The following is a 55,441-nucleotide window of genomic DNA, read 5'->3' on the forward strand; positions in this document are numbered from 1 at the left end:
AACCAGCCGGGCAAGGAAGCATGGCCGGTCGTCGGCGCGACGTTCGTGCTGCTGCACGCGAAGCAGGACAAGCCGGAGCAGGGCGCCGAAACGCTGAAGTTCTTCAGCTGGGCGTTCAAGAACGGCGAGAAGGCAGCGGACAGCCTCGACTACATCTCGCTGCCGGCATCGGTCGAGACGGAAATCCGCAAGCAGTGGAAGACGAAGGTGACGGACGCATCGGGCAAGTCGGTCGCCGCGGAGTAAGCAATACAGCGGTTCGCTGCCCGGCCGTGCCGGTCGGGCAGTGTGTGCGGTAAGGCCGGGCGTTACGGCGCCCGGCGATCCAGAACAGGCAACCATGTCTGATATTTCCTACACGTCCTCCCGGTCCGCCGACGCCGCGTCGCAACGCGCGCCGGGCCGTCTCGGCGACGTTCTGTTCGGCGGCCTCGCACGGCTTGCCGCGATCGTGACCCTGCTGCTGCTGGGCGGGATCATCGTTTCCCTGATCATTGCGTCGATGCCGACCATCCAGAAGATCGGCATCGCGTTCCTGTGGCAATCCGAGTGGGATCCGAACTCGGATGTCTACGGCGCGCTCGTGCCGATCTACGGCACGATCGTGACGTCGATCATCGCACTCGTCATCGCGGTGCCGGTCAGCTTCGGCATCGCGCTGTTCCTCACCGAACTGTCGCCCGTGTGGCTGCGCCGCCCGCTCGGCATCGCGATCGAGCTGCTCGCCGCGATTCCGTCGATCGTGTACGGCATGTGGGGCCTGCTCGTGTTCGCGCCGATCTTCGCGGAATACTTCCAGAAGCCGATCGGCCGCATCTTCAAGGACGTCTGGGTGCTCGGCCCGCTGACGGCCGGCCCGCCGATCGGCATCGGCATCCTCGCGGCCGGCGTGATCCTCGCGATCATGATCATCCCGTACATCGCGTCGGTGATGCGTGACGTGTTCGAAGTCACGCCCGTGCTGCTGAAGGAATCGGCGTACGGGATCGGCTGCACGACGTGGGAAGTGATGTGGAAGGTCGTGCTGCCCTATACGAAGACCGGCGTGATCGGCGGCGTGATGCTCGGCCTCGGCCGCGCGCTCGGCGAAACGATGGCCGTGACCTTCGTGATCGGCAACACGAACCTGCTCGACAGCGTGTCGCTGTTCGCGCCGGGCAACAGCATCACGTCGGCGCTCGCGAACGAATTCGCGGAAGCGCAACCGGGCCTGCATACGTCCGCGCTGATGGAACTGGGCCTGATCCTGTTCGTGATCACGTTCATCGTGCTGTCCATCTCCAAACTGCTGCTGCTTCGTCTCGAGAAGGGAGAGGGCAAGAAATGAGCGAGCCCATCATGAATTTCCCGGGGCCGAACGGCGCCGTGCTCGATGCGATGCGCAATCGCCTGCAGCGCAAGCGCAAGGTGACCAACGCGATCGCGCTGACCGCGTCGCTCGGCGCGATGGCATTCGGCCTGCTGTGGCTCGTGTGGATTCTCTACACGACGGTGCATCTCGGTGTCGGCGGCCTGTCGCTGCAGCTGTTCACCGAATCGACGCCGGCACCGAACACGGAAGGCGGCGGCCTGGCGAACGCGATCGTCGGCAGCCTGCTGCTGTGCGGTTTCGGCACGCTGGTCGGCACGCCGATCGGCATCCTCGCGGGCGTCTATCTCGCCGAATACGGCCAGAAGAACCTGCTGGCGAGCACGATCCGCTTCATCAACGACATCCTGCTGTCGGCGCCGTCGATCGTCATCGGCCTGTTCGTGTACGCGATCGTCGTCGCGAAGTCGGGGCGCTTCTCGGGCTGGGCCGGCGTGATCGCACTCGCGCTGCTGCAGATCCCGATCGTGATCCGCACGACCGAGAACATGCTGAAGCTCGTACCGAACGCGCTGCGCGAAGCAGCCGTCGCGCTCGGCACGCCGAAGTGGCGGATGGTGCTGAAGATCACGCTGCGCGCGTCGGTCGGCGGGATCGTGACGGGCGTGCTGCTCGCGGTCGCGCGGATCGCCGGCGAAACGGCGCCGCTGCTGTTCACGGCATTGTCGAACCAGTTCTTCTCGTGGGACATGAGCCAGCCGATGGCGAACCTGCCCGTCACGATCTACAAGTTCGCGATGAGCCCGTTCGCCGAATGGCAGTCGCTCGCATGGGCGGGCGTGTTCCTGATTACGCTCGGGGTGCTCGGACTCAACATCCTGGCGCGCTCGATCTTCTCGAAAAAGTAACGGCGGAGCGATCCGATGAATATGGCAGAAAGCCACCTGAATCCCGTCGAGCGCACCGCTGCGCCCGCCGGCACGCAAGACGCGGCGCATGGCCGTCCGCTGGCGCCGCTGAACGCGAAGATCGAGGTCAACAACCTCAACTTCTTCTACAACAAGTTCCACGCGCTGAAGAACATCAACCTGCGCATTCCCGAAGGGAAGGTGACGGCGTTCATCGGCCCGTCGGGTTGCGGCAAGTCGACGCTCCTGCGCACGTTCAACAAGATGTACGCGCTCTATCCGGAGCAGCGCGCCGAAGGCGAAATCCTGATGGACGGCGAGAACCTGCTGACCACCAAGCGCGATATCTCGCTGCTGCGCGCGCGGATCGGCATGGTGTTCCAGAAGCCGACCCCGTTCCCGATGTCGATCTACGACAACATCGCGTTCGGCGTGAAGATGTTCGAGAAGCTCACGCGCTCGGAGATGGACGACCGCGTCGAGTGGGCGCTGACGAAGGCCGCGCTGTGGAACGAAGTGAAGGACAAGCTGAACCAGAGCGGCTACGGGCTGTCCGGCGGCCAGCAGCAGCGTCTGTGCATCGCGCGCGGCATCGCGATCCGTCCGGAAGTGCTGCTGCTCGACGAGCCGTGCTCGGCACTCGACCCGATCTCGACGGGCCGCATCGAGGAGCTGATCGCGGAGCTGAAGAGCGACTATACGGTCGTGATCGTCACGCACAACATGCAGCAGGCCGCGCGCTGCTCGGACTACACGGCCTACATGTACCTGGGCGAGCTGATCGAATTCGGCGAAACCGAAAAGATCTTCATCAAGCCGGTGCGCAAGGAAACGGAAGACTACATCACCGGCCGTTTCGGCTGATGACGGAGAATCACTACCATGTCGGATAAACATCTGTCGAGCCAGTTCGACGCGGACCTGAATGCCGTGTCGTCGAAAGTGCTGGAAATGGGCGGGCTCGTCGAGTCGCAGATCGTCGGCGCGATGCACGCGCTGAACGAATTCGACCGCGATGCGGCCGAGAAGGTGATCGCGGCCGAGGAAACGCTGAACGCGATGGAAGTCGACATCGATCAGGAGTGCGGCAACATCATCGCGCGGAGGCAGCCTGCCGCGCGCGACCTGCGTCTTCTGATGTCGATTTCGAAAACGATTACGAACCTCGAGCGCGCCGGCGACGAGGCCGAGAAGATCGCGAAGCGCGTGCGCCGCCTGGTCGACGAGCCGGCCGCGCGCACGGTGAACATCGCCGAGATCAAGGTGTCGGGCGAGATGGCCGTGACGATCCTGCGCCGCGCACTCGACGCGTTCGCGCGCCTCGATACGGTGGCGGCCGCGCAGATCGTCAAGGACGACAAGGAAATCGACCTGGAATTCCGCGCGTTCGTGCGCAAGCTCGTGTCGTACATGCAGGAAGATCCGCGCACGATCTCGGTCGGCCTCGAGTACCTGTTCATCGCGAAGGCGATCGAGCGGATCGGCGACCACGCGAAGAACATCGCCGAATTCATCATCTACATCGTGAAGGGCACCGACGTGCGGCACCAGCCGCGCGACACGCTCGATCGCGAAGCCAACAGTTAATCGACTCCGTAAGGAAGAACAGAGGTGCCGATGCCCAGCAACATTCTCGTCGTTGAAGATGAGCCCGCGATTTCCGAACTGATCTCGGTGAATCTCCAGCATGCCGGTCACTGCCCGATCCGCGCGTACAACGCGGAGCAGGCGCAGAACCTGATCAGCGACGTGCTGCCCGATCTCGTGCTGCTCGACTGGATGCTGCCGGGCAAGTCCGGCATCGCGTTCGCGCGCGACCTGCGCAACAACGAACGGACCAAGCACATTCCGATCATCATGCTGACCGCGCGCGGCGACGAGCAGGACAAGGTGCTCGGCCTCGAGATCGGTGCGGACGACTACGTGACGAAGCCGTTCTCTCCGAAGGAGCTGATGGCGCGCATCAAGGCCGTGCTGCGCCGCCGCGCGCCGCAGCTGACCGAGGACGTCGTGTCGATCAACGGGCTGCGCCTCGATCCGGCCACGCACCGGGTCGCCGCGCACGGCGACGGCAGCGAGATCAAGCTCGATCTCGGCCCGACCGAATTCCGCCTGCTGCATTTCTTCATGACGCATCCGGAGCGCGTGCACAGCCGCACGCAACTGCTCGACCAGGTCTGGGGCGATCACGTGTTCGTCGAAGAGCGCACCGTCGACGTCCACATCAAACGATTGCGCGCGGCCTTGAAACCGGCCGGCTGCGATGCGATGATCGAGACCGTGCGCGGCAGCGGCTACCGGCTCGCGAAGCACGCGTAACGTATCCGGACATGCCGTGTGCCACGGCATGCCGTTCATTCTTTCGGGCGCTGAATCATGAACATCATCTGGGCGCGCTTTATCGTGTCGCTCGTGCTGCTCGTGCTGCTCAGCGTATTGGTCGGCGTGTTCGCCGGCCCGGCCGCGGGCTTCGCGTTCGCGGCCGTGATGCTGGTCGCGCAGGGCTTCTTCAGCACCTTCCATACGCAACGCCTGTGGCGTCTGCTCGATGCGCCCGTCTACGGCGAGGTGCCGAGCGCGCCGGGCATCTGGGGTGAAATCTACTATCGGCTGCACAAGCTCGCGAAGCAGTGGCATGCGCAGGTCCGGCAGGTCGAGCAACAGCATTCGCGCTTCATCCAGGCGATCCAGGCATCGCCGAACGGCGTCGCGATGCTCGACGACCATGACCAGATCGAGTGGTGCAACGCAATCGCGGAGGTGCATTTCGGCCTCGATGCGAAACGCGACCTGCGCCAGCACATTACGAACCTGGTGCGTCATCCGGAGTTCGTCCGTTACCTGAACGCGCACCATTACGACGAGACGCTCGTGATGCGCGGGATGGGCGACGCGCGGCAGAACGTGCTGGAAGTACAGGTGTTTCCGTACGGCGAGAACCGCAAGCTGCTGCTCACGCAGGACATCACGGAGCTCGAGCGGACCGACGCGATGCGGCGCGACTTCGTCGCGAACGTGTCACACGAATTGAAGACGCCGCTCACCGTGCTGTCGGGCTTCCTCGAGACGATGCGCGAACTGCCGCTGAACGAGGAAGATCGCGCGCGCTATCTCGAGATGATGGAGCAGCAGGCGTCACGGATGCGGCACATCGTCACCGATCTGCTGGTGCTCGCGAAACTCGAGGGCGAAAGTAAGCCGCCGATGGATCACGCGATCGACATGCGCGCCGTGTTCGACCATCTGAAGGAGGATGCGCAGACGCTGTCGAACGGGCATCACGAGATCGCGTTCGCGATCGACGAGACGCTCGGCGTCACGGGCGCGCAGACCGAGGTGTTCAGTGCTTTCGCGAATCTCGTCACGAACGCGATCCGTTATACGCCGGACGGCGGCAAGATCCTGGTGTCCTGGCGGCGCGAGGGTACGCAGGGCGTGTTCTCCGTCACCGACAGCGGCTTCGGCATTCCGGCCGCCGACCTGCCGCGTCTGACCGAGCGCTTCTATCGCGTCGATCGCAGCCGCTCGCGCGATACGGGCGGCACGGGGCTCGGCCTCGCGATCGTCAAGCACGTGCTGCAGCGGCACGACTCGCACCTGTACGTGCAGAGCGAGGAAGGGCGCGGCAGCACGTTCACCGCACGCTTCCCGGCCTCGCGGATCATCGCGATCCGGCCGGCCGCGTTCGAGGCGTGAGCGCATGACGCGAATCGGGTGCCTCACGTGGGCATCCCGCCGGAAACAAAAAAGCACAGCCCTCGGGCTGTGCTTTTTTGTTTGTTGCGCGACACGCGAAACCGCGCGCCGCGTGCCTACGAACAGAACTTCGCGAGCAGCCCGAGCTGTGCGTTGCGGGTCGTCTTGCCCGCACGGCGCCGGCGGTAGTGGCCGTCGCTGAGCATTTGCCAGGCCGACTGGTTGTCGCCGAGGCAGACCGACAGCCCTTCGGCGATCACGCGGCGCTTCAGCTTGCGCTCGCGGATCGGGAATGCGACTTCGACGCGGCGGAACAGGTTGCGGTCCATCCAGTCGGCGCTCGACAGATAGACGTCCTCGGCGCCGCCCGCGTGGAAATAGTAGATGCGGTGGTGTTCGAGGAAGCGCCCGACGATCGAGCGCACCGTGATGTTCTCCGACAGCCCAGGCACGCCCGGCTTCAGCGCGCACACGCCGCGCACGATCAGGTCGACCTTGACGCCGGCCTTCGATGCTTCGTACAGCGCGGCGATCACCGACGGCTCCAGCAGCGCGTTCATCTTCGCGACCACGCGCGCGCGCTTGCCGGCACGCGCATTGTCGATCTCCGCACGGATCGATTCGATGATGCGCGGATGCAGCGTGAACGGCGACTGCCACAGCTCGTGCAGCGTGAGCTCGCCGCCGATCCCGGTCAGCTGCTGGAAGACGTGGTGCACGTCCTCGCAGATCTTCTGGTCGGCCGTCATCAGCCCGAAGTCGGTGTACAGGCGGGCGGTGCGCGGGTGATAGTTGCCGGTGCCGAGGTGCACGTAGCGGCGCAGCATCGCCTTGCCGGCCTGCACGACGCGCCGCACGATCAGCATCATCTTCGCGTGGCACTTGTGGCCGACCACGCCGTACACGACGTGCGCGCCGACGGCTTCGAGCTGTGACGCCCAGTTGATGTTGGTTTCCTCGTCGAAGCGCGCGAGCAGCTCGACGACGACGGTCACTTCCTTACCGTTGCGCGCGGCTTCCATCAGCGCGTCCATCAGCGGCGAATCGGTGCCGGTGCGGTAGATCGTCTGCTTGATCGCGACGACGCTCGGGTCTTTCGCGGCCTGCTGCAGCAGTTCGAGCACCGGCTGGAAGCTTTCGTACGGGTGGTGCAGCAGGATGTCGCCGTCGTCGATCGCGTCGAACATCGTCGGCGCGTTGACGATCGCGGGCGGGATCGATGCGGCGAACGGCGCGAACTTCAGGTCGGGGCGATCGACGAGATCGGGGATCTGCATCAGTCGCACCAGGTTCACGGAGCCGGCCACGCGATAACAATCCTTGTCGCCGAGCACGCTTTCCTCGAGCAGGCGTCGCACGATATGCGCCGGCGTGTCGGCCGATACTTCGAGCCGCACCGCGTTGCCGAGGTGGCGCGCAGGCAGTTCGCCCTGGAGCGCGACGCGCAGGTTGGTGATTTCGTCCTCGTCGACGAACAGCTCGCTGTTGCGCGTGATGCGGAACTGGTTGCAACTCTTCACGACCAGTTGCGGGAACAGTTCGCCGACGAAGCGCTGCATGAACGAGCTGAGCAGCACGAAGCCGTGCTCGAAGCCCGACAGCGCCTGCGGCATGCGCACGACGCGCGGCAGCGCGCGCGGCGCCTGAACGATGCCCATCACCGCCTGGCGGCCGAACGCGTCGCGGCCTTCGAGCTCGACGACGAAGTTCAGGCTCTTGTTCAGCACGCGCGGGAACGGATGCGCCGGATCGAGGCCGATCGGCGTCAGCACCGGCAACAGTTCATCGAGGAAGTAGCGGCGCGCCCATTCGAGCTGCTCGTCGTTCCACGTGTCGCTCGCGTGGAAGTAGATGCCTTCCTGTTCGAGCGCGGGCAGCACGGTTTCGTGCAGCATCGTGTACTGGCGGTGCACGAGCCGTTGCGCGCGCTCGACGACGAGATCGTAAGCGTGCTGCAGCGACATGCCGTCGGGTGTCAGTGCGCCGGGGTTATCGCGGATCTGTTCCTGAAGGCCGGCCATCCGGACTTCGAAAAATTCGTCGAGATTGCTGCTCGTAATGCAGATGAAGCGCAGTCGCTCGAGCAACGGAATGTGCGGGTCCGCCGCCTGGGCCAGCACGCGCTCGTTGAAACCGAGGATGCCGAGTTCACGATTGAGAAGCGGATAACGGACGGACATCGGCAGAGTAGGGGGTGATTCGGGCGATGATTCGAAAGGACGCTCGGAAACTCTCACGGTACGATGACGTGCTGATGACAATGGTTTATTTATATCGGGAAATTCTACGCCGGAACCGTTTCGTCTCATAAATGTTTCGGCCATATACAATCCACCCGTGTACATGCCCGTGAAGCGTGGCAACGGCAAGCGTTCCACGCTTAAAATGTCGCCTTTGATTGATCGTCCAGCGAGGCCGGAGCGGCTGCCGCGGGCGAACGCGCACGGAGCCCCCTTCTGATGGTTACATCCCCCCACTTGCTGGCTGCCGTCGATCTCGGCTCGAACAGCTTCCGGCTGATCGTCGGGCGCGTCGAGGAAACGCCGGCGGGCAGCCAGATCTATCCCGTCGATGCGCTGCGCGAGCCGGTTCGACTGGCCGCGGGCCTGTCGAGCGACAAGATGCTCGACCGCGCGTCGCAGGAGCGTGGCTGGGAGGCGCTCAAGCGGTTCGGCGAGCGCCTGCGCGATTTCCATCCCGATCATGTGCGCGCGGTGGCGACCAACACGCTGCGCGTCGCGAAGAACGCGGGCGAATTTCTCGGCGAGGCCGAGGCGGCGCTCGGTTTTCCGATCGAAGTCATCGCGGGCCGCGAAGAGGCGCGCCTGATCTATGCGGGTGCCGCGCATTCGGTACCCGCGAGCGCCGGCAAGCGGCTCGTCGTCGACATCGGCGGCGGCTCGACCGAATTCATCATCGGCTCGCATTACACGCCGATCGTGATGGAAAGTCTCTATATCGGTTGCGTGAGCCATAGCCGTGCGTTCTTCCCGGCCGGCAACGTCGACGAATACACGATGCGGCAGGCCGAACTCGCGGCCAAGCGCGAGATCCAGATCATTTCCAGCGAGTACAAGAAGGCTGGATGGGACCAGGCAATCGGTTCGTCCGGCACCGCGCGTGCGCTCGCGGAGCTCGTCGAGGCGAATGGCTTCAACGACGCGGGCATCACGCACGGCATTTCGCGCGGCGGGCTCGAACGCCTGAAGCGCGCGCTGATCAAGGCCGAGAACGTGAACCGGCTGAAGCTGATCGCGCTGAAGCCCGATCGCGTGCCGGTGCTCGCCGGCGGCCTCGCGATCATGCTCGCGGTGTTCGAGGAACTGGGCGTTGACTATGTCGACACCACCGACGGCGCGCTGCGTCTCGGCGTGCTGTACGACCTGCTCGGCCGGACCCAGCACGAGGACATGCGCGCGGTGACCGTCGAGGGCTTCACGCGTCGCTACGGCGTCGATCGTGCGCAGGCCGAACGGATCGCCGCACTGGCGGTGCGGTTCTACGACGAGCTCGACGAGTCCGACGACGAAGCACGCGAGGAAGGCCGGATGTTCCTCGGCTGGGCCGCCGCGTTGCACGAGATCGGCCTGTCGATCTCGCACAGCTCGTATCACAAGCATTCGGCGTATATCGCGAGCAATGCCGACATGCCGGGTTTCTCGCGCACCGACCAGGCGCGCCTGGCCGCGCTCGTGGTCGGGCATGCGGGCAAGCTCGGCAAGCTGTCGCAGGCGCGCGACGTCGAATGGCCGCTGCTGTTCTGCCTGCGACTCGCCGCGCTGCTGTGCCGGCGCCGGACCGATGCCGGGCTGCCGAACATTTCCGTGTCGCAGATGAAGAAGGGCGGGTATGAAGTGCGCCTGCCGAGCGCATGGGTCGAGCAGAACCCGCTGACCGACTACAGCCTCAGCCAGGAAGCGGCCGAGTGGGAGAAGGTCGGCATTCCGTATCGCGTGGTTTATACGGGCGCGTAACGCGCCGGCATGGCGGCGGCGCGCTCGTGCCGCCCCGCCTTTCTTGCGACGCGCTCAGTCCGAGCACACGATCGCGGTCAGGAACGGGAATGCCTGCTTGACGGTCGCATCGCTGCCGGCCTTGCGGACGGCCTGCTCGACCGCGTTTTTCGTGCCGCGCACCACGACGCCGTACGCCCAGTTGCCGATCGGCGTTCCGTCGCCCAGCTGGAAGATCGGATCGTTCGCCTGGTAGCCAAGCACGACATAGACGCCGAAGCCGTAGGCGGTCAGCGGATGGTTCGTGCGGAACGCGTTCACCGAATTCGATTCGACATGCATCGGCTCCGACTGGATGTCTCCGGCCGCGAGCAGCGGCGCGACGAATTTGTGGCCATTCGAATGGCAGTCGAGCGCGTCGTCGAGCGACTTGGCCGACGCGGCGCTCGACGCGCCGAGTGCGAGCAGCGCGCCGAGCAGGGCGGTCTTGAAAACGTGGTTTTTCATGCGCGGTTGCGGGTTAGTCGCGGACATTATCGCGTGTTCCAGCAAGTTTCGTGCGCGGGCTGCGGATGGTATTGCCTTGCTGATTCGGCTCGCCTGTACAGCGCACTGGAAGCGACGAAGTTCGAGTTCGGCGAACAAACCGATGCGTCGCCGTATCTGGCATCGCTTCATGACGAACGAAGCTGAAAAATCGGTCACCACCTCTGGCGAGGCTACGTTGGATACTCATCAATTGATGACGATGTGTTTTTACGCGGTATTGGTGTTGATCGTTCCAGGGCCGACCAACACGCTGCTGTTTTCATCGGGAATCAGTGTGGGTCTGGCGCGAACGTTGCCGCTCGTGCTTGCGGAGGCAGCAGGCTACGTCATCGCCATCTCTGTTTGGGGCATCTCGCTGCTGGCGTTCGCCGTGCAGCATCCACAAGTCTTGAGCGTGATCAAGGTAGCCTGCTCGTCGTACCTGCTGCTGTTGGCCGCAAAGATGTGGACGCGGGGCAGTCTGGAAGGCGATCGACGTCCGAAGGCGGTGACGCGGCGGGATCTGTTCGTCGCGACGCTATTGAATCCGAAGGCCTTTCTGCTTGCAAGTACGGCATTCCCGCTTCAGGCGTTTCACGATGCCAATAGCGGGGCCGTCGCGTTCGGTGCGTTTCTGCTGATCCTCGTGCCCGTCGGGACGGGTTGGGCCAGCCTGGGGCGTATGACAAGGAGACTGGCATCCGGACCGCGCCATATCACGACGGTGCTTCGTTCCGCATCGGTGCTGTTGGTGTTGTTTTCCGGGACGCTGCTGTATTCGCTCGCCAAATGAATCGAGAACGGGCACGCGTTGTGGCGGGGCGCGTCAAGTCCCGGTGCCGATGGATGGCACTGTGGTGGCGAGACGAGATGAGGTGAATTGATGCAGCCGCAAGGGATCGATATCGGCTGATCCGGACTGCATGGTGCTTGAAACGGAAAAGGGGTTACAAACCGATGGCTTGTAACCCCTTGATTCCTTTGGTCGGAGCGATAGGATTCGAACCTACGACCCTCTGATCCCAAATCAGATGCGCTACCAGGCTGCGCTACGCTCCGACGAGCCAAAGATTCTATCGTCTAATGGGGGATCGGGTCAATCACGTTATGCATGCGGCATGCATGATCATGAATGGGTCACGATTGGTGACAATGCGAAGGGTGACAATTCGCTAGTGATCGTCCGGCCCGCGTGGGCGACCGGATCGTTCGCCGAAGCATGGAGAGACATCATGATGAACCTGATCCTGTGGCGCCACGCCGAAGCCGAAGACTACGCGGCAAACGACCTCGCACGCCAATTGACGGCCCGCGGGCGCAAGGAGGCGCAGGCCATGGCCAAATGGCTGCGCAGCCGGCTCGAGTCGAGCAGCGTGATCCTCGCGAGCCCGGCGGCGCGCACCGTGCAGACCGTCGAGGCGCTGACCGACCAGTACCGGACCATCGATGCACTCGCGCCGGGTGGCAGCGTCGACGACGTGCTGGCGGCCGCCGGCTGGCCCGACGGCATCGCACCGACGGTCGTGATCGTCGGACACCAGCCGACGCTCGGCAGCGTCGCCGCACAGCTGATCGCCGGCAACGACGACAGCTGGAGCGTCAAGAAGGGCGGTATCGTGTGGCTCGCGAGCCGCACGCGCGACGGCAGCCGTCAGGCCGTGCTGCGCGCGGTATTGACGCCGGACCTGGTCTGAAGGGGCTTGAAGGCATTGATCATACGGTTTCGCAAGCTTTCTGCTAAAGTCAATTCGGCGACACGTCATTGAATGGACACGGTCGTGCCACAGAACGGTAACGACCGGTTACTACATTGGCTGGCATGTCGTCCTATTCCTTACGACCAGGAAAGCCTAATGCGAGAACTGCCGACGCCTACGCTCCCTTTTGCCTCGCTTCCCCTCGATACGTCGAGGCGTCACCTGCCGCGCGCTGCTGAAACCGTCACATCCGAATACCGTCTGCGTGCCGCCTGGGCACGCACGGAAGACGAATTGCGCGAGGCCCAGCGCCTGCGTTACACCGTCTTCGCCGAAGAGATGGGCGCGCAGGTCAGCGGTCCGTCCGGTCTCGACGTCGATCCGTTCGATGCCTATTGCGACCACCTGCTGGTGCGCGATCTCGACACGCTGAAGGTGGTCGGCACGTACCGCGTGCTGCCGCCTCACCAGGCCGCGCGTGTCGGCCGTCTGTATGCGGAAGGCGAATTCGACCTGTCGCGCCTCACGCACCTGCGCGGCAAGATGGTCGAGGTCGGCCGCTCGTGCGTGCACAGTGACTACCGCAGCGGCGCCGTCATCATGGCGCTGTGGGGCGGTCTCGGCGCATACATGATGCAGAATGGCTACGAGACGATGCTCGGCTGCGCGAGCGTGTCGATGGCCGACGGCGGCCACTATGCGGCGAACCTGTATCAGTCGCTGCCGGCCAACTCGCTGACGGCGCCGGAATACCGCGCGTTCCCGCATACGGCACTGCCGGTCGACGAGCTGCAGACGGGCACCGTCGTCGCGCCGCCACCGCTGATCAAGGGCTATCTGCGCCTCGGCGCGAAGATTTGCGGCGCGCCGGCGTGGGATCCGGACTTCAACTGCGCGGACTTCCTCACGCTGTTCCGGCTGTCGGACATCAACGCCCGCTACGCCCGGCATTTCCTGGGCTGAGCCATCCCGATCGCGGCGTGCTGCCCGGGTGCGCACGCACGCAAACGCCGTCGCGCGGCAGTCTGCGGCGCGACGGCGTTTGACCATTCCAAGGACGTTGTCGTATCAGGCCCTGTTAATTTGAGCGATATGCGCTGACCACCGTGCGGCTGGGCGCACGTTTACGGCGGGCTGCGCAGGTGGCGGCCCGGACGACAGGGCGGGCTTGCCTAGTGCTTGCGGCGCCAGTCGAGCAGGTGGTGCTCGGCCATCCAGTGATGGATCATCCCTTCGCCGCCGTGGCTGCGCTTGTATTCGCGCGACTCGAAATAGGACAGGGCGACGAGCACCATCAGGCCGATGAACAGGCCAATCAGGCCAGCGATCTCTTCAGACGACATGGCAGCCTCCTTTCAACGGCACAGCGCCATGGCTGCATAGTAGGACACGCGCGGGACGACCCCCAACCCGGAATTCCGCTAGACTCGGCGCGGTCCTGGCGCGCGATGGGCGCGCCGTTTTACGGAGCCTTCCCGATGACCCGTTTCATGCTGGCCGTGCTGGCCGCGTCCCTTCTTGCCGGCTGTACCAGCGATCCCCGTCAGGCCCGTCGCGGCCACCCGCCGCAAGATCCGGCCGATTACCACGGTGTGCCGACCGACATGACGCCGCCGTCGATGCTCGGCGAACCGGCGCCGTCGGCGCCCGCACCTGCGCCCGCGCAGTAACGACGCGGATCGCGCGGCCGTCAGGCGCCGGTCGTGGGAGCGTCGGCGCCGATCCGCCGCATCAGCGCCGGCAGGTAGCGCGCGAGCGTCGCGCCGCGCGCGACCATGAACAGCAGCAGCGCGAACCACAATCCGTGATTGCCGAACGGCCCGACAGCCGCCAGCGTCGCGGCAATGAAGATCGCGAACGACGCGACCATCGCGCGCATCAGCGATTGCGTCTGCGTCGCGCCGATGAACACCCCGTCGAGCAGGAACCCCCACACCGACACGATCGGCGAGATCGCCGCCCACGGCAGGTATTGCAGCGCGACCGCGCGGATCTCGGCCTGGTCGGTCAGTCGCGCGACGATCCAGCCGCCGGCCGTCCAATAGACGAGCGCGAACAGCAGCGCGCCGAGCGCGGACCACAGCAGCGTCACGCGCACGGCCTGCCGGAATGCGCTGCGGTCGCGCGCGCCGGCTGCGGCACCGACGAGCGCCTCGGCCGCATGCGCGAAGCCGTCGAGCCCATACGCCATGAAGGTCTGGAAATTCAGCAGCAATGCGTTGGCCGCGAGCGTCGCGTCGCCCTGTCTGGCGCCGAGGTGCGCGAACCAGCCGAATGCGCCGAGCAGGCACAGCGTGCGCAGGAAGATGTCGCGATTGAGCGCGATCAGCCGCTTGAGCGCCGCTCGGTCCGCCAGCGCCCGCACGGCCAGCGGCACGAGACCGCGCGGCCGTAGCCGCCACAGCATCCAGGCGCCGAGCGCGAAGCCGCACGCGTCGGCGGTCGCGGTCGCCGCACCGATCCCCGCAATGCCCCAGCCGAAGCCGTACACGTACAGCAGCACGGCACCGATGTTCACCGCGTTGATGAAGACCTGCGCGACGAGCGCGAGCCGCACGCGCTGCGCGCCGAGCAGGTAACCAAGCACGACGTAGTTCGCGAGCGCGAATGGCGCGCTCCAGATTCGCGCGTGGCTATAGGCCAGCGCCGTCGTGCGGACGGCCTCGCTGCCGCCCAGCGCGGTCAGTGCGAACGACAGCAGCGGCACCTGAAGCGCGAGCACGGCGGCACCGAGCACGAAAGCGACGATCAGCGCGCGCAGTACGTTCAGGCGGATGCTGTTGGCGTCGCCGGCGCCATGCGCCTGCGCGACGAGGCCAGTCGTGCCCATGCGCAGGAAGCCGAAGCCCCAGAACACGAAGTTGAAGAACAGCCCGCCGAGCGCGACGCCGCCGAGATACTGCGCACCGTCGAGGTGACCGGCGACGGCCGTGTCGACCGCGCCGAGAATCGGCTGGGTCAGGTTCGCCAGGACGATCGGGAAGGCGAGCGCGAGGACCCGCCGGTGCGAGACGGCGGCCGATCCGGTGCCGGCCCCGTGCGGTAATGCGGATTCGGACATGACGGACGCGTCAGGCGCGTTCCTGCACGCAGACCCATGGCGACACGACGACCGCCCACAGCTCCGGATTGCGCGCCGCGAAGTCGGCGGCGGTTTCCGCCGGCATGCGTGCGACGAGGCCGGACGACAGCCAGCGCGTGACCTGTTCCGCGTCGTCGCCGGCGATCGCTTCCGCGACGCTGACGAGATCGAGATCGCGCGCGACCGACAGCAGCTTGCCCTGCGCGAAGAAGCGCTCGAGATCGCACCAGTCGATCTTGGCTGTTTCGCCGAGGAGTTTGGCGTAGAGCGGGCTGTGCGCCGCGCCCGCGGCGGATTCGTGTTGGTCGGAGGACATCGGTGGTGTGCTGGAAAGACGGTGTGGGCGCCACTATAAACCATCCAGGCGATCGGCCGGCCTCCCGGCGCGGCCGCGCCCGGTTCACGCGTCGCGCAGCGCGCGGCGCACGATCTTGCCGGTCGCCGTCATCGGCAGGCCGTCGACGAACGCGATCGCGCGCGGGTACTCGTGCGCGGCCAGGCGCGTGCGCACGTGGGCCTGCAGCGCCTGGACGAGCGCGTCGTCGCCGACATGGCCGGGGTTCAGCACGACGAACGCCTTGACGATCTCGGTGCGTGTCGGGTCGGGCACACCGACGACCGCTGCCATCCGCACCGCCGGATGCGTGAGCAGGCAGTCCTCGATCGGCCCCGGGCCGATCCGGTAGCCGGCGCTCGTGATCACGTCGTCGTCGCGGCCGACGAAGCGCACGAAGCCGTCGGCGTCGATCGTGCCGGTGTCGCCGGTGAGCAGGTAGTCGCCCGCGAACTTGTCGCGCGTCGCGGCGGGATTGCGCCAGTATTCGATGAACATCACCGGATCGGGGCGGCGCACCGCGATGTGCCCCTCGACGCCGGGCGGCAGCGGCGTGCCGTGCTCGTCGACGATCGCGACCGTATGGCCGGGCACGGCCTTGCCGATCGCACCGGGCTGCGCCTCGAACAGCGCGGCGCACGACGACAGCACCATGTTGCATTCGGTCTGCCCGTAGAACTCGTTGATCGTCACGCCGAGCGCGTCGCGCCCCCAGGCCGTCAACTCGGTGCCGAGCGATTCTCCGCCGCTCGCGACCGATTTCAGCGCCAGCGTGTGGCGCTCGCGCGGCGCGGGCACCGTGCGCATCAGCTTCAGCGCGGTGGGCGGCAGGAACGCGTGGGTCACGCCGTGCCGCGCCATCAGCGCGAACGCGGCTTCGCCGTCGAACTTCTCGAAGCGGTGAGCGAGCACGGGCACGCCGTGATGCCATGACGGCAGCAGCACGTCGAGCAGCCCGCCGATCCACGCCCAGTCGGCGGGCGTCCAGAACAGGCGCGCGTCGCGCGGGAAGCATTGCTGCGACATCTCGACGCCCGGCAGGTGGCCCAGCAGCACGCGATGCGCATGGAGCGCGCCTTTCGGCTTGCCGGTCGTCCCGGACGTGTAGATGATCACCGCCGGGTCGTCGGCGGCGGTGTCCGCCGGCACGAAGTCGGGCGATTCGGCCGCGAGTGCGGCGTCGAAGCGCAGCACGTCCGGCGCGTCCGGCGCATCGCCGCCGATGCAGTAGCACGTGCGCAGCGCCGGCAGTTGCGCGCGCAGCGGCGCGATCTTCGCGTAACCGGCCGCGTCGGTGACGAGCGCGGCGGCTTCGCTGTTCGCGAGCCGGTATTCGAGCGCGTCGGCGCCGAACAGCGTGAACAGCGGCACCGCGATCGCGCCGAGCTTGTACGCGGCGAGATGGGCGATCGCCGTTTCGGGGCCCTGCGCGAGAAAGATCGCGATCCGGTCGCCGCGTTGCAATCCCGCGCGCGCAAAGCTGTTCGCGAGCCGGTTAGAAGCATTCCTCAGGTCGTCGAACGTGATGCGCGATACGTCGCCTTGCGCCGTTTCGTGGATCAGCGCGAGCCGTCCACTGCCGTCGGCCCACTTGTCGCAGACGTCCACGCCGATGTTGTAGCGGGCCGGAACGTCCCACTGGAAGCGGGAGAGCAGGTCGTCGTAGTGGTCGGCGGCGGGCAGCATCGCGAGTCTCCTTGGCGTCGATCGTCGGCATCGGTCGATGGATTACATCGGCATTTCACGCGACCGACACCACAATGGCGTCTGATAGATAGGGAATGTGCGGACTCGTGCAACGGGTGCGGCTCAGTGCACGATTCCGCAATGACGCATAAGATCACGACAAAACAGTGATGTGACCATGGATTTGCTTTTGATAGCTGCGGGGTTCAGCCTGTTCGGCATCGGTGCGCTGGTGGTGTTCGCCAGCCGCGTCGATCCGCTGTCCGGCCGGTTCACCGGCCGTCTGCGCAAGCGCTGACACAACCTTCCCGATTTCCCTCGCGACGACATGCGATGCATGCCGTCATCGCGTGTCGCCCCCCGTCGACGGGGGCGCGCTCAGCGCGCCGGCAGGTAGCGTGCCGGATCGATCGAGCGGCCGCCGTAGCGCAGCTCGAAGTGCAGCGCGATGCGATCGCTGTCGCTGTTGCCCATCTCCGCGATCGTCTGCCCCTGCGTGACCGGCTGGCCTTCCTTCACGAGCAGCGCGCGGTTGTGCGCGTAGGCCGTCAGGTAATCGGCGTTGTGCTTGAGGATGATCAGGTTGCCGTAGCCGCGCAATCCGTTGCCCGCATAGACGACGGTGCCCGGCGCGGCGGCCAGCACCGGCGTGCCTGCAGCGTTCGCGATATCGAGGCCCTTGGATTTCGAGCCGTCGAAGGTGCGCACCACGTTGCCGGCGGCCGGCCAGATCAGCGCGATGCTGGAGGCCGGCTTCACGGCCGATTCGACCGGCGCGGAAGGCGCGGGGCGGCTGCGGCCCGCGCTGCCCGTGCCGGTGGTCGACGCGGTCGTCGTGCCGGGCGGCGGCGCGACGCGCAGCACCTGGCCGACCTCGATCGCGTCGGGGTTCGTGATCTGGTTCCAGCGCACGATGTTCGCCGTCGACGTGCGATTCTCGCGCGCGATCTTGTAGAGCGTGTCGCCGCGTTCGACGCGGTAGTACCCCGGGCCGACGGGGGCGGAGCCGCACGCGACGAGCAGCGCGGCGCAGGCGGCCGCGAAGAGCCGCTTCGTTGTTGTTCCGATCATTGAACCTCGCAAAACCCTGCCGCGCGCGACGCGGCAGGCGATACAAAACGTCCGATTTTAACGGGTTCGACCCGCGCACCGCAGTTTCGGGCCGCGGGCGTGGCCGGCGCGCACCGGTTCGGTGCGGCCGATGTCAACCGGCGAGCGGCTGCACGCGAATCCGCAGCGTGGCCGTTTCGGTCGCGCCCGGTGCGAGCATGCGCAGCCCGAGACCGTTGTGGATCGCGTCCGGCAGGCCGAGCCACGGCTCGACGCAATAGAAGTCCGATTCCGGTTTTTCCGCCCAGGTCGTGACCGCGTACCACGGGATCGAGCCCTGTACGTCGAGCGCGATCTCGATCGTGCGACGGCGCCCCGGCATCACGATGCGCACCGGCGTGGCCGGCGCGCCGTCGAGGCAATGGAAGCGGTCGAGGATGTCCGGATCGCCAAGGCTGTATGACGCCGCGCCGGGCTCGAGCGGGCTGATCGAACCGTCGGCGCGCTGCATGCAGCGGCGCGTCGGCGGCAATTCGAGCGTGGTTTCCGCGCGCTCGCCGTGCGGCAGCGCGAAATAGAAATGGTGGCCCGCGTAGTAGGGCAACGGCGTGTCGCCGCGATTGGTCGTGGTGAGCGCGACGTCGAGCGTGTGCGCATCGGCGAGCCGGTAGGTCGTTTCGAACCGGAAATCGAACGGATAGCTGTCGCGCAGCGTGTCGTTTGCGTCGAGCGTCATCGACAGCGCGGCGCCGTCGGCCGACGGTTGTGCCGCGAACGGCAGGTCGCGCGCGAAACCGTGCATCGGCAGGTCGCGGACCACGCCGGCGGCATCGCGCCAGCGGCCCAGTTCGCCGTCGACGCGATGGCGGCCGAGGAACGGAAACAGCAGCGGATTGCCGCCGCGCACGCGCGCGAGGTTGCTCCAGTCGGCCGTTTCCGGCCAGAAGATGACCGGCTCGCCGTCGACGTGCCACGACAGCAGGCGGCCGCCGAATTGCGGGGCGACCCGAACGAGCGACGGGCCGGCGTGGAGTTCATGAATGTCGTGCTGCTGGAAGATCGGCATGGCGAATCGGTATGAACGGGTGGGCGGGGAGTGCGATGGCGCGCTCCATTATCGGGCTGCGAGGCGGTCGGGGAAAACCCTTCTCGGGAAATCGCGAGTTTTTCAGACTGCCAACGGTCTGGATAATGCCTCTAAACCGGTGATGTTGCCGGGTCATGACACTTCGTGGAGGGGGCCATGGATCTGGCAATGGCAATGGGAATCGCACTGTTCGGCATGTTCACCGGCAGCACGGTATTGTTTTTCTATCAGCTCGGCCGCTGACGGCAATTTCTGCCGGAATCGAAAGGCCCGCCATGCAAATGGCGGGCTTTTTGCTTTCTGCGTGCTTACAAATTGCAAGCGTTTGTGTGCATTGCCGCAATAAGCAGCCAAATGCCTTGGCGCAGTAATCCTGGCTGGGCATAATCGGGGCGCGTTTTTCCGGACGCGCGATGCGTCGTCCGCTTTCCTACCCGATTGATTACCACTAAGAGGACCGACGCGTGAGTCTCTGGTTTCTGATATTCCTGAGCGTCCTGCAGGGCGTCACCGAACTCTTCCCCGTCAGCAGTCTCGGCCACACGCTGCTCGCGCCCGCGCTGTTCGGCATGCACATCGACAAGCATGCGCCGCAGTTGCTGCCGTTCCTCGTCGCGCTGCACCTCGGCACCGCGCTCGCGCTGCTGTGGTATTTCCGTGCACGCTGGATCGCGCTGATCGGCGGCTTCTTCGCGCAGCTCGGCGGCCGCAAGAACGACGACGGGCACCTGATGTGGGCGCTGATCATCGGCACGATCCCGACCGGGATCGTCGGCCTGCTGCTCGAGAAGCGCATCGAGCGCGTGTTCCACGACCTGCGGATCGTCGCGATCGCGCTGATCATCAATGGCGTGCTGCTGTGGATCGGCGATCGGATCCAGCGCAGCCGTGCACACCAGCCGCCCGAGAAGATGACCTTCAAGCAGGCGTTCTTCGTGGGCCTCGCGCAGATCGGCGCGCTGATTCCGGGTTTCTCGCGCAGCGGGCTGACGATGATCGCCGGCAATGCGGCCGGGCTGACGGCGGAGAAGGCGGCGGAGTTTTCGTTCCTGCTCGGCACGCCGATCATTTTTGCCGCGGGCGTGCTCGAACTGCCGAAGCTGTTCCATGCGCGCGACCAGCTCGCGGACGCACTGCTCGGCGGCGTGCTGACGGCGATTGCCGCTTATCTGAGCGTGCGGTTCCTGATGCGCTATTTCGAAGGGCGCGGGCGGCTGGCGTCGTTCGGCGTGTATTGCGTGATTGCCGGGGTGTTCTGTCTCGGCTGGTTCATGCTGCATGCGCAGCCGGTTTGAGGGCTGCAGCGCCGGTCGCGCGTGATATGGCGCGATGATCGGGTATAATTTAGGGCTCGGCTTCATGCCGGGCCCGTTTCGTTTGGGGGCTTTGAGTTCGGTTTGTGTTGTGCTCGAAGCCCTTCGCGTCAAATGCGGTCCGGGTCGTGTGGCCGTGTCTTTCTCCCTCGACCGCCCTTAGCTCAGTTGGATAGAGCAACGGCCTTCTAAGCCGTAGGTCACACGTTCGAATCGTGTAGGGCGGGCCATTCCGAGCACTTCCAGACGTTCCGGGGTTACGCCGGGGTTACGCCGGGGTTACACCAATTCGTTTGCCGGGGGCCGGCAACAGGCTCGCACAGCGCAAGCCATCTGATGAGTTGATCTCCACACCCACCGACCGAGGAACAATTCAGCAGGCGCGCGTGATCCACGGTTGAAGCAGTGGAGCAATCATCCCGGCGTGCTCCTTCGGGTCGTAATGGTGGTCCCGCGGATCCGTGTTAAGCAGCGAGACCTTGACGACACCGTCGCCGCCCAGCGAGTCTTGGTCGAGCATCAGGTAGGCGATGCCCTTGCCTGCACAAAACACCTGCATGGCACTGTTGAACGCGAGCGTCAGCTTCGTGCGCTCGCGTTGCGTTGCGGTGATTTCCTTGCGCAGGTTCGCCACTTCACCCCAATCGGCGCCGTCGCGGATCGTAGGCAGCGGCGTGCTGATGCAGGCGACGTCGAATCGCTCCCTCAGCTCGAGTAGGAGCTGCTGGTAGTTGCCGAGGGCGAGCTGGGTCATCTCGTCCACTGACGCGCCGTACTTCTGCGCGCGATACCAGATCACGAAGCCCGTATCGACCTCGCCAATCATGACGATGACCTTGCGGGCCTTCGAGCTGCCCGTGGCTTCGTCAAACTTCGGCTTTGCCCCCGTCACGGCATTCGGGTTCGGTAAACCGGACACGGTAGCGCCCGGCACCTCGACCACGTCGAAATGATGATCCGGAAACGCCTGGGTCATATGGGCCGAGTTGAACACCAGGACGTGGGAGTCGCCGAGTACGAGAATTTCGTCTTTCATGCCGTCTGTTCAGGGCAGCACCCGGCGGGTTACGCCAGGAGTTACAGGGAAGGAACGGACCGGTGTGGCGAAGGCTTGGCGGCTAGCTCTGGGTACCGGGGCGCCGTCAACTCGCGCATTCAACGTAGCAGGCAATGTGCTCAAGACCCAGCCTTTGTAGGTAGCCATCGATGCGATGCCAGGCGCCGTCCTGCCTGTGTCATTGGCTTTTCCACGCAGGTGAACACCAGAGCGGAGACAGGTAGCGCCACGACAATTGAAACAAGGCATACGATCATCATGATCGGCAACGGCCACCGGGCAAGCCACAACTGCGGCGCGTGATGCAGAACCATGTTTGCGATGGCGTAGAGAATGATGAAATGAAGCAGGTAGAAGCTGTAGGAGATTCGCCCCAGGAAGCGGGCCGATTTTGAATCGAGGACTGCGAACAACGGGTGGTCAGTACCCGCATCAATGCACCAGATGAGCAGCGCGGCACCGACGCTGACGAGAATATCTGCCAGAATCGGATGGGAGAGGGGAAAGAACGCGCTTGCTGCCAGGACCATCGCCACAGACGTCGGCACCAGGATACGAAAAAATCGTCGCGTGAAGCTTCCCTCAGCTTTCATGCTGACAATCGCGCCGAGCACGAACATATACAGGAAATGAACGAGCGAGCCCCCGAGGTTCTCATACTTCCACGCAAGCAAGAACGTTAACGCGAGCAGGGCACCGGAGCCCGCAAGCCCGCTCGTGCCGATGATCACGGCTGCCACCGGCAAAGCCAATGATGCAAGTAGTTCGATGCCCAGTGTCCATGTGTTCGGGTTTAGCATGTACGACTGCATCGTCGCGTTGTCGACGATCTGGCCGACTGTTAGCGGATCTGCGTACCAGATGTTGTACCAGCCACTTGCCCCCTCCATAACTGCATAGCCAGGGAAGGCCAGCACGAGGTAAAGACATACGAGAGCGACGGAAAGCCAGAATGCAGGGACGATGCGGAACAGTCGCTTGGCGAGAAACCCAAGGTAGAACGGAATGCTGAAACTTTGATTGGCCAGCGATCGGCACAGCACAAACCCGCTAAGCACAAAAAAGATGTTAACGGCCGCTGCGCCGCTAAAGACAGTGACAATCAGGCGTGCCACAGTCGCCTGTATGCCGTGTACATCGAAAAGCGTTTTCGACAGGATGGCGCCTTCGGCCCCGATTGAAAGCCAGATCAGAGAATGCCCGACTGCCACCCAGAGCGCGGCAATGCCACGGAGTGCCTCTAGGCGGTCATTGAAGCCCCGGGTACTGCTATCCCTCACCGACATTACAGCGCTCCGCAACGAAAGCTGGATGGTATCAGATCGGCTTTGGCCCACTCGTGGCCATGCGTTCATTGGTATTCAAGCTTTCCCGATCCGTATGCACGGCCACAAGTCGAAGAAATTCACTCGTTCCGCTTGACGTCTTTTTATTGCAGACCTAGCCCGTATTCGTCGCTGAGACAACAGCGACCTGGCACGGAAACCCGAACGAACACAGGCGAACAGACCGCCGCCGCCAGCGGTATTTTCTGGTCCGTAGTATCACCGCGCGCTCAGTTTTATGGGCGGGCCATGGTGGGGAGGCGCTCGCGCCTGCCGGTTCCTGTGTTCCGGTTTTCCAGCCCTGCGATGTGCCTGCCCACCCCGACTGGAAACGGATAGGCAGGCTCTTGAAAAACATAGGAATGGGAACCATTGACGCCACGGCTGCCGCTCGTCCCGAGAAAACGCTGTCCTCCCTCGAAATCATTCGCAATGCACTGCGCGCCGCCGCACTTGCGTCGTCCGGCCGTGACGCGCTCGACGCGGCCGGCGACGCGCTGCGCCAGTTGGCCGACCTCGCTCGCGTGGAGGTGCGCTATGGTTGATCTGCATTGCAGTGTAGCGGCTACAGCCGTTGTTCTCACTGCGTTCGATCGCCTCCGCGTCGTCAATCCGCGTCGACGCGTGCGGCGCGGCGAGAATGTGTTTCCGCTGTGGAAGCCGGATGTGCGCGAAGCTCTGCGCCAGCGAGCGCGGCGGCGATGCCTCCCGTCACCCCAGCAACGCTGCCGATTGTGCTGCCTTGTGGGCGCGGTTGCGCGTGTCAATACGTGACGACAGACAACGCGGACAGCGGATTGCCGGTCCTGGAGACGCTAGTGCAGCGGCCTTGGTCAGCGCCGGATCGTCGCCCATCAACGATTTGATCGTATCGTGTAGGTCGTGGCGGGCTTCGGTCCCAGGGGATGCGTGGGCGAATTCTTCGCGCCGACCGAACGGTGGATAGCTATCGCTCAATTCGGCGCTGGCTTCTTGTGCAGCGTGGACAACGTGATCGGGATATGGTGCGAACGCTTCCCATTCGTCGAATTCATGGACGTCGACGGAACGCGGGACGGTAGCGGTGTGTGTGTGTCGGCGTGCCAGCCTGTCCATGATGGCGAGCCAATAGAAACCCGCCGCGAACATGGCGACGAGCGCGAGGCCCAGCCCGACCAGCGCAAAGGTAGGGGATCAGAGATCACGGAAATTCCTGAGCGAAGTGCGCCGGTGCGGAAATGCAGCGGCGGAGCGGCCGTAGCTGGCCGTGTTCAGGAAGGTGATATGTGATTTAAAGAATCTGGCTCACGAAGTAATCGGAAATTGTTTCCTGAAAGATTGTGAGATTCCGGCAATTTTACGCGCGGACGTCAGGCTGCCAATTTATTCGAGATAGGTCGGTATGCGAGGCGCACTATCGTATTGTTCCGAAAGGCATTTATAATCAGCCCTCGGCAGAAACCCCACCTGAATACCAACCAAGGGAAAGCTGCATGGGCCACACCGCGCTTTATAAGACGTTGCGTCTAGGTGACGCGCAATACAACCGTCTTGTCAAACTCGACACGCCGCTTGGCGTCGACTGGTTATTGCCGCTCTATGTGAAAGGAACGGCTAGACTTGGTCGCGATTACGAATTCGTGATCGATGCCGTTTCGCCACGCGGTAGCCAGATTGAACTGGGTGCGCTACTCGCCAAGCCGGTCACGCTCTGGATCCAGCAGACGGACGGCTCATACATGCCGATCCATGGTTACGTTCACCGGTTCAGCAGGCTGGGAGCGGATGGGCCGTTGACTTTTTACAAGCTGGTGTTCTCGTCCTGGCTCTATTTCTTGCGCCTGCGCCGCGACATGCGTGACTGGCAGGAGCAAAACGGCGAGCAGATTCTGACTGATGTTTTCAATGAGCACCCGCAAGCGCGCGGCGCATATCGTTTCGAGCTGCATAAACCGCTGCCATCGTACTCGAACCGAGTGCAGTGGGAATACGACCTGAACTTTGTTCATCGTAGCCTCGAAGAGGTGGGCGTGTTCCCCTACTTCGAGCAGGCGGACAATGGCCGATCGCACACGATGGTTCTGACGGACGACGTTTATTTTGTCCCGCAATTGAAGCAGTCCATTGTCGAGTTTGGTCCTACCGAAATCAGCGGGGAACTGGACGGGTTCGCGCAGTGGAAGGAGCAGCTTCAGATCGACAGTGCGCAGCTGACGTCTCGCTCGTTCGACTATAAGCGCCCCGATCTCCCTCGGCAGGTGCAGGGCGTGACCGACGTGGACGGCCAGTTGCCGACCGACGGGGAAATCTACGACTACCCCGGCGCGTACATGTGGTCGGATCGTGAGCAAGGTGAGCGTCTTGCCCAGATTCGGCTTGAAGAGCGCAAATCGCGGATGAAACGTTTTCACGGCCTTGGTGGATTGCGTTGTGCGATGCCGGGGCGGCGCTTCGAACTTCGCGGCCATCCGGTGCATGATGCGGGCAGTCAACCGGATCGCGAGTTTGTTCTGCTCGGCGTCGACTGGTTGATTTGCAATAACCTGCCCGGCCTGGATGAAGCAGAGCAATTTCCCGACGGATTGGCTGCGGAGGTCGCTGAAGCGAAGGCTGGCACGACGGTTCGTCATGCAGACGGAAGCGAAGGTTTCTTCCAGGTGGTGGTCGAAGCGCAACCGCGCAACGTTCCGTTCCGCAGCCCGTTCGAACACAAGAAGCCCGTGATGCAGTTGCAGAATGCGATTGTTGCCGGGCCGAGTGGTGAGGAGGTTTATACCGATTCGCTGAACCGGGTGAAGGTTTGGTTCCATTGGAATCGCCGCAATGGTCAGGATGAACGTGCGTCGTGCTGGGTGCGTCCGACGTTCCTTGATGCGGGCTCGAGCCGTGGCGGGATCCAGCCACTACGCAAGGGCGACGAAGTCGTCGTGGGTTTCATGGAAGGCGACTGTGACCGGCCCGTCATCATCGCGAGAATGTACGGGGGCGCTACGCAGCCGGTGTGGCACACGAACGGCTTGCTGTCCGGTCAACGCTCGCGGGAGTACGGCGGCACCGGCTACAACCAGCTCGTGATGGACGACTCGACGCAGCAGAATCGGGTTCTGTACGCGTCGAGCCATAGCGCATTGCCACCGATCCTTTCCTGATTCCCTTCGTGTAAAGAGCGCGCCCGGCCAGGTGCTGACACGTAACCGCGCGATCTGCCTGAATCCGGTCGACTGGAACGTACTTCGCGGCGCGCTGGTGCTCGTCGGATCAAGCGGGCGATGGACGGCAGCGCCCGTCCGTCGACAAAACGGGCACCACCGCGTCCCGCCGCGCCGAAGCGGTTCAACCGCATTGATACCCCGCCCCCCCGAATCTTCCAAACCGCCCCGATCCGACGACAAACCGGAATTAGTCTGATAATACGTGCGGCGATCCACGCGAACGAGCAATCGTCCGACACCCGCCGAACCGTTGCACCGGCAACCAGGCGGCAGCATCACCGCGATTGCGTCGTCCCTCGACACAATCCGGAAACGAAACGGCGTCAGGCCCACCTGGTCGTTCGGAATGTGCCCAGCGCCGTTCAAATCCCCACGCGACGCCCGCACGCTGCGGCGCCGCCAACAGGAGGTGAACGATGATCACGCTGACCGTCAACGGTAGCGAACAGCATTTCGACGGCAATCCCGACATGCCGTTGCTCTGGTACTTGCGCGACGTCCTCGGCCACACGGGCACGAAGTTCGGCTGTGGAATGGCGCTGTGCGGCGCGTGTACCGTGCATCTCGATGGCGTGGCGATCCGCGCGTGCATCACGCCCGTCGCGGTCGCCGCCGGCAGGCGGGTGACGACGATCGAAGGGTTGTCGACGGATCTGACCCACCCGCTGCAACAGGCCTGGCAGGAACTGAACGTCGCGCAATGCGGCTACTGTCAGTCCGGACAGATCATGCAGGCCGCCTCGCTCCTGAAGACGAATCCCCATCCGAGCGACGCCGACATCGACGATGCGATGTCCGGCAACATCTGCCGCTGTGGCACCTATACGCGCATCCGCGCGGCGATCCGGCTGGCGGTGCGCCGCGGAGGTGCCGCATGAGCGCGCCGGAACTCTCCGTCCACAACGAAAGCCGCCGTGCATTGCTGCTCGGCTTCGCCTCTGGCGGGCTGCTGCTCGCGTTCGGCGTGCCGTCGCTCGCGCGCGCGGCCGCGCCGGTGCAGCCGCCGGTCAGTCCGAATCCGCAGTACGGCGGCGCGGGCATGCCGCACGGATTGCGCGACGATCCGAACCTGTTCGTCGCGATCGCGCCGGACGGCACGGTCACGGTGACCTGCATCCGCTCCGAGATGGGACAGGGCGTGCGCACGAGCGTCGCGCTCGTGGTCGCCGACGAACTGGGCGCGGACTGGGCGCGCGTGAAGGTCGCGCAGGCGGTCGGCGACGAGCCGCGCTACGGCAACCAGAACACCGACGGCTCGCGCAGCCTGCGCCAGAGCTTCGCCGCGCTGCGCCGCGCGGGCGCGGCCGCGCGCACGATGCTCGAGCAGGCCGCGGCGGCGACGTGGGGCGTCGACGTGCGTCAGGTGAAGGCGACGGTGCACGAGGTCGTCGATACGAAAACCGGGCGCAAGCTCGGCTTCGGCGAACTCGCCGCGAAGGCGGCCGCGCTGCCGGTGCCCGATACGAAAGGCGTGCCGTTGAAGGCGCCGGCCGAGTTCCGCTATATCGGCAAGGGCAAAACGGCATTGATCGACGGACGCGACATCGTCGGCGGCCGCGCACACTACGGGATCGACACGCGGCTCGACGGCATGCTGTACGCGGTCGTCGCACGTCCGCCGGCCTATGGCGATACGGTCGCGTCGTTCGACGCGTCGGCCGCGGAGAAACTGGCGGGTGTCGTCAAGGTCGTGCAGCTCGCGTCGGCGCCGCTGCCGTCCGGGTTCCAGCCGCTCGGCGGCGTGGCCGTGATCGCGCGCGACACGTGGACGGCCATCCAGGCGCGCGCGCAACTGAAGATCGACTGGAAGCGCGGGCTGCACGCAGGCTACGACTCGGCCGCCTATCGCAAGACGCTCGAAGCGGCGGCCGCGCAGCCGGGCGACGTGATCCGCAACGACGGCGATACGGCCGCGGCGCTCGCAGGCGCCGCGAAGCGGGTGCGCGCGACGTACTACATTCCGCATCTCGCGCACGCGACGATGGAGCCGCCGGCGGCCGTCGCGCGCGTGTCCGACGGCCGCTGCGAAGTGTGGACCTGCACCCAGGCGCCGCAGACCACGCGCGACGAGATCGCGAAGGCGCTCGCGCTGCCGACCGAGCGCGTCACGGTCAACGTGACGCTGCTCGGCGGCGGCTTCGGTCGCAAGTCGAAGCCCGACTACGTGGTGGAGGCCGCGCTGCTGTCGAAGGCGGTCGGCGCGCCCGTCAAGCTGACGTTCACGCGCGAGGACGACATCGCGCACGACTATTTCCACGCGGTGTCGCTGGAAGCGTTCGAAGGCGGCCTCGACGCGGCGGGGAAGGTCGCCGCGTGGCAGCATCGCACGGTCGCGCCGTCGATCCAGTCGACCTTCAAGGCCGGCGTCGTGCACGAACAGCCGGGCGAGCTCGCGCAAGGCATCGCGGATCTTCCGTTCGCAGTCCAGAACGTGCGGATCGAGAATCCGGCCGCGGAAGCGCACACGCGGATCGGCTGGTTTCGTTCCGTGTACAACATTCCGCACGCGTTCGGGATTCAGAGCTTCGTGTCGGAGCTCGCGCACGCGGCGGGCCGCGACCCGAAGGATTTCCTGCTCGACCTGATCGGGCCGGCGCGACGCTTCGAGCCGCACATCACGGTGAAGAACGTGAACTACGGGGAGGATCCGGCGTTGTATCCGGTCGATACCGGCCGGCTGCGGCGGGTGATCGAGACGGTCGCGCGCGAAGCCGGATGGGGGCGCAAGCTGCCGAAGGGGCACGGGCTCGGGATCGCCGCGCATCGCAGCTTCGTGTCGTACACGGCGGCCGTGTGCGAAGTGCAGGTCGGCGCGGACGGCGCGCTTGCGGTACCGCGTGTCGACATCGCGATCGACTGCGGGCCGCAGGTCAACCCGGAGCGCGTGCGCTCGCAGCTCGAAGGCGCGGTCGTGATGGGGCTCGGCATCGCGCTGCACGGCGAGATCACGTTCAAGGACGGGCACCCGGAGCAGAGCAATTTCAACGGCTTCCAGGTGCTCCGGATGAACGAGGCGCCGCGTGAAATCCGCGTGCACCTGGTTGCCCCGGACGACTACGCGACGCCGCTCGGCGGCGTCGGCGAGCCGGGCCTGCCGCCGGTCGCGCCGGCGCTGACCAACGCGATCTTCGCGGCGACGGGTACGCGGATCCGCAGCCTGCCGGTCGCGGACCAGCTCGCGAAGGCGAAAGCGGGGTGATGCGGTGTTGCGCGCCGGGCCGTGTCATGGCCCGGCGCGTGCATTCGCTCGCGCACCCGGGCCATTGGGCGCGATCCATTCATGGATCTTATTTGCATCGGCATCGGCGATCCTCGGCATCGCGCAGCCGGCCGACGCGACGCTGGACGGTCGCCAGTGCTTCCATGCGGGCGTTTGGCTCGAGCTCGCGGCGTTTTCGGTGCGCCCGCGGCTCGACGGTCAGCAGTGCGCGCAATTGCGGCAACGCGACTTCCCGGATCCGGCGGACGCATTGCGGGCCGCATCGCTCGACGCGGGCAGTGCAGCGGCATCGGCGCACTAGCACCCGTCCCGGGCGTGCGCGCCATCGCGGCATCCACATCTGTCGCCCGGGAAGTGTGAGATAGCCCACACTTCCCGCATTATTTTCGATTCGAGAATGATTTTAATTACCAATGTAAATCGCATTGCCGCGTATTGACATTCATCCGTCATTTTCAATGATTCATTGAGTAGTCCGCTTTATATCGACCGGGTTTAAATCGCTGATTTTTGATTGACACTGCAAGTATCTTCGCGCAGTGATCCGAACTGTCAAATTACTTCATGTAACAAAAGCGGGGTGTCGCGAACGGTTGGGCTGCGTGATACCTTTTTGTTCAATGTCACCGCAATGAAAAGGCGGAAAAACCGTAAGACCGGTGCGGCGAAAACAGCAGGAAGGTTCGGTGGCCGAGGTGCAGGAATACAACGTACGAGGTGCGCCGTGATACATCAGGCCAACAACGTCATCGAGTTGCCGCATGCACTTGGTGCCAGTCATTTCCTGTCGGCGCTGGACGGAATTAACCGTTCGGAATTGGCGCCTCATTTGATGCTTTCGAATCTCAAGACCGGCCAGGTGTTGTGCGATGCCGGCGAGAATCTGGAGGCCGTCTATTTTCCGGTGACGGCGGGTATTTCCGTGCAATACACGGCAGGCGGCAAGACGACACTCGGCGTGACGGAAATCGGCCGCGAAGGCATCGTGTGCGACGACGTCATCGGCAGCGCGATGCAGCGCCGCGTCGTCGTCTACCGCGGCGGGTTCGCGTATCGGCTGTATGCACGCCGTTTCGCCGACGCGTGCGACGCATCGGCGGCGATCCGGCGGCAGGTCTTCGTGCGGATGCAGTTGGTGCTGTCGCAGGCGTCGCAGGTCATGTTCTGCAGCCGCCATCACGTGATGCGGCATCAACTGAGCCGCTGGCTGCTGATCGCCTACGAGCGCTCACGCAGCATCGAGATCCCGGTCACGCACGGCATGCTGGGGCAGATGCTGGGCGTGCGCCGCGAAACCGTCACCGATACCACGCGGCAGCTTCACGAGCTTGGCCTGATTCATCAGCATCGCGGTGCCATCGTGTTGACGGATCTCGCCGGTCTCGAACGGCAGGGCTGCGACTGCCATCGGGTCGTCCGCGACGAAACACGCCGCATTCTCGCGACCGATGCCGGTACGGATGCCGGTGTCGAGTTGTCGCGTCGTGTCCGGACGACTTAGTTGCCGGCGCCGCGTCGTGCCGCGGTTGCATGCGCGGCGGCGCGTCGCGCACAGGGAAGGGGGAGGTGCCTGACGCGGGAAGTGCGGTGACGCGTCAGGCAGGCGGTATCGAGAAGAATCAGAAAAGCAGTCATTCAGGTATGGAAAACATTTCGAAACTCCAGAGTCAGCGCAGTTCGTTTCACGTGTGGCCATGGAGTCCGGCGCTCGGCATCCTGCCGATCGTCGTCGTGATCGTCGCGCTGGCCGGGTTCGTCGCCGTCAGCCTGATCGTGATCATGTCGTTGCGCGTGTACGTCGGCGGCGAAAGCAGCTGGTCGAAGGCGCAGAAGGACGAGGTCATCCTGCTGAGCCGCTATGGGCAGACCGGCGACGAAAAGCTGTTCGACGATTACCTGGCGGTCGACCGGACCCTCGCCTTCCTCGGCGTCGCTCGCCGAGCGATGACCAGCGTGCCGCCGAACCACGGCGTGGCGCGCCGGGCGCTGATCGAGGCGGGCATCAATCCCGTCGATGCGGCGGCGGTGGTGTGGTTCTACCCGATCCTGAGCAGCTTCGCGCGCCTGAACGCCGCGTTGCAATACTGGGAGGATGCGGACCGGCAACTGGTCGACCTGCGCGAGGTCGCCAACGCGCTGCGCGAGTCCGTGCATGCGGACGACGTCCGCCGCACGAGCCGCCTGAACCGCGCGATCTGGGATCTCAACTCGCACATCGAACCGCTGCCGAAGCGCTTCTCCGACGAGCTGAGCGCCGAATTCCGCTCGGCCGTCATCCAGCTGTTCCTGTCGTACATCGTGGCCTCGCTCCTGATCATCCTGCTGTCGGTGCGGTGGGCGAGCCGCGCGCAACGCCAGCAGGTGTCGATGCAGACCGAGCTCGACCGGAGCCAGGCGTTCGCGGAAGCCGCGCTGCGCTCGGTCGCCGACGCGATCGTCACGATCGGCCTCACGCGCGGCATCGAGACCGTCAATCCGGCGGCCGAGCAACTGCTCGGCACGCCGTCGCGGCTGTGCGTCGGCAAGCCGATCAACGACGTGCTGGACCTGATCGACACGTCGACCGGCATGTCGATCAAGCTGCTCGCGTCGCTCGTCAATCGCAGCGACCACACGTTCACCCGCGATCTCGACCTGATCCGTGTGGGCGGCTCGGCGGTGTCGGTCCGTGCGTCGCTGTCGAGGATGGACAACGCCGCGGGCCGCTGCGTCGGCTACGTGCTGATCCTGCGCGACATGACGCGCGAATACCAGCTGATCGAGAAGCTGACCTGGCAGGCGTCGCACGATGCGCTGACGGGCCTCATCAATCGCACGGCGTTCGAGCGGCGCCTGGGCGACGCGCTGACGCAACGCGCTGGCGGGATGTTGCTGGTGCTCGACCTCGACGGCTTCAAGGAAGTCAACGACGTGTGCGGGCACGCGGCCGGCGACGCGCTGCTGCGCGACGCGACCGCGGTGTTCGCGGGTTGTCTCGACGGCGAGGACGTGTTCGGCCGGCTGGGCGGCGACGAATTCGGCATCCTGCTGCCGGCCGGCAGCAACGGCGCGCCGGACGGCGGCAAGGCGGAGCGCATCCGCGCGTGTCTCGAGGACTTCACGTTCCTGTGGGAAGGCGAGCCGTTCAAGATCAGCGTGAGCATCGGCGTGCTGGATCTCGCGTGCCGGCCCGAGAGCGTCGAGAAGGCGATGCAGATGGCCGACATCGCGTGCTACGTCGCGAAGGATCGCGGCCGCAACCGCGTGCACGTCGCGGATTCGCGCGACATGCATTCGAGCCGCCAGGCGTATCACATGCAGTGGAGCCGGCGCGTGAAGACGGCGCTCGAAACGAATTCCTTCCAGTTGTATGCGCAACGCATCGTGCCGATCCAGCCCGCGCTCGGCGTACAGGAGCGCGCGGAGATCCTGCTGCGCATCCCGGACGCCGACGGCAAGCTGATCTCGCCGGTCTTCCTGCCGGCCGCCGAGCGCTACGGCCACATGACGATGATCGACCGCTGGGTCGTGCGCACCGTGATCCGGCGCCTCGCGCGGCTCGAACAGCGCCGGTACGTCGAATACAACGTGAACCTGTCGGCGATGTCGATCACCGACGAGCGCTTCGTGGAGTTCGTGATCGCCGAGCTGTCGGCGTCGGGGCTCGACCCGTCGCTGCTGTGTTTCGAGATCACGGAGACGAGCGCGGTCCGCAACCTGGAGGTCGCGTCGCGCTTCATGTGCGAGCTGCGCGACCTCGGCTGCCGCTTCGCGCTCGACGACTTCGGTGCCGGCATGTCGTCGTTCTCGTATCTGCGCCAGTTGCCGATCGACTATCTGAAGATCGACGGCAGCCTCGTGTCGACCATGACGTCCGACAGCATCAAGCGCGGCATCGCGTCCGCGATCAACGACATCGCGCACGTGATGCAGTACCGCACCGTCGCCGAGCACGTCGAGGACACGGCGACGGCCGAGATGCTTCGTGCGCTGGGCGTCGACTATTGCCAGGGCTATTACTTCAGCCGCCCCGCGCCCTGGCAGGAAGGGGGATTCCATTGAACAAGCGAGGAACGAACGCATGAGTGCTCCATTTGAACTGACCGGCGACCTGATGGACCTGACGAGCTATCCGGCCTGGCTGCGCGACGTGGTCGGCGCGACCGACGAGCTGAAGGCGCGCGTTCGTTCGCATCCGGTGTTCGCGGCGATGGGCGGCGGGACGCTGCGCGCGTCGCAACTGCACGCATTCTTCGTGACCGGCTGGGCGGTGGTCAGCCAGTTTCCGGAATACATGGCGATGAACCTGGTGAAGACCGCTGCCTATCGGTCGAGCGGCGACGAGAAGGCGCGGCGCTATCTGATCCGCAATATCCGCGTCGAGCAGAATCACGTCGATCACTGGGCCAACTGGGCCGCGGAGTCGGGCGTGACGATCGACATGCTGCTGCGCGGCGACGCGCCGCTGGCCGGATTCTCGCTGAGCCACTGGTGCTGGCGGAGCGGCAGTACTGACGGGCTCGCGCCGAGCATCGCCGCGACCAACTATGCGATCGAAGGCGTGACGGGCGAGTGGAGCGCGCTGTTGTGCGCATCGCCGTACGAACAGCAATTCGATCCGGCCGTGCGGCATCGCGCGATGCGCTGGCTCAAGCTGCATGCCGAATACGACGATCGGCATCCGTGGGAAGCGCTCGACATCGTCGCGACGCTGCTCGGCCAGTCGCCCGCGGCGCGCGACGTGCGGGACGTCGAGACGTCGATCCGCAAGAGCCTGAGCTATTTCCTGACGAGTCTCGATTGCTGCATGCATGTGTAGTCGCCGGCGCCGCACGCTCGCGGATTCGTGCCGGCCGTGCCCGGCCGTTCCGGTCGGACGGCGGGTCGTTGTGACGTCGCGATGCGTCGTGCGGGCCGTCGTGCTGGACGATTTTCCATGGCCACCCAAGTTCTCGTCGTAGAGCCCGATCCGCGCGTGCGCGACATGATCCGCGCGCTCCTGCGCGGCTGCCAGATCGATACGTCGGCGCTGGATGACGTATCGCAACTGCTGTCCCGCGTGACGGCGGCACCGCCCGCCCTGATCGTGTTGCGGGTCGAACGGCCGGCCACGGCGATCTACATGGCGCTCGGTGCACTGCGGCGCGCCGGTCACGACATGCCGGTGATCGTGATCAGCCGCGACGCGCAGGTGGTCGACAAGGTCGTCGCGCTCGAGATCGGCGCGGACGACTACGTGGTGGAGCCGTTCGAGCCGATGGAACTGGTCGCACGCGTGCGCAGCGCGATGCGCCGCTACGTGCCGAACCGGTCCGGGTCGCCGCGCGGGCCGGGGCATGCCGAAACCTACGCGTTCGGCGACATCGAGGTGAATTTCGTGACGCGGCGCGCAACCCGCGCCGGAGATGACCTCGGGGTGCGCGCCAGCGAATTCGCGCTGCTCGAACTGTTCATTGCGCAGCCGATGCGCGTCCTGTCGCGCGCGGAGATCCTCGCGCTGCTGGGGCTGACCGTGGCCGGGCGCTCCGAGCGCGGGCTCGACGTGCTGATCTTCCGGCTGCGCAACCTGGTCGAGCAGGCGGTCGGCGACTATCGCTATATCCGCACCGTGCGCGGGAAGGGCTACATGTTCGTTCCGCTCGGCACGCTGGCGGACGACGACGCGGACCCGCCGCCGAATGCGTGAGCGGGACGGGGCGCGGGCATCGCGCTCCGGTTCCAGCGTCTCCGGCGCGTCAGGTGCCGGCGTCGACAGGCCGTCTCATACCCCCATCGCCCCAATCCTTCATCGGGGCGACCCGCCATTGTCGTTATAGAACGACCGTGCTAAATTCCCCGCCAGCACTTGCAGTCACCGACCCAATCATCCGGTTCCGGCAACGGCGCCAACGGGCGCGCCGGCGCGCGGCCCGATGCGCGGCGACGTCGCGCAAGGAGAGACGAGAACATGAAAGCCCTGTTGTGTACCGCATTCGGCCCGATCGACCGCTTGCGCATCGAGGACGTCGCGATTCCCGAACCGGCCGCCGGTCAGGTGCGGATTCGCGTGAAGGCGGCGTCGCTCAATTTCCCCGATGCGCTGATCGTCCAGGGCTTGTATCAGGTGAAGCCGGCACTGCCGTTCTCGCCCGGCGCGGAATTCGCCGGCGTGATCGACGCGGTCGGTGACGGCGTGAGCGCTTGGCGGCCGGGCGACGAGGTGGTCGCGTTCACCGGTCATGGCGGCTTCGCCGAGCACTGCGTGGCCGACGTGCACCAGATCGCGGCGCTGCCGCCGCGGATGACGTTCGAGCAGGGCGCGGCGCTCGTGCTGGCCTACGGCACGTCGCTGCATGCGCTGCAGCAACGTGCGCGCCTGCAGCAGGGCGAGACGCTGCTGGTGCTGGGCGCGGCCGGCGGCGTCGGGCTGGCCGCGATCGAGATCGCGAAGGCGCTGGGCGCGCGCGTGATCGCGGCCGCGTCGAGCGCGGACAAGCTCGCACTGTGCCGCGAAGCAGGCGCCGACGACACGATCGACTATGCGACCGAGGACCTGCGGCGCCGTGTCGACGAACTGACCGGCGGACGCGGCGCGGACGTCGTCTACGATCCGGTCGGCGGCGCGTACAGCGAGGCGGCGCTGCGCGCGACCGCGTGGCGCGGCCGGTTCCTCGTGGTCGGCTTCGCGGCCGGCGAGATTCCGAAGATCGCGCTGAACCTTGCGCTGCTCAAGGAGCGCGATATCCTCGGCGTGTTCTGGGGCGACGCGGTGCGGCGCGACCCCGCGCAGCATGCGGCGAACATGCGCCAGCTCGCGCAATGGTTCGCGGCCGGCAAGGTGCGGCCCGCGATCACCGAGCGCGTGCCGCTGACGGGTGCGGCCGACGCAATTGCGCGCATGGCGAACCGGCAGGTCAAGGGCAAGGTCGTGATCCTGCCGGACGCGTGATCACGCTGACGCGGAGTCATGCGGCGGCGGTCCGATCGGGCGCCGCCTTCGAGCGAGGTTCTTTCGTGTCGCGTTACCGGAGTCGTTGACCATGCAACCCCTGTCGAATCTGCAACCCGCCGTCGCGACATCGCTCGCCAAGTGGCACGCGATGATCGCGCGCAAGGATTTCGGCGAACTCGACACGATCGTCCATCCGGACGCCGTGTTCCGCTCGCCGATGGCGTTCAAGCCGTACGGGCCGGCGCCCGCGCTGCTGCTGGCGCTGCGCACGGTGCTCACGATCCTCGAGAACTTCGAGTACCACCGCCAGTTCGTCGACGACGACGGCACGAGCGTCGTGCTGGAATTCAGTGCGATGGTCGGCGACAAGCGGCTGAAGGGGATCGACATGATCCGCTTCGACGTCGACGGGCGGATCGTCGAATTCGAGGTGATGATCCGGCCGTTGAATGCGCTGCAGGCGCTCGGCGCGGAAATGGGCGCGCGGCTCGGGCAGCAGCTTCCCGCGTTCAAGATCGGCGAGTGACGCGCACGAATCCGGTGAAATGCCGCCGGTGAAACGTCGGAAACGTGGAACGCATCGCATCGCATCGAGCGCCGCGTCGGCGTACGGCGATGCTGGCGGGATCACGGAACACGCGCCGTTTCGCACGGCGGACGCGACGTCGCGAGACATCACGCAGCGCACATTCATCCGCGCGGCGTGACCGGACTCGCGCGATCGCTTCGATCATGCGTCATGCGCGCGGGCGCATCGCCCGGGAAGTCCGGCAACGCCCGCACCGGCAGCGACATCACGAAGCGTGCGCCGCCGAGCGGCGAGTCCTCGAGCCGCACGTCGCCGCCGTGCACGAGCGCGACGCGCCGCACGATCGCGAGCCCGAGACCGAACCCGCCGGTCTGCCGGTCGCGGCTCGAATCGAGTCGCTGGAACGGTTCGAACACGCGCGCGCGGTCGGCGACCGGAATGCCGGGGCCGTCATCGTCGACGCTCAGCACCAGCGCGCCGGATGCATCGTGCGTCGCCGACAGCAGGACGGTGCGCGACGCATAGCGTGTGCCGTTGCGGATCAGGTTCAGCAGCGCACGCGCGACGAGCTTCGGGTCGCACACGTGGGTGGCGGGCGCGCCGGTCGTCGACACGCCGAGCGTGAGGCCGCGGTCGGCGACGTCGTTCGCGACGTTGCCGGCGACGCTGTCGATCAGTGCATCGACGACGACGTCCATCGGCGCGAGCTCGCTTGCGCCTTGTTCGAGGCGCCCGATCGTCAGCAGCTCGGTCACCAGATCGTCGAGTTCGCGCACGTCGCGCCGCAGTTCATCGCGGCGTTCGCGCATCCGGCCGCTCTCGTCGGATTCGGCGAGCAGCGCGAGCCCGAATTCGAGGCGAGCGAGCGGCGTCTTCAGCTCGTGCGAGATCCCGTGCATCATTTCGCGCTGCTGCTTGATCGATGCCTCGATCCGCTCGGCCATGTCGTTGAACTGCTGCGACAGCGCGTAGATGTTCGACCGCCCGGACAGCCTCACGCGCGTCGACAGGTTGCCCGCGCCGAACGCATGCGCGGCGGCCTGCAGCTTGCGCAGGTCGCGCCAGTGATACGAAATCCACAGCACGACCGCAAGCAGCGCGGCGAGCGCGAGCAGCAGGTACGCGTAGATCTTGATGTCGAGGTCGGGTGCCTCGGTCGGGCGCGCGTGCAGCACCGAGCCGTCCGCGAGCGGCATGTAGTAATCCTTGGCGTCGTAACCGATCGCGATCCGGCCGGCGTCGAGATCGTGCAGCGGCGTGCCGCTCAATTGCGCGCGGGCGTCGGCCATCGTCATGAAGCCGAATCCCTCGTTGCCGTGCTTCGCGAGTTCGCGCAGCGCGAGCGTGCGCTGCGCGCCCGGGTGGCGCTCCAGATAATCGTTCAGCACGAACGCGTAGGTCGTCAGCGAATCGCGCTGCGCCTGCGCGACGCGATCATAGAAGATCCGGTCGAACGAGAACTGGATGAACGCGATCGATCCGGCGACGCACAGGATCACGATGAGGTACAGCCTGATCAACGGGCGCAGCATTTACTCGTCCCACGCGGAAGGGCTGAATAGATAGCCGCGGCCCCAGATCGTCTTGATCTTGTGCGGCTCCGACGACGCATCCTCGAAACGGCGGCGCAGCTTCGAGATGCCGGAATCGACCGAGCGGTCGAGCCCGTCGAACTCGATCCCGCGCAACTGCTTCAGGATGTCGTCGCGGCTCAGCACGGTGCCGGCCGCGCGCGCGAGGATCAGCAGCAGGTTGAATTCGGCCGTCTTCAGGTCGACCGGCTCGCCGCGCCACGTGACCGTGCGGTTCGGCGGCGAGATCGTCAGTTCGCCGAATACGAGCGCTTCGGGCGCGGCGGCGGGGGCGTCCGTCACGGCCGGCTGCGCGCGGCGCAACAGCGCGCGGGCGCGCGCCACCAGCACGCGCGGCTCGATCGGCTTCGTCACGTAGTCGTCGGCGCCGGTTTCGAGGCCCGCGACCTGATCGTAGACGTCCGCGCGCGCGGTGAGAATCAGCACCGGGACGTTGGTGAACGCGCGAATGCGCCGGCACACCTCCATCCCGTCGAGATTCGGCAGCATCAGGTCGAGTATCACGAGCGCCGGCTGGTGCTCGCGCACCGCCGCGACGGCCAGGTCGCCGCGCCGCACGACCGTCACCGCGAATTCATAGTTGTCGAGGTATTCGCGCACGAGCTGCGCGAGGCGGTCGTCGTCCTCGATCAGCAGTACACGGTATTTGAGCGGATTGTCGTACATGGTCTCCTCGATACGCACGCGTCGTCCCGCATCCCGGCAGGCGGACGCGCGGCGCGGCACGCGAATTCTATCCGGCGTTCCGGCGGCCCGGGCGGCAGGACGACAATCGCGAACAATCGAACACAATTGCGCACAGATTCCCCGCAGATTCCGGACAGTCTCGGCGCACGGCGGCACCTAGACTTCGGGCTCCGTCACTCTTATCTCGATATTGTGCGCTCAACCCTTCGCCGCTCCCGCTACTGTGTGCCGCTTGCCGGCCTGACCCTTGCCGCCGCCGCCCACGCGGAAAACCAGTATTCGCTTTCGCTCGGCGGCGGGTTCGCGCCGCGCTACCCGGGGAGCAACCAGTATCGCGGCGTCGTCGCGCCGGGGTTTGCCGCGACGTTCGGCAACGGCTTCTTCATCGACAGCACCAAAGGCGCCGGCTACCGGCTGGACCTGCCGCACGGTGCGTTCGTGTCTGCCGCGGTGAACTATGACCCGGGCCGTACGGACGAGAACCGCTTCGACCTGCCGGGTTCGGACTACCTGAAGGGGATGGGCCGGATTCCCGGTTCGGTGCTCGTGGGCGTGCGGGCAGGCGTGACGCTGTTCAATGCGGCCGAACTGAGCGTCACGGTCGACACCCCGGTGACGCATACGTCGCGCGGCGTGTCGGGGCATGTCGACCTCGCGGTGCCCGTGCTCAGGACCGCGCAGCACGAGATCATCGTGACGGGCAGCGTGCATGCCGGCACCGGACGCTACACGCAGACGTTCTACGGCGTGACCGATGCGCAGGCGATGACGAGCCGGTTCCGGCCATATTCGACGAGCGGCGGGATCGACAGCGCGACGATGTCGGTCGCGTGGAACTGGAACCTGTCGCGGCACTGGTCGGTGCTCGCGACCGGCGGCGTGACGCGGCTGCTCGGGCGCTATGGCGACAGCCCGATCGTCCAGTCACGCAGCAACTACTACGGGATGGCCGGCGCGACCTACACGTTCTGAACGGGATGCCGGCGCGCGCATGCCGCATGCGAGGCGTCGGCGCCGGCGTCGCGCCGTCGCGGCGAATCGCGTGCGGTAACATGCAGGCGGTCCGGCGTCACGCCGGGCCTGCGACGCCGGTGCGCCGAAACGGCGCGACCGTGTCGTGCAATGCCGCCATTCGCCGGCCGCCATCCGCCAGGAATCGGCCCGCGGCGCGCGGTACCGATCACGCATGCGACGCCCGGCCGTGCATGCAGGCCGCACATGAACCGCCGGGCCGCGACAGGGAGAAACCGATGAAGAACACGATCGCGATACTCGTGGCACTAGTTGCGAGCGCAACCTTTTCGGGATGTGCGGACGTGAACGCGAAGCACCCCAACGCCACCGCCGGCGGCGCGGTGATGAACCCCGCACCGTCGGGCACCGTGAACGCATGCAAGGCGGACGCCGCGCCGGACGACGCGCTGATCGGCAAGACCGAGGCCGATGCGGCGGCGCTGCTCGACGGCTGCCTGTGGCGCGTGCTCGAGCGCGATGGCCAGTCGTTGCCGGGCACGATGGACTATCGCCAGGAGCGGCGCGACCTCGGCATTCGCGACGGCAAGGTGATCTGGGTGCGGCGCGGGTGATGGATCGGGGCGGTGGGGATGCGGTGGCGGCCGAAGTTGCGGCTGTCGCTGCCGGAATCGCCGACGTCGCGCCAATTGCGCGTGGTTTTCCGCACGAACGGCACCGCCGAGCTGCAGTGAGTCGACGACATGAACGTGCCCGAGCTCACGTCGACGCAGGAGACGTGAGCGCCATCGCCGACATCAGCCTGAACGATGCGACAGACGGTCGTCTGCTAGTCCGCCGGCCGTTGACGCACGCCGGTTGCCGACGCACGCGGGCCCCGCGCGTTACTTCGAGATATACCAGAGCGCGTCGGTGTTGACGCGCGTCGCCGGCGTGGCCGCAGCCGGCGGCTGGGTCGTTGCGGCGGGCGGCGGCGTGTTCGACGTCACGGCCGTGGGCCATGTTGCTGGCGCGCTCGATGACGACGTAGTCGCCGTGCTTGCGGTCGTTGCCGATCCCGACGTCGACGGCGTGTCCAGATACCACAGCGCATCGGCCGACGCCGCGCGCCTGGACGACGCATTTGCAGCCGGTTGCTTCGCCGCAGGCGCCGTGGCAGCCGTCGTACCCGAACGCTGCGTTCCCGCTGCCGTTCCCGCCCCGGCCTGCGCAGTCGTCCCCGCCGCGCCGCGCTGCGCGCGCGCCTCGAACGGCCCGAGCTGGAAGATTAACGTTTGCGCGGGACGCGTCAGAACGGCATACGGGAATTGCAGCTCCCACGACATCAACACGCGGCCCGACGACGTCTCGGTGAAGATCGCCGGCACGTGCTTCATGTCGCTGAACTGCACGTAGATCCGCGCGCCGTCGTCGAACACCTGGGTCGGCTTGGCCTGGTCGGCGCCCGTGACGGTCCAGCCGAAGTTGTACGTGCCGGCCGGGCCGGCGGGCCCGCCTTGCGGTTGCGGCGGCGGTGCGGCCGGCGCGAGCGTGCGCGGCCGCGTGACCGGCGGCGCCGACACGCTCAGGCTCGCGAACGGGTTGTACGCCTGCACCTGCTGTGGCGGCGTAAAGGAGGGGGGAAGGATGGGCATGGGAGTATCCGGCGAATCCGGCAGGGTCCGGATTGCATCATAGACCTTGCGGGCATACGCGAGGCGCTTGTCGGGCGACGCGGAGTTGTACGCGCCGATCGCGTTCCAGTTGGCGCCGAGCTGGCGGATGTTCTGCGACAGGATCCACGCGCCGACGTACGCGTTGGTGCACGCATCGAACAGGCTTTCTCGCGTGATGCCTTCGCGCGCGAGCGTCGGCAGCCAGGTGCTGTTGATCTGCATCAGCCCGATGTCGACGGTGCCGTTCGTGTTGGTGTTGACGGCGTTCGGATTCATCCCCGATTCGACCTGCGCGATGCCGCGCAGCAGGCTCACGCTCACTTTCTGGAACGTGGCCGCGTCGTCGAGGCAGTCGGCCCGCGCGAACCCGTGCAGCGCGCACGACAACGCGATCGTCGCAGCGAGCTTCGGCGTGGCGTGGCTGATCGAACGGGCAGTCTGACGCGGCATGGCAGGATGGGGCGGAATCCGGCCGCCCGGTGCAAGGAAATTACGCAGACGCGAAGTGTGCCATAGCGCGCAGTCAAATGGCTCGCGTCAAACTTTCCTTTGCATTTGCCGGCGCATTTGTCGGCGCATTTCCCTCGGCGCTGGTATCGAAGCGCGACAGGACTGAATCGGTAAAAAAGGCTGATTTTCGCGCGCATGCCGGCGGGCGGCCGCTATCGCAATACTGACGCGACGCGTCGGTTGCGCGGCGAATGCGGCAGTGAGTGGCGCAACGACGCGGATGATAAAAGGCGCAACCGCCGGTGCGCGGGCTGGAGAAACGACGACGGCGGCCGTAGCCGCCGTGTCGGCGAAGCCTCGATTCGCAATCCGACACGATCGACCGGCCGCGCAATGCCGTGCGCAGCCGGCCGTCGCCGATCAGAAGCGGTGCCGCAGGCCGAGGTTGACCATCGTCTGCGAGCTCGTCCCCGCATAGCCGTACGAACCGATCGATGCCTGCGCGGCCATCGACCCGCCGTTGCCGTCGCCCGTCCGGCCGCTCGCGTGCTGGTATGCGGCGGTCAGGTACACGTCGGTGCGCTTCGACAGCGTGTAGTCCGCGCCGGCCGACACCTGGTGATAGGTCGCCGACGTATCGCCGCCCGAGCGCGTATAGCTGTAGCCGACGCCGACGAGCAGCGCATTGGTCGCCTGGTAGTTCACGAAGCCTTGCCCGGTGTTGTAGTGCTCGTTCGAGTTGAACACCGAGCTCGCGTCGCGGCGGTACTGCGCGTTGCTGTAGCCGAGGCCGAACGTGAACGGGCCGGCGACGTACTGGCCCGCGATGCGGGCGATGCCGATCGAGTGCGCGCTCGCATAGCCGGTGTTGATCGGGCCGTCGAAGGTGCCGTCCGACGAGCTGGTCCAGCCGTTGCGCAGCCCGTTCGACGCGGGGCTGTTGGTCGCGTGGAAGTAGCCGCCCGCGACGCTGAACGGCCCGTTGTTGTACGACACGGCAGCCGAATACGACTGCGCGGCGCCGGTGCTGCCGGCAATGCCGCCGAACGAGTACATCGCCGAGAACTGCAGGCCCGAATACACGGCCGACGTGTACTTCACGGCGTTGTCGACACGGAAGCTGTTGTCGTAGTTGTCGACGTCGCCCGGCGTCGCGAACACGCTGCCAAGATAGTTGTCGGCGGTGATGCCCTGCACGAGGTCGACGAGCGGATCGTACTGGCGGCCGAACGTGAGCGTGCCGTAGCGATCGCTCGTCAGCCCGACGAATGCCTGCCGGCCGAACAGGCGGCCGCCCTGGCCCTGCCGGCCGCTGCTCGGGTCGAAACCGTTCTCGAGCTGGAACAGCGCCTTCAGCCCGCCGCCGAGATCCTCGGTGCCTTTCACGCCCCAGCGGCTGCCGGCGAGGTTGCCTGCGCTGCTGTTGCCGAGCATCCACGCGTTGTCCTTGCCCTGCGCGTGATTCACGTACGTGATCGACGTGTCGATCACGCCATACAGCGTGACGCTCGACTGCGCATGCGCGGCGGGTATCGCCGCGAACGACGCGAGCGAAATCAGCGAGAGGGTCGTGCGTTTCATGTCATCTCCTTGCGATTGGCTGGCTTTCTTGAACCGGAATGGCAGGAGACTACAGAGCCGCCGACGAACGGCAAAAATGGAATTCTCCGATGTGACCTAAAGCAGACAGGTGCGTGCTGCAGCAAGGTCCATTGAGAGATTCGCATTATTGAGAATCGTGTATCAATCGATTTGAATTTCGTGGCGGCGCGATTGGCGTATTGCCGGAATCGCGATAATTCCGTGCGAATTTCGGCCGAATTCCGATGACGGCGCGTTCGTCTTCGATTCATCAATTCATTATTTAACGAATCGAATCGCGTGATGCGGGCCGAGTATGGTATTGCGCGCGTCGCGCGACGACGAGAGCGGGCGCCCGACGCAGCGGCGATCGGCATGGAGTGCGAGAATGCGGCCTTCGGCCGGCGTGCGTCGTGCCGCTCACAGGGAACCCGCATGGACAGTCACATCGCTCCGGTGGAGCTGAACAAAGCCTACCGTCTCCTCAATCACGGCCCGACCGTGCTCGTGTCGGCCCGCCACGACGGCGTCGACAACGTGATGGCCGCCGCGTGGGCCTGCGCGCTCGATTTCCTGCCGCCGAAGCTGACGGTCGTGCTCGACAAGTCCGCGAAGACGCGCGAGCTCGTCGAGCGTAGCGGCACGTTCGTGATCCAGGTGCCGACGGCCGCGCAACTGCAGCTCACGCATGCGGTCGGCAGCCACAGCCTTGCCGAGCGGCCGGACAAGCTGCGCGAGGCGGGCGTTACGCTGTTCGACGTCGAAGGCCACGACCTGCCGTTCGTCGCCGGCTGCTCCGGTTGGCTCGCGTGCAAGCTGATTCCCGAGCCGCACAACCAGCAGACCTACGACCTGTTCATCGGCGAGGTGGTCGGCGCGTGGTCCGACACGCGCGTGTTCCGCGACGGTCACTGGTATTTCGAGTCGGCCGATCCGGCGCTGCGCAGCCTGCACTACATCGCGGGCGGCAACTTCTATGCGATCGGCGAATCGCTGCAGGTCGATCCGGGCCAGTCGGACCCGCAGTAAGCATCAGGCATTCGGCCGGTTGCCGGCCGTCATCCCGGGCGCGCGGTTCACGCGCGCTTGTTCAATTCCGCCAGCATCACGTCGGCGAACGCCTGCGCGACGCGCGACAGCGTGCGCCCGCGCTTCGCGACGAGCGCGATCGGCCGCACGAACGCAGGGTCGTCGATCGGCTTCGCGACGAGGTCGGGCTCGGCGCGCACCTCGCGCGCGGTCGCCGGCAGGATCGTCACGCCGAGGCCGCCGCGGACCATCGCGACGGCCGTCATCATGTAGGTCGGTTCGCACGCGATGTCGGGCGTGCAGCCGGCTGCTTCGAGCGCGGCATCGACGACGCAGCGCACGCTCGTGCCCTGCGCGGTCAGCACGAGCGGCACGGCGGCGACGTCCGCGGTGCGCACGCGCCGCTTGCGCGCGAGCGGATGATCCTTCGGGCACACGGCGACGAGCCGGTCGGCGCCTGCATACAGCACGTCCAGCGACGCGTCGAACGTATCGCCGCCGGTCAGGCCGAGATCGGCTTCCTCGTTGCGCACCAGCGCGGTGACGAGGCTCGCGACGCCGTCGCGAATGTCGAAGCCCGCGCGCGGCACGTCGCGCCGGAACGACTGGATCAGCTCCGGCAGCAGGCTCGACGCGAAGGTCGGCAGGCACGCGAGCCGCACCGTGCCGCTCGCGCCTTCGCCGAGCGCACGCGCATCGCGCAGCACGCGCTCCATGTCGTCGAGCGAGCGCTGCAGCAGCGGCAGCAGTTCGCGTCCGGTCTGCGTGAGCGCGACGCTGCGGCTGTTGCGGTCGAACAGCCGCGCGCCGACGATGTTCTCGAGCCGCCGGATCTGCACGGTCAGCGCCGGCTGCGACAGGTGCAGCCGCGCGGCCGCGCGCGTGAAGTTGCCGGCCTGCGCGACGGTGACGAACGCGCGGATGTCGCGAAGGTTCAGATCCATAACGGTTCGTGATTGCTGCGATCAAATCATTTCAATTGTGCTATCGCTGCGCCGACCTTACGCTCGTCTCCAACAAAAGACAAGGTAGGAGACACGGATGCTGCCGTTACTTGGGCTGGGCACGATCGTCGTGCTGCTGGCCGCGATTCTGTCGAAGCGCATGTCGCCGCTCGTCGCGCTGATCATCGTGCCGATCGCGGCATCGCTGATCGGCGGCTTCGGGCTGCATACCAGCAAATTCGTGGTCGACGGGCTGAAGGGTCTCGCGCCCGTGGTCGGAATGTTCGTGTTCGCGATTCTCTATTTCGGGACGATCACCGACGCCGGCACGCTCGACCCGATCATCGACCGCATCCTGCGCGCGGTCGGCACGCGGCCCACGCGGATCGTGATGGGCACGACGCTGCTCGCGCTGCTGATCCACCTCGATGGCTCGGGCGCGGTCTGCTTTCTCGTGACGATACCCGCGGTGCTGCCGCTGTACGACCGGCTGAAGATGGACCGGCGCGTGCTGGCCGCCGCGGTGTCGATGGCCGCGGGGATCAACTTCCTGCCGTGGACGGGGCCGATGATCCGCGCGTCGGCATCGCTGCACCTGCCGGTGTCGGCGCTGTTCAATCCGCTGATTCCGGTGCAGGCGATCGGGCTCGCGTTCGTGTTCGGCGTCGCGTACTGGCTCGGGCGGCGCGAGGAGAAGCGGCTCGGCCTGTCGCGCGACGATGGGTCGATTCCGCTGCCGAAGCGCGAGCTGACGGCCGACGAGCAGGCGCTGCGCCGGCCGCACCTGTTCTGGTTCAACCTGGTACTGACGCTCGTCGTGCTCGGCACGATGGTCGTGATGGGCGAGAAGATCCCGCCCGCGATCATGTTCATGGTCGGGCTGTGCGTCGCGCTGATGGTGAACTACCCGGACGTCGACATGCAGAGGAAGCGCATCGACGCGCATGCGCGCGCGGCGCTGATGATGGCCGGCATCCTGCTCGCGGCCGGCGTGTTCACCGGGATCATGCAGGGCAGCGGGATGCTGAAGGCGATGGCGCAGGCGGCGGTCGGCTTCGTGCCGCCGTCGATGGCCGGCCACATTCCGGTCGCGCTCGGCCTTGCATCGATGCCGCTCAGCATGCTGTTCGATCCCGATTCGTTCTACTTCGGCGTGCTGCCGGTGATCGCGGAAGTGGCCGGCCAGCTCGGCGTGCCGGCCGTGCACGTGGGGCAGGCCGCGCTGCTCGGCCAGATGACGACCGGGTTTCCGGTCAGCCCGCTGACGCCCGCGACGTTCCTCGTCGTCGGCCTGTGCGGCATCGAGCTGGCCGAGCACCAGAAATTCACGTTCCCGCTGTTGTTCGGCGCCTCGATCGTGATGACGATCGCGTGCGTCGTGCTGGGCGTTTTTTGATTCTTCCCCGGCGCGCGCGCCGGATGACGGTACCGACATGACAGCAAAGCCACCACACGAACGGCGCGTGCGCATCGGCGCGGGCGCCGGCTACTCGGGCGACCGGATCGAGCCCGCGGTCGAACTGGCCGAACACGGGCAGCTCGACTATCTCGTCTTCGAATGTCTGGCCGAGCGCACGATCGCGATCGCGCAGCAGGCACGGCGCAAGGATCCGTCGCTCGGCTACGATCCGCTGCTCGATGCGCGCATGCACGCCGTGCTGCCGGTGGCGGCCGGCAAGCGCGTGCGGATCGTATCGAACATGGGCGCCGCGAACCCGCGCGCGGCCGCGCGGCGCACCGTGCAGATCGCGCGGTCGCTCGGCCTCGCGGGGCTGAAGGTCGCGGCGGTCGAAGGCGACGACGTGCTCGACGTCGTGCTGCGCGGTGCGTTCCGCTTCGAGGAGTCGGGCGACGAAGTCGCCGCGTATCGCGACCGCATCGTGTCCGCGAACGCGTATCTCGGCGCCGCGCCGATCGTCGACGCGCTCGCGGCCGGCGCGGACGTCGTGTTGACCGGGCGCGTCGCCGATCCGTCGCTGTTCGCCGCGCCGCTGATTCATGCGTTCGGCTGGCGGATGGATGACTGGGACACGCTTGGGGCTGCGACGGTCGTCGGCCATCTGCTCGAATGCGCGGGGCAGGTGACGGGCGGCTATTTCGCCGACCCCGGCTACAAGGACGTGCCGAATCTCGCGCGGCTCGGATTCCCGATCGGCGAGGTCGCGGCCGACGGTTCGGTCGTGATCACCAAGGTGCCGCACGCGGGCGGTCGCGTGAGCGCGGCGACCTGCAAGGAACAGCTGCTGTACGAGATTCACGATCCGGCGCGCTATCTGCAGCCCGACGTCGTCGCGGATTTCACGCGCGTCGCTGTGGCGGAGGAGGCACCGGATCGTGTGCGCGTGACGGGCGGGCGCGGCAGCGCGCGCACCGAGACGCTGAAGGTGTCGGTCGCGTACGTCGACGGCCATATCGGCGAAGGACAGATCTCGTATGGCGGGCCGGGTGCGCTGGCGCGTGCACGGCTCGCGCTCGAGATCGTCCGCGAGCGCCTCGCGCTGACGGGCGTGGCCGCGACCGAACTGCGCTTCGATTTGATCGGCGTCGATTCGCTTTACGGCGACGCGACGCCTGCCACGTGCGGCGAGCCGGCCGAAGTCCGCGTGCGGGTGGCCGGCCGTGCGGCGAGCGCCGCCGAGGCCGCGCGCATCGGCAACGAAGTCGAGACGCTGTATACGAACGGGCCGGCCGGCGGCGGCGGCGCGTTCAAGTCGACGCGCGAGGTGATCGCGGTGCAGTCGGTGCTGCTGCCGCGCGCGGCCGTGACGCCGTCGTTTTCCTTCGTGGAGGCCTGATGCAACTGCGTGAACTGGCGCATGCGCGCACCGGCGACAAGGGCAATACGCTGAACGTGTCGGTCATCTGCCGCGATCCGCGTCACTATGAACACGTGCGCGCGCATCTCGATGCGCCGGCGGTGAAGGCGTGGCTCGCGGGCATCGTGCACGGCGACGTCGTGCGCTACGAGCTGCCGGCGCTTGCCGCGTTCAACTTCGTGCTGCGCGATGCGCTCGGCGGCGGTGTCACGCGTTCGCTTGCGCTCGACGCGCACGGCAAGTCGGTCAGCTCGGCGTTGCTGGCGATCGAGGTGCCGGAGCCGGCGTGACGAATGATGTTGCCGCCTGGGGGGCAGCTGAAACAATAACGTCTGCTGTGCGATCCAAAACCCGTGACACGCTCCTTTCAATCCGGGGCGTGGATTGTCGGAGTGTCAGGCATCGGCAAAAAATCGCATCCGCCTAGTTGAAAAATGGAATTCGCGCTCTTGCCCAGTCAATCACGGTAGGTGGCATGGTGATTGTGTAGTCGGCTTGCTTCTCATCATCTTGATAAGTAATGCTATCGGGCCCTGTTCTGAGCGGTTCGTGGCCCGGTTGCCCATCCCAAAATACTTTGTAGTATCTCTTGGCCAAAATTTCACCTTGCGCATCGGTGACAGTCAATTGCACCGAGTCCATGCCATCGCCAAAGAGGTGGCTATTGTTGATGCCGCTGCCACAGATGTTTATTGTGTATTTCTTGCCGTTGAATTCTTTGATTCCGCCATTTAGCTTGTTGTTATAGTTGTGGTGTTGGCAGTCGGTGTAATCATGGTTGCCCTGTAAGAAAAAGATGCTGCCTCCAACGAGCGATAAAAATATCAGTGTGCTGGCGATGAAAGCGGCTCGGTGGGTTATTTTTACATGGGTTCTGGCGGGCGGCATATCGTTTCCAGTTTGATTTGAATGGGTTTGTTGAGTTTCAGGAGCTGTGGCTTGCTGTAGATCATGAAGTCGCCGCCGCTATTGTGCAGCTCCCGCCATTCGTTGTAATTTTTATTATACACGGGGTAGTAGACGTTTTTGATCAGGAGCTTTCTGACCCCGGGGCGCTTGTCAACAGGCTTGTCGAACGGATCTCCCGGCAAATAGTGCCAATTGATCGTTGTTTCCGTGATCGAGGAATTTCCCATCCGAGTGTGAAGCTTGTTCCCGTCGATTGTATCGCTGATGGCTGCGCGATACGAAAGAATCATGTCTTTTTTATTCCAGTGTCCAAGATATTGACTGTTTCCGTCGCCTTTGTCATTGAAGGAGTAGTTATCCTTCACGTAGACGTGGATGTGGGTGATTGTGGCGACGGAATCAATGCAATATGTTTTTGTTCTTTCTGTTTTGTTATATCGAAAGTATTTTTCGGTGGTAACTCTTACTCGTCCAATGGCAGCATACAGATTGAAATTTCCAAGTGCTGCCGTTAGGTCGGTTAGAAGCAGTCCATCTAGTGTGGCGCTTGTCGGAATATTTTGAAACTGGAACTGCTAGTCAATGTGGAAGTGCCTTTCATTGTTGATGGAAGGAGTGGTGTCGAAGGAGAAGTCTGCCAGGCCATTATCGACAAAAGCGGTCTGCACTTGCCTGGAGATTTTTCTTTTTGCTTCCCTGGTTGCGCCCGGTGAATAGATATTTTGAGAAATCAGCTCATTATATTTCTTTCGAACACTTCCGAATTTCAATGCCCATTTGAGGGAAGTCGTTGTGTTGTCAATCGGCTGTTCGGAGTTGGGGTCGTCGTTATAGATGTGCTTGGGACTCGCAAACCACTTTCTTGCAATTTTCGCGGCGACAGGCCAGCCGATCTTGTCCATTGCTACCGGAACATCCTGCAAATCAAACTCGGGAATCTTGTCATGATCTTCTGCGTCTATATCCTTTGGTTGCGCGGATGGCTTGGGAGATGCTTTGGGTTGAGCAGCAAGCAGCTTCTGGAATGCAGTTTCTGCCTCGATCTGCTCAGTAGTTGGCTTGGGAGGCGACGGTGGCGGAGCTTCACCTGGCGCAAGCCTCGCATATAAAATGGGTTGCAGTGTATTGATCGGCACACATCCTCGCGATCCCATGCTGACTTTCCATGTCGAGGCCGTAAAGGGTAGCAACGAAGGATTCATCTGGTAGTAAGGCCGTCTTTTTACCTTTGACATGTTTTTCTGGAAACCTGCTAACTGTATATTTTTTGAAGTAATTCGCTATCCAAGTAAGGATGCTCTCGAGCGGAGTCCAGTCTAATGTCAATTTGGTCGGCACGATTCGCCACACTTTGAGAGTGCAGCTTTGAGGGAGGGGGGGAAGTGACGCGCAGGTTTTATAGATGACGTGAGGTGCTGGCGTTTGGCGATGAGATGATTGAAATTTTCTGGTGATTTGAAGGCGGCTGGAAACGTTACATTGTGTTAATTAAATTTAGATGGGATGCGAGAATGGACTTGCCGCGATCGGAGAAATAACCCAGCTCAAAAGTAGAGAAATTCGGCGTGACGTGTCCCAGAGGACACGAAAGCCATATGATGAAGGCGCGCCGCACGGCACGGACGAACTCGACGAGCTGCTCGTCGATCAGTCGAAGCGAGCGCGATGTATGCGGCATCGAGCGAGCGGCTGCGACGATCATTGCTGCGGCGCATGAGCAGTCCGGGCAGATAGGCGACGAGCACGCTTTCAGCGCGGGCGACGGTTACAAGAAATACGTCGATGGTGGAAAGCGGATCGACGGAGAATGGCGGTCGACCGTGAGTCTTGAGCTCGGCGATGCAGGCTCGCCGCTCGACCGCGTTGTCAGGTGCCGATGCCGAGGCTGGCTCGCCAAAGCCCCGATTGCCGGGGAGCGAGGATAGTAGCGGGGCGGGTAGGCGCTATGGAATCAGCAATTCGCGGCCTCCATCCGCGTGCTCGATGTGTTCGCCCGCGATGTGCAGGCGCTGATCCGCGCGATAGTCGTAGTCTGCGCGCGACGTGGCGCAGCGTGTCACCGTCGCGACCGGCGAACTAGACGATGTCGAGCTTCCGTTTCATGGGCGGGTTCGGCGACAAGGATCCGTGTCGGTGGCGCCGGAAGGGTGGTGGGTGAAGAGGCGCCAGTATGCGCCCCGGAGCGGCGGGTTCCCATCCCGCCGGGCGCGCTAACTCGGGTGGTGATCCGCACGGCCGCGACCAGGGCATTCCATTTTTTTTTGAATGGTCTGACCAGTCGAACCTCAAGTTGCATCGCCACCGGTCGTTAATCCCGTTTGCGTACTCATTTGACTGTTCGATAACAACGCGCAACCGGAGATCGCCGTCATCATGCTGTCATCAATTCGCGCCCGGATCGTGGCAACCTGCGTCGCCATCGTCGTCACGGCACTCGCCGTCACCGGTGGCCTCGTGTACGAGGTCGTCAAGCGACACAACGACGAAACCATCGACCAGAACCTGCAGTCGGTCCTGGCCGGCCACGCGCTGGCGCTCGACGAGTGGGTTGCGAGCCGCGCCCAGCAGACCCAGGCGCTTGCGGATACGCTGCCGATCGGCGAAGGCGATCCGTTGCCGGCACTGACACTCCTCGGCAAGTCGGGCGGGTTCCAGGTGCTGACGCTCGGCCTGCCGGATCACACGGCGTTCTCGAACATCCCGCTCGCGTCCGGTTACGATCCGACCGCGCGCCCGTGGTACAAGCAGGCGGTCGAGGCCGGCCGGCTCGTCGTCACCGCGCTGTACCAGGACGCGTCGACCGGCAAGCCGGCTTTTGCATTCGCGGCGCCGGTCATGCGCGGCGGCGCGCTGAAGGGCGTGCTGGCGGCGAGTCTCTATATGGAACGCGCGAGCGCAATCGTCGCGTCGATGCACCCGACACCGGCGAGTTTCGCGTTTCTCGTCGACCGCAGCGGGCGCCTCATCGCGGGCGCGAAGACGGACCTGATCATGAAACCGGCCACGCAGCTGTCACCGGAACTGACGCCCGACCGTCTCGCCGGCCTGCAGGGCGCGACCGAGCCGGTGGCGGTCGCGGTGGACGGCGTGACCAAGCTGCTCCGCGCGCAACCGATCGCTGGTACGGACTGGTCGCTCGTGATGGCGCTCGACCGGTCGGACGTGACGGCCGGCATGCGGGCCGTCGCGACGACGACGCTCGTGGCCATCGTCATCGTGGCCTGTCTCGCGGCCGCGCTCGTCGGCGCGCTGACGAACGCGGCATTCAAGCGCGTGCTGCTGGTGCGCGATGCGCTGACCGACGTCGCGAGCGGGAGCGGCGACCTGACGAAGCGGTTGCGGGCGGACGGCAACGACGAGGCTGCGCAGATCGCGCGTGCGTTCAACGTGTTCGCGGAAAAGATCTCGGCGATCCTGCTGCAGATCCGCGGGTTCAGTGAATCCGTGAGCGTGGCGAGCGCGGAGATCGCGCAGGGCAACCAGGACCTGTCGAGCCGGACCGAGCACGCGGCGTCGAGCCTGCAGGAAACCGCGGCAGCGCTCGAGGAGATCGCCGGCACGGCGCGCAACTCGGCCGATGCGGCGACGCAGGTGAACCGGCTCGCGGAATCGGCGTCGGGCGTCGCGATGCGCGGCGGCGAGGTGGTGAGCCAGGTGGTCGCGACGATGGGCGAGATCACGGCGGCCTCGAACGAAATCTCGAACATCATCGGCGTTATCGACGGCATCGCGTTCCAGACCAACATCCTCGCGTTGAACGCGGCCGTCGAAGCGGCGCGCGCGAACGAGCACGGGCGCGGCTTCGCGGTCGTCGCGGGCGAGGTGCGCACGCTCGCGCAACGCAGCGCGCAGGCCGCCAAGGAAATCAAGCAGCTGATCCAGGCGTCTGTCGACAAGATCGAGGGCGGGTCGGGGCTCGTGCACACGGCCGGCGTGACAATGGACGAGATCGTCGAGGGGGTGCGCGGCATCACGAGCGTGATCGCGGAAATGACGGTTGCGGCGAACGAGCAGAGCACCGGCCTCGCGCAGGTGAACCAGGCGGTGTCGCAGCTCGATCACTCGACCCAGCAGAACGCGGCGCTCGTCGAGGAGTCTGCCGCGGCCGCGGCGCTGTTGCGCGAGCAGGCGGCGCAGCTCGCGCAAACGGTCGGCGAATTCAAGCTTGCGGGTCCGCAAGCGGCCGATACGGCGCCGGCGTGATGCGGCTCGCGCCGGGGTCGCGATGAAGCGGAAACGGCGAGCGGCGCGGCGTGCGCGTTATCGGCCGGTTTACGCGTTCAGGACGACACGCGCTTGCGATGCCGCGCCGTGCGTGTACGCTACGGGCTCGCGGGCATCGGCCCGCGCGTGCGGCAGGGGCCGCGCGCATCGACCGGATCCAGGAATGAAGAACGAGATCGTCACGCCCGCCGGCGCGAATGGCGCGGCTATGCGCGGGCGCCGGTTTGCGGCGACGCTCGCCGTACTGTCGGCAGTCGCGGTGTTCACCGCGCTCGCCGCGTTGTCGCCTGTCCATGCCGCCGAGCCGGCGCATCCCGACCGCCAGCTGCAACGGTTCATCCGCGACACGTACGGCACGTGGCGTGCCGATCGCAAGGGCTGGCAGCCGGATGCGGGCGATTACATTTACGCGTCGTGCGGATCGCTGCGTGTCGCGACGGCCGACGGCCCGCGCACGCTGCTCGCGATGTGCGGCGAGACCGAGGACGCCGTGCAGAACGGGATGCCGGGGATGGATTCCGATGCCACGTCGGGCACGATCGACCTGTACGTGCTTCGACCTTCGCAGGACGGGGCGACGCTCGAACCGGCACTGAAGAAGACGGGCATCGCGTCCGGCGGGCGCGGCGAGCCGGGCACGGTGAGCATCCAGCGGCTCGGGCCGCACATGTTCGGTTTCGTCATCGGCAACAGCGACTCGCGGCAAGGCTATACGCAAAGCATCCGCTCGATCTGGCTGCCGTATGGCGACGCGCTGGTGCTGGCGGCGGCGCGCATCGACGAAGCGCTCGACAATGCGGAATCGACCGAATGCGCGAACGATCCGGCGCGCTGCGAGGAACGCCGCTTCGCGATCGCACCGGACACGAGCGCCATCGATAGCGTCTACCCGCTGATCGTGACCGAAACCGGCACGCGAGGCGATCGCGCGATTCATGTGCGCCATACGGTGAAGTTCGACGCATCGCGCGGCCGCTACATCGTGCCGAAGGCCGTGCGCGACGGTTATTGAGCGGTCCGTGCGCGGCACCGGGCGGCGTCGCGCCGCCCGCACATCACACGTACAGGTAGCGCACGAGGTGGAAGAACACCGGCGCCGCGAAGCAGACCGAGTCGACACGGTCGAGCATCCCGCCGTGGCCCGCGATCATCGAGCCCCAGTCCTTGGTGCCGAGCGAGCGCTTCACGGCCGACAGCACGAGGCCGCCGACGAAGCCCGCGATCACGATCGCCAGCGAGATCCCGAACGCCGCGCCGAAGCTGAACGGCGTCACGCGATACAGTGACGCGCCGCACAGCGTCGCGAGCAGGCCGCCGCCGATGAAGCCTTCGACCGTCTTCGACGGCGACAGCTGCGGCGCGATCTTGCGCCGTCCGAACAATTTGCCGACCACGTACTGCAGCACGTCGCTGATCTGCACGACGAACAGGAAGAAGAACAGCAGCAGCGCGTTCTGCCCGACGTAGTGCGGAATGTCGAGGATCAGCACGGCCGGCGCATGGCTCAGCCCGTACACGCACACCATCAGCGCCCAGTTGATCTTTGCGTTGCGGCTCAGGAATTCGCGCGTGTCCTGCGTGAGCGCCGACACCAGCGACATCGCGAAGAACAGGTGCACCGGCACGAAGATCGAGTACATCCCGTACCAGTTGATCCCGAGCAGCAGGTACTGCACGGGAATCGCGACGAAGAACGCGATGAAGAGC

The 55,441-nt window shown here is 65.4% G+C and carries 51 protein-coding genes, 2 tRNA genes and 3 pseudogenes (1 of these 56 cut by a window edge); 35 read left to right on the forward strand and 21 right to left on the reverse strand.

Annotation, left to right across the window (positions count from 1 at the left end; translation table 11 throughout):
• The 7 genes and pseudogenes from DIE23_RS27095 to phoR form a co-directional block, all read left to right on the forward strand.
• Window positions 1–246: pseudogene (locus DIE23_RS27095) on the forward strand (phosphate ABC transporter substrate-binding protein PstS); the annotation flags it as partial.
• 94 nt (window positions 247–340) lie between these two features.
• Window positions 341–1,327: a phosphate ABC transporter permease PstC gene (gene pstC, locus DIE23_RS27100; RefSeq protein ID WP_124614929.1), complete on the forward strand. Its 987-nt coding sequence runs from the start codon at window positions 341–343 to the stop codon at window positions 1,325–1,327.
• A complete protein-coding gene (gene pstA / locus DIE23_RS27105) occupies window positions 1,324–2,217 on the forward strand; it encodes a phosphate ABC transporter permease PstA (protein ID WP_124614930.1) in 894 nt (297 codons plus the stop codon). Before pstC ends, pstA begins: the two co-directional genes overlap by 4 nt.
• Window positions 2,218–2,232: 15 nt before the next feature.
• Window positions 2,233–3,081, forward strand: a complete 849-nt coding sequence (pstB, locus tag DIE23_RS27110; protein WP_059523444.1) for a phosphate ABC transporter ATP-binding protein PstB — start codon at window positions 2,233–2,235, stop codon at window positions 3,079–3,081.
• 18 nt (window positions 3,082–3,099) lie between these two features.
• The gene (gene phoU, locus DIE23_RS27115) at window positions 3,100–3,804 is read left to right on the forward strand and encodes a phosphate signaling complex protein PhoU (protein ID WP_014897420.1); all 705 of its coding nucleotides are present in this window, start codon (window positions 3,100–3,102) and stop codon (window positions 3,802–3,804) included.
• 30 nt (window positions 3,805–3,834) lie between these two features.
• A complete protein-coding gene (gene phoB, locus DIE23_RS27120; protein ID WP_006750313.1) occupies window positions 3,835–4,536 on the forward strand; it encodes a phosphate regulon transcriptional regulator PhoB in 702 nt (233 codons plus the stop codon).
• Between the two features lie 57 nt (window positions 4,537–4,593).
• On the forward strand, window positions 4,594–5,913 hold the full coding sequence (gene phoR, locus DIE23_RS27125; RefSeq protein WP_124614931.1) for a phosphate regulon sensor histidine kinase PhoR: 1,320 nt from the start codon (window positions 4,594–4,596) through the stop codon (window positions 5,911–5,913).
• A 116-nt stretch (window positions 5,914–6,029) separates the two neighbouring features.
• On the opposite strand, the gene ppk1 is transcribed toward phoR, so the two are convergent.
• On the reverse strand, window positions 6,030–8,093 hold the full coding sequence (gene ppk1 / locus DIE23_RS27130) for a polyphosphate kinase 1 (protein ID WP_124614932.1): 2,064 nt from the start codon (window positions 8,091–8,093) through the stop codon (window positions 6,030–6,032).
• 279 nt (window positions 8,094–8,372) lie between these two features.
• Here ppk1 and ppx point away from each other — a divergent pair, with 279 nt between their 5' ends.
• Entirely contained in the window at window positions 8,373–9,887 is a 1,515-nt protein-coding gene (gene ppx / locus DIE23_RS27135; RefSeq protein ID WP_124614933.1) for an exopolyphosphatase, read from the forward strand.
• 54 nt (window positions 9,888–9,941) lie between these two features.
• On the opposite strand, the gene DIE23_RS27140 is transcribed toward ppx, so the two are convergent.
• Window positions 9,942–10,373: a hypothetical protein gene (locus tag DIE23_RS27140; RefSeq protein WP_124614934.1), complete on the reverse strand. Its 432-nt coding sequence runs from the start codon at window positions 10,371–10,373 to the stop codon at window positions 9,942–9,944.
• A 235-nt stretch (window positions 10,374–10,608) separates the two neighbouring features.
• Here DIE23_RS27140 and DIE23_RS27145 point away from each other — a divergent pair, with 235 nt between their 5' ends.
• Window positions 10,609–11,187 (forward strand): LysE family translocator, encoded by a 579-nt coding sequence (locus tag DIE23_RS27145; RefSeq protein ID WP_124614989.1) that lies wholly within the window; start codon window positions 10,609–10,611, stop codon window positions 11,185–11,187.
• Between the two features lie 189 nt (window positions 11,188–11,376).
• On the opposite strand, the gene DIE23_RS27150 is transcribed toward DIE23_RS27145, so the two are convergent.
• Window positions 11,377–11,453: transfer RNA gene (locus tag DIE23_RS27150), tRNA-Pro, on the reverse strand.
• Between the two features lie 173 nt (window positions 11,454–11,626).
• Between DIE23_RS27150 and sixA the strand changes: the two genes are divergently transcribed.
• Both sixA and DIE23_RS27160 read left to right on the forward strand, forming a co-directional pair.
• A complete protein-coding gene (gene sixA / locus DIE23_RS27155) occupies window positions 11,627–12,088 on the forward strand; it encodes a phosphohistidine phosphatase SixA (protein ID WP_185646540.1) in 462 nt (153 codons plus the stop codon).
• A 159-nt stretch (window positions 12,089–12,247) separates the two neighbouring features.
• Window positions 12,248–13,054, forward strand: a complete 807-nt coding sequence (locus DIE23_RS27160) for a GNAT family N-acetyltransferase (protein WP_059449345.1) — start codon at window positions 12,248–12,250, stop codon at window positions 13,052–13,054.
• A 209-nt stretch (window positions 13,055–13,263) separates the two neighbouring features.
• Here the strand turns inward: DIE23_RS27160 and DIE23_RS39690 are convergent, their stop codons facing one another.
• Window positions 13,264–13,434, reverse strand: coding sequence for a hypothetical protein (locus tag DIE23_RS39690; RefSeq protein WP_162840567.1), 171 nt, complete (start codon window positions 13,432–13,434; stop codon window positions 13,264–13,266).
• Between the two features lie 135 nt (window positions 13,435–13,569).
• On the opposite strand from DIE23_RS39690, the gene DIE23_RS27165 reads away from it, so the two are divergent.
• On the forward strand, window positions 13,570–13,761 hold the full coding sequence (locus DIE23_RS27165; protein ID WP_124614936.1) for a hypothetical protein: 192 nt from the start codon (window positions 13,570–13,572) through the stop codon (window positions 13,759–13,761).
• A 20-nt stretch (window positions 13,762–13,781) separates the two neighbouring features.
• Here the strand turns inward: DIE23_RS27165 and DIE23_RS27170 are convergent, their stop codons facing one another.
• The 3 genes from DIE23_RS27170 to DIE23_RS27180 all read right to left on the reverse strand — a co-directional run bounded on the left by DIE23_RS27170 (window position 13,782) and on the right by DIE23_RS27180 (window position 17,193).
• Window positions 13,782–15,152 (reverse strand): MATE family efflux transporter, encoded by a 1,371-nt coding sequence (locus DIE23_RS27170; RefSeq protein ID WP_124614937.1) that lies wholly within the window; start codon window positions 15,150–15,152, stop codon window positions 13,782–13,784.
• Window positions 15,153–15,162: 10 nt separating this feature from the next.
• Window positions 15,163–15,489, reverse strand: a complete 327-nt coding sequence (locus DIE23_RS27175; protein WP_124614938.1) for a DUF2288 domain-containing protein — start codon at window positions 15,487–15,489, stop codon at window positions 15,163–15,165.
• A gap of 84 nt (window positions 15,490–15,573) precedes the next feature.
• Entirely contained in the window at window positions 15,574–17,193 is a 1,620-nt protein-coding gene (locus DIE23_RS27180; RefSeq protein ID WP_124614939.1) for an acyl-CoA synthetase, read from the reverse strand.
• Window positions 17,194–17,365: 172 nt separating this feature from the next.
• On the opposite strand from DIE23_RS27180, the gene DIE23_RS40385 reads away from it, so the two are divergent.
• A complete protein-coding gene (locus tag DIE23_RS40385) occupies window positions 17,366–17,491 on the forward strand; it encodes a hypothetical protein (protein WP_260436176.1) in 126 nt (41 codons plus the stop codon).
• Between the two features lie 80 nt (window positions 17,492–17,571).
• Here DIE23_RS40385 and DIE23_RS27185 read toward each other — a convergent pair whose 3' ends face one another.
• Together DIE23_RS27185 and DIE23_RS27190 are read right to left on the reverse strand one after the other, a co-directional pair.
• Window positions 17,572–18,264: a peptidoglycan DD-metalloendopeptidase family protein gene (locus tag DIE23_RS27185; protein WP_124614940.1), complete on the reverse strand. Its 693-nt coding sequence runs from the start codon at window positions 18,262–18,264 to the stop codon at window positions 17,572–17,574.
• Window positions 18,265–18,397: 133 nt separating this feature from the next.
• Window positions 18,398–19,309, reverse strand: coding sequence for an aldose epimerase (locus DIE23_RS27190; RefSeq protein WP_124614941.1), 912 nt, complete (start codon window positions 19,307–19,309; stop codon window positions 18,398–18,400).
• 485 nt (window positions 19,310–19,794) lie between these two features.
• On the opposite strand from DIE23_RS27190, the gene DIE23_RS27195 reads away from it, so the two are divergent.
• Both DIE23_RS27195 and DIE23_RS27200 read left to right on the forward strand, forming a co-directional pair.
• A complete protein-coding gene (locus DIE23_RS27195) occupies window positions 19,795–20,625 on the forward strand; it encodes an undecaprenyl-diphosphate phosphatase (RefSeq protein WP_124614942.1) in 831 nt (276 codons plus the stop codon).
• A 171-nt stretch (window positions 20,626–20,796) separates the two neighbouring features.
• Window positions 20,797–20,873, forward strand: a tRNA-Arg gene (locus tag DIE23_RS27200).
• 143 nt (window positions 20,874–21,016) lie between these two features.
• Here the strand turns inward: DIE23_RS27200 and DIE23_RS27205 are convergent.
• The gene (locus DIE23_RS27205) at window positions 21,017–21,679 is read right to left on the reverse strand and encodes an SGNH/GDSL hydrolase family protein (protein WP_124614943.1); all 663 of its coding nucleotides are present in this window, start codon (window positions 21,677–21,679) and stop codon (window positions 21,017–21,019) included.
• A gap of 140 nt (window positions 21,680–21,819) precedes the next feature.
• On the reverse strand, window positions 21,820–22,986 hold the full coding sequence (locus DIE23_RS27210; RefSeq protein ID WP_185646541.1) for an acyltransferase: 1,167 nt from the start codon (window positions 22,984–22,986) through the stop codon (window positions 21,820–21,822).
• A gap of 401 nt (window positions 22,987–23,387) precedes the next feature.
• Between DIE23_RS27210 and DIE23_RS27215 the strand changes: the two genes are divergently transcribed.
• A complete protein-coding gene (locus DIE23_RS27215) occupies window positions 23,388–23,570 on the forward strand; it encodes a hypothetical protein (RefSeq protein WP_124614945.1) in 183 nt (60 codons plus the stop codon).
• A gap of 166 nt (window positions 23,571–23,736) precedes the next feature.
• Here the strand turns inward: DIE23_RS27215 and DIE23_RS40390 are convergent, their stop codons facing one another.
• Window positions 23,737–24,120, reverse strand: coding sequence for a hypothetical protein (locus tag DIE23_RS40390; protein ID WP_260436174.1), 384 nt, complete (start codon window positions 24,118–24,120; stop codon window positions 23,737–23,739).
• 377 nt (window positions 24,121–24,497) lie between these two features.
• Here DIE23_RS40390 and DIE23_RS27225 point away from each other — a divergent pair, with 377 nt between their 5' ends.
• From DIE23_RS27225 to DIE23_RS27270, 10 genes are all read left to right on the forward strand, one after another.
• Window positions 24,498–26,153, forward strand: a complete 1,656-nt coding sequence (locus tag DIE23_RS27225) for a type VI secretion system Vgr family protein (protein WP_260436175.1) — start codon at window positions 24,498–24,500, stop codon at window positions 26,151–26,153.
• A gap of 479 nt (window positions 26,154–26,632) precedes the next feature.
• Window positions 26,633–27,094 carry a (2Fe-2S)-binding protein gene (locus DIE23_RS27230; RefSeq protein WP_124614946.1) on the forward strand — a complete coding sequence of 154 codons (462 nt, stop codon included), beginning with the start codon at window positions 26,633–26,635 and terminating at the stop codon, window positions 27,092–27,094.
• Entirely contained in the window at window positions 27,091–29,415 is a 2,325-nt protein-coding gene (locus tag DIE23_RS27235; protein ID WP_124614947.1) for a xanthine dehydrogenase family protein molybdopterin-binding subunit, read from the forward strand. Before DIE23_RS27230 ends, DIE23_RS27235 begins: the two co-directional genes overlap by 4 nt.
• Before the next feature lie 64 nt (window positions 29,416–29,479).
• Window positions 29,480–29,737, forward strand: a complete 258-nt coding sequence (locus DIE23_RS27240; RefSeq protein ID WP_124614948.1) for a hypothetical protein — start codon at window positions 29,480–29,482, stop codon at window positions 29,735–29,737.
• Window positions 29,738–30,160: 423 nt separating this feature from the next.
• A complete protein-coding gene (locus DIE23_RS27245; RefSeq protein WP_124614990.1) occupies window positions 30,161–30,937 on the forward strand; it encodes a Crp/Fnr family transcriptional regulator in 777 nt (258 codons plus the stop codon).
• A gap of 140 nt (window positions 30,938–31,077) precedes the next feature.
• Window positions 31,078–33,477: a bifunctional diguanylate cyclase/phosphodiesterase gene (locus tag DIE23_RS27250; protein WP_124614949.1), complete on the forward strand. Its 2,400-nt coding sequence runs from the start codon at window positions 31,078–31,080 to the stop codon at window positions 33,475–33,477.
• Window positions 33,478–33,496: 19 nt separating this feature from the next.
• Window positions 33,497–34,234, forward strand: a complete 738-nt coding sequence (locus DIE23_RS27255; protein WP_124614950.1) for a TenA family transcriptional regulator — start codon at window positions 33,497–33,499, stop codon at window positions 34,232–34,234.
• A 117-nt stretch (window positions 34,235–34,351) separates the two neighbouring features.
• A complete protein-coding gene (locus DIE23_RS27260; RefSeq protein ID WP_124614951.1) occupies window positions 34,352–35,101 on the forward strand; it encodes a winged helix-turn-helix domain-containing protein in 750 nt (249 codons plus the stop codon).
• A 261-nt stretch (window positions 35,102–35,362) separates the two neighbouring features.
• Window positions 35,363–36,343 (forward strand): NADPH:quinone oxidoreductase family protein, encoded by a 981-nt coding sequence (locus tag DIE23_RS27265; protein ID WP_124614952.1) that lies wholly within the window; start codon window positions 35,363–35,365, stop codon window positions 36,341–36,343.
• 91 nt (window positions 36,344–36,434) lie between these two features.
• Window positions 36,435–36,872, forward strand: a complete 438-nt coding sequence (locus DIE23_RS27270) for a nuclear transport factor 2 family protein (RefSeq protein WP_124614953.1) — start codon at window positions 36,435–36,437, stop codon at window positions 36,870–36,872.
• Window positions 36,873–37,036: 164 nt separating this feature from the next.
• On the opposite strand, the gene DIE23_RS27275 is transcribed toward DIE23_RS27270, so the two are convergent.
• The gene (locus DIE23_RS27275) at window positions 37,037–38,407 is read right to left on the reverse strand and encodes an ATP-binding protein (RefSeq protein WP_124614954.1); all 1,371 of its coding nucleotides are present in this window, start codon (window positions 38,405–38,407) and stop codon (window positions 37,037–37,039) included.
• Window positions 38,408–39,133 (reverse strand): response regulator, encoded by a 726-nt coding sequence (locus tag DIE23_RS27280; RefSeq protein ID WP_124614955.1) that lies wholly within the window; start codon window positions 39,131–39,133, stop codon window positions 38,408–38,410.
• Between the two features lie 246 nt (window positions 39,134–39,379).
• On the opposite strand from DIE23_RS27280, the gene DIE23_RS27285 reads away from it, so the two are divergent.
• Window positions 39,380–40,126 (forward strand): MipA/OmpV family protein, encoded by a 747-nt coding sequence (locus DIE23_RS27285; protein WP_124614956.1) that lies wholly within the window; start codon window positions 39,380–39,382, stop codon window positions 40,124–40,126.
• A 278-nt stretch (window positions 40,127–40,404) separates the two neighbouring features.
• Complete coding sequence (locus DIE23_RS27290; RefSeq protein ID WP_124614957.1) at window positions 40,405–40,740, forward strand: hypothetical protein; 336 nt, start codon at window positions 40,405–40,407, stop codon at window positions 40,738–40,740.
• Window positions 40,741–41,010: 270 nt separating this feature from the next.
• On the opposite strand, the gene DIE23_RS27295 is transcribed toward DIE23_RS27290, so the two are convergent.
• On the reverse strand, window positions 41,011–42,231 hold the full coding sequence (locus DIE23_RS27295) for a transglycosylase SLT domain-containing protein (RefSeq protein WP_124614958.1): 1,221 nt from the start codon (window positions 42,229–42,231) through the stop codon (window positions 41,011–41,013).
• 77 nt (window positions 42,232–42,308) lie between these two features.
• On the opposite strand from DIE23_RS27295, the gene DIE23_RS39695 reads away from it, so the two are divergent.
• Window positions 42,309–42,458 (forward strand): hypothetical protein, encoded by a 150-nt coding sequence (locus tag DIE23_RS39695; RefSeq protein WP_185646543.1) that lies wholly within the window; start codon window positions 42,309–42,311, stop codon window positions 42,456–42,458.
• A 193-nt stretch (window positions 42,459–42,651) separates the two neighbouring features.
• Here DIE23_RS39695 and DIE23_RS27300 read toward each other — a convergent pair whose 3' ends face one another.
• A complete protein-coding gene (locus DIE23_RS27300) occupies window positions 42,652–43,812 on the reverse strand; it encodes a porin (RefSeq protein WP_124614959.1) in 1,161 nt (386 codons plus the stop codon).
• Between the two features lie 435 nt (window positions 43,813–44,247).
• Between DIE23_RS27300 and DIE23_RS27305 the strand changes: the two genes are divergently transcribed.
• Complete coding sequence (locus DIE23_RS27305) at window positions 44,248–44,841, forward strand: flavin reductase family protein (RefSeq protein WP_124614960.1); 594 nt, start codon at window positions 44,248–44,250, stop codon at window positions 44,839–44,841.
• 47 nt (window positions 44,842–44,888) lie between these two features.
• Here DIE23_RS27305 and DIE23_RS27310 read toward each other — a convergent pair whose 3' ends face one another.
• Window positions 44,889–45,785: a LysR family transcriptional regulator gene (locus DIE23_RS27310; RefSeq protein WP_124614961.1), complete on the reverse strand. Its 897-nt coding sequence runs from the start codon at window positions 45,783–45,785 to the stop codon at window positions 44,889–44,891.
• A 97-nt stretch (window positions 45,786–45,882) separates the two neighbouring features.
• Here DIE23_RS27310 and DIE23_RS27315 point away from each other — a divergent pair, with 97 nt between their 5' ends.
• Genes DIE23_RS27315 through DIE23_RS27325 form a run of 3 tightly spaced genes read left to right on the forward strand, consistent with a single transcriptional unit; the run spans window position 45,883 to window position 48,891 of the window.
• Complete coding sequence (locus DIE23_RS27315) at window positions 45,883–47,181, forward strand: CitMHS family transporter (protein WP_124614962.1); 1,299 nt, start codon at window positions 45,883–45,885, stop codon at window positions 47,179–47,181.
• Between the two features lie 37 nt (window positions 47,182–47,218).
• Window positions 47,219–48,580, forward strand: a complete 1,362-nt coding sequence (locus tag DIE23_RS27320; protein WP_124614963.1) for an acyclic terpene utilization AtuA family protein — start codon at window positions 47,219–47,221, stop codon at window positions 48,578–48,580.
• The gene (locus tag DIE23_RS27325) at window positions 48,580–48,891 is read left to right on the forward strand and encodes a hypothetical protein (RefSeq protein WP_124614964.1); all 312 of its coding nucleotides are present in this window, start codon (window positions 48,580–48,582) and stop codon (window positions 48,889–48,891) included. The genes DIE23_RS27320 and DIE23_RS27325 overlap by 1 nt, the downstream gene beginning before the upstream one ends.
• Before the next feature lie 133 nt (window positions 48,892–49,024).
• On the opposite strand, the gene DIE23_RS27330 is transcribed toward DIE23_RS27325, so the two are convergent.
• The 3 genes and pseudogenes from DIE23_RS27330 to DIE23_RS40395 form a co-directional block, all read right to left on the reverse strand.
• Window positions 49,025–49,489 carry a hypothetical protein gene (locus tag DIE23_RS27330; protein ID WP_124614965.1) on the reverse strand — a complete coding sequence of 155 codons (465 nt, stop codon included), beginning with the start codon at window positions 49,487–49,489 and terminating at the stop codon, window positions 49,025–49,027.
• Window positions 49,465–50,745, reverse strand: a pseudogene (locus DIE23_RS27335) (DUF6402 family protein). Before DIE23_RS27335 ends, DIE23_RS27330 begins: the two are co-directional and overlap by 25 nt.
• Before the next feature lie 392 nt (window positions 50,746–51,137).
• Window positions 51,138–51,381 (reverse strand): annotated as a pseudogene (locus DIE23_RS40395) (IS110 family transposase); the annotation flags it as partial.
• A gap of 502 nt (window positions 51,382–51,883) precedes the next feature.
• Between DIE23_RS40395 and DIE23_RS27350 the strand changes: the two are divergent.
• Window positions 51,884–53,713 (forward strand): methyl-accepting chemotaxis protein, encoded by a 1,830-nt coding sequence (locus DIE23_RS27350; RefSeq protein ID WP_124614967.1) that lies wholly within the window; start codon window positions 51,884–51,886, stop codon window positions 53,711–53,713.
• 184 nt (window positions 53,714–53,897) lie between these two features.
• Entirely contained in the window at window positions 53,898–54,746 is an 849-nt protein-coding gene (locus DIE23_RS27355; RefSeq protein ID WP_124614968.1) for a topoisomerase IV, read from the forward strand.
• Window positions 54,747–54,789: 43 nt separating this feature from the next.
• Here the strand turns inward: DIE23_RS27355 and DIE23_RS27360 are convergent, their stop codons facing one another.
• On the reverse strand, window positions 54,790–55,441 hold the 3' portion of the coding sequence (locus tag DIE23_RS27360; RefSeq protein ID WP_124614969.1) for a phosphatidate cytidylyltransferase. 278 nt of this gene lie beyond the right edge of the window; only the last 652 of its 930 coding nucleotides appear in the window; the start codon falls outside the window, past its right edge — the gene reads right to left on this strand; its stop codon occupies window positions 54,790–54,792.

Source organism: Burkholderia sp. Bp9143, assembly GCF_003853645.1.
Classification (GTDB): Bacteria; Pseudomonadota; Gammaproteobacteria; order Burkholderiales; family Burkholderiaceae; genus Burkholderia.

What these genes read in the sequence shown, in the direction of transcription:
- pstC (WP_124614929.1), top strand. Translation starts at nt 341, where the DNA reads ATGTCTGATATTTCCTACACGTCCTCCCGGTCCGCCGACGCCGCGTCG.
- pstA (WP_124614930.1), top strand. Translation starts at nt 1,324, where the DNA reads ATGAGCGAGCCCATCATGAATTTCCCGGGGCCGAACGGCGCCGTGCTC.
- pstB (WP_059523444.1), top strand. Translation starts at nt 2,233, where the DNA reads ATGAATATGGCAGAAAGCCACCTGAATCCCGTCGAGCGCACCGCTGCG.
- phoU (WP_014897420.1), top strand. Translation starts at nt 3,100, where the DNA reads ATGTCGGATAAACATCTGTCGAGCCAGTTCGACGCGGACCTGAATGCC.
- phoB (WP_006750313.1), top strand. Translation starts at nt 3,835, where the DNA reads ATGCCCAGCAACATTCTCGTCGTTGAAGATGAGCCCGCGATTTCCGAA.
- phoR (WP_124614931.1), top strand. Translation starts at nt 4,594, where the DNA reads ATGAACATCATCTGGGCGCGCTTTATCGTGTCGCTCGTGCTGCTCGTG.
- ppk1 (WP_124614932.1), bottom strand. Translation starts at nt 8,093, where the DNA reads ATGTCCGTCCGTTATCCGCTTCTCAATCGTGAACTCGGCATCCTCGGT.
- ppx (WP_124614933.1), top strand. Translation starts at nt 8,373, where the DNA reads ATGGTTACATCCCCCCACTTGCTGGCTGCCGTCGATCTCGGCTCGAAC.
- DIE23_RS27140 (WP_124614934.1), bottom strand. Translation starts at nt 10,373, where the DNA reads ATGAAAAACCACGTTTTCAAGACCGCCCTGCTCGGCGCGCTGCTCGCA.
- DIE23_RS27145 (WP_124614989.1), top strand. Translation starts at nt 10,609, where the DNA reads ATGACGATGTGTTTTTACGCGGTATTGGTGTTGATCGTTCCAGGGCCG.
- sixA (WP_185646540.1), top strand. Translation starts at nt 11,627, where the DNA reads ATGATGAACCTGATCCTGTGGCGCCACGCCGAAGCCGAAGACTACGCG.
- DIE23_RS27160 (WP_059449345.1), top strand. Translation starts at nt 12,248, where the DNA reads ATGCGAGAACTGCCGACGCCTACGCTCCCTTTTGCCTCGCTTCCCCTC.
- DIE23_RS39690 (WP_162840567.1), bottom strand. Translation starts at nt 13,434, where the DNA reads ATGTCGTCTGAAGAGATCGCTGGCCTGATTGGCCTGTTCATCGGCCTG.
- DIE23_RS27165 (WP_124614936.1), top strand. Translation starts at nt 13,570, where the DNA reads ATGACCCGTTTCATGCTGGCCGTGCTGGCCGCGTCCCTTCTTGCCGGC.
- DIE23_RS27170 (WP_124614937.1), bottom strand. Translation starts at nt 15,152, where the DNA reads ATGTCCGAATCCGCATTACCGCACGGGGCCGGCACCGGATCGGCCGCC.
- DIE23_RS27175 (WP_124614938.1), bottom strand. Translation starts at nt 15,489, where the DNA reads ATGTCCTCCGACCAACACGAATCCGCCGCGGGCGCGGCGCACAGCCCG.
- DIE23_RS27180 (WP_124614939.1), bottom strand. Translation starts at nt 17,193, where the DNA reads ATGCTGCCCGCCGCCGACCACTACGACGACCTGCTCTCCCGCTTCCAG.
- DIE23_RS27185 (WP_124614940.1), bottom strand. Translation starts at nt 18,264, where the DNA reads ATGATCGGAACAACAACGAAGCGGCTCTTCGCGGCCGCCTGCGCCGCG.
- DIE23_RS27190 (WP_124614941.1), bottom strand. Translation starts at nt 19,309, where the DNA reads ATGCCGATCTTCCAGCAGCACGACATTCATGAACTCCACGCCGGCCCG.
- DIE23_RS27205 (WP_124614943.1), bottom strand. Translation starts at nt 21,679, where the DNA reads ATGAAAGACGAAATTCTCGTACTCGGCGACTCCCACGTCCTGGTGTTC.
- DIE23_RS27210 (WP_185646541.1), bottom strand. Translation starts at nt 22,986, where the DNA reads ATGTCGGTGAGGGATAGCAGTACCCGGGGCTTCAATGACCGCCTAGAG.
- DIE23_RS27215 (WP_124614945.1), top strand. Translation starts at nt 23,388, where the DNA reads ATGGGAACCATTGACGCCACGGCTGCCGCTCGTCCCGAGAAAACGCTG.
- DIE23_RS40390 (WP_260436174.1), bottom strand. Translation starts at nt 24,120, where the DNA reads ATGGACAGGCTGGCACGCCGACACACACACACCGCTACCGTCCCGCGT.
- DIE23_RS27225 (WP_260436175.1), top strand. Translation starts at nt 24,498, where the DNA reads ATGGGCCACACCGCGCTTTATAAGACGTTGCGTCTAGGTGACGCGCAA.
- DIE23_RS27230 (WP_124614946.1), top strand. Translation starts at nt 26,633, where the DNA reads ATGATCACGCTGACCGTCAACGGTAGCGAACAGCATTTCGACGGCAAT.
- DIE23_RS27235 (WP_124614947.1), top strand. Translation starts at nt 27,091, where the DNA reads ATGAGCGCGCCGGAACTCTCCGTCCACAACGAAAGCCGCCGTGCATTG.
- DIE23_RS27250 (WP_124614949.1), top strand. Translation starts at nt 31,078, where the DNA reads ATGGAAAACATTTCGAAACTCCAGAGTCAGCGCAGTTCGTTTCACGTG.
- DIE23_RS27255 (WP_124614950.1), top strand. Translation starts at nt 33,497, where the DNA reads ATGAGTGCTCCATTTGAACTGACCGGCGACCTGATGGACCTGACGAGC.
- DIE23_RS27260 (WP_124614951.1), top strand. Translation starts at nt 34,352, where the DNA reads ATGGCCACCCAAGTTCTCGTCGTAGAGCCCGATCCGCGCGTGCGCGAC.
- DIE23_RS27265 (WP_124614952.1), top strand. Translation starts at nt 35,363, where the DNA reads ATGAAAGCCCTGTTGTGTACCGCATTCGGCCCGATCGACCGCTTGCGC.
- DIE23_RS27270 (WP_124614953.1), top strand. Translation starts at nt 36,435, where the DNA reads ATGCAACCCCTGTCGAATCTGCAACCCGCCGTCGCGACATCGCTCGCC.
- DIE23_RS27275 (WP_124614954.1), bottom strand. Translation starts at nt 38,407, where the DNA reads ATGCTGCGCCCGTTGATCAGGCTGTACCTCATCGTGATCCTGTGCGTC.
- DIE23_RS27280 (WP_124614955.1), bottom strand. Translation starts at nt 39,133, where the DNA reads ATGTACGACAATCCGCTCAAATACCGTGTACTGCTGATCGAGGACGAC.
- DIE23_RS27290 (WP_124614957.1), top strand. Translation starts at nt 40,405, where the DNA reads ATGAAGAACACGATCGCGATACTCGTGGCACTAGTTGCGAGCGCAACC.
- DIE23_RS27295 (WP_124614958.1), bottom strand. Translation starts at nt 42,231, where the DNA reads ATGCCGCGTCAGACTGCCCGTTCGATCAGCCACGCCACGCCGAAGCTC.
- DIE23_RS39695 (WP_185646543.1), top strand. Translation starts at nt 42,309, where the DNA reads ATGGCTCGCGTCAAACTTTCCTTTGCATTTGCCGGCGCATTTGTCGGC.
- DIE23_RS27300 (WP_124614959.1), bottom strand. Translation starts at nt 43,812, where the DNA reads ATGAAACGCACGACCCTCTCGCTGATTTCGCTCGCGTCGTTCGCGGCG.
- DIE23_RS27305 (WP_124614960.1), top strand. Translation starts at nt 44,248, where the DNA reads ATGGACAGTCACATCGCTCCGGTGGAGCTGAACAAAGCCTACCGTCTC.
- DIE23_RS27310 (WP_124614961.1), bottom strand. Translation starts at nt 45,785, where the DNA reads ATGGATCTGAACCTTCGCGACATCCGCGCGTTCGTCACCGTCGCGCAG.
- DIE23_RS27315 (WP_124614962.1), top strand. Translation starts at nt 45,883, where the DNA reads ATGCTGCCGTTACTTGGGCTGGGCACGATCGTCGTGCTGCTGGCCGCG.
- DIE23_RS27320 (WP_124614963.1), top strand. Translation starts at nt 47,219, where the DNA reads ATGACAGCAAAGCCACCACACGAACGGCGCGTGCGCATCGGCGCGGGC.
- DIE23_RS27325 (WP_124614964.1), top strand. Translation starts at nt 48,580, where the DNA reads ATGCAACTGCGTGAACTGGCGCATGCGCGCACCGGCGACAAGGGCAAT.
- DIE23_RS27330 (WP_124614965.1), bottom strand. Translation starts at nt 49,489, where the DNA reads ATGCCGCCCGCCAGAACCCATGTAAAAATAACCCACCGAGCCGCTTTC.
- DIE23_RS27350 (WP_124614967.1), top strand. Translation starts at nt 51,884, where the DNA reads ATGCTGTCATCAATTCGCGCCCGGATCGTGGCAACCTGCGTCGCCATC.
- DIE23_RS27355 (WP_124614968.1), top strand. Translation starts at nt 53,898, where the DNA reads ATGAAGAACGAGATCGTCACGCCCGCCGGCGCGAATGGCGCGGCTATG.